Genomic DNA, 57671 nt, shown 5'->3' with positions numbered 1-57671 from the left:
TATTTTCTCAAAATCGTATAATGTCCAAGACATAAATTGAATTTTATTTGCAGTAAAGATGTCTTGTATAGCTTTGTGATAATTTGCTTGGTCTTTTTCACTGTTACCTGTAGGATTCCAAATGCCATCATACGATGACATACCAAACTCTGTAATTACGATTGGCTTATCCTTAATCTTTGATTTTAATGAAGTGTAGCTGTCAGACAATTTTTCTAAATCTTCGTAATAGTGAAATGATATAAAGTCTAATTTATCGGCTAATAAATTAGCATTTTCTTTATTTGACCAACCAATAGTTATAGGGTGATTAGGGTCGTTAAATTTTACCAAATCTATCATTTTGTCTAACCAAGCTTGCACCAAGCCTTTTCCTCTAGATTCGAAATCTAAATTAGGCTCGTTTTTTATATCCCAACCCATAAGTGCTTTATGATTTTTAATATGGTTGATTATAATCTTTACATGCTTTTGGTTCAATGTCCAGTCTAAAACAGAATAGTCTCCATAAAAATCAAATAGTGTTACTAACACCTTCAGGTTTTTACTTTCCGCAATGTCTAGGACTTTAGATAACCTTTTCAATTTATCAATTTTAACATTGGACTTTCCAAAATCTTCATACGGAACAAAAAGTCTGACACTGTTAAGGCCAGCATTTTTAATAATTTCAAAGTCTTTAGAGATTACAAATGCATCAAAGTTTTTGCCATATATATCCCAAGGCGTATCCTTAGGGTAATAGTTAATGCCTTTTATGTTGTTGACTAAAAAAGTATTATCACTGCTTTTAGGATAATAAAAATCACTTTTAGATTTCACCAAATGTCTTATTCTCCAAAATCCGTCTTCTAATAAGAGTGTGACTTTATATGTAGATATTTCATTTATCTCTGTTATAAATTTGTCGCCTTTATAAATGCGTTTGTATTCAATAACATCTTTATCTGTGATAACTACCATTTGTCCATCTTCACTAAAAAATTCTAGATTAGGATTGTGAGCAAGACTTGTACCTTCAATTGTAGTTTGGGAGGTGGTATTTTGATCTATAATATTAAAAATATTTAGGCGTGCACTTTTTGTGTAATAATCTTCTATACCGGTTTTTGTATTTGTTTTGTATGAAATGTACTTAACGTACCAAGCATCCAAGTAATCATCCTCAATGGCCTTGAGAGTTTGCTGGTCCATTGGTCTGCCTTCATTATTTAGCGGTTCCCAGTTAAACTCTGGCAAGTATTGGTCTACCTGTTTAATTTCGGTATGCAACATTGTACTTCGGTCTGCGCCAGTATTTAGATATGAGAAAATCGCTGCTATCCCGTAAATAACTAATGCCATAATTACTATGTAGATTAAAAGGATTACACCGCGGAGTATGTTTTTATTTATGCTACTCATAAGTGATGTTGTTGTAAGATTTGGTAATGCCTGCAGTTTCAATTACAAAGTTGTATTTGGTTGCAGAGAATCTGTCTTCGTTGAGTTTAAATTTTACATATCCATTATAGCTTTCTTGTGATAATTCATCAATAATATTATCGTTGGTATAAACTTTAAGCTTAACTACTAATCCATCAGGTATTTTCTGATTCATAAAACTTTGTAGTGGTCCAACATTGATTATTCTGTTACCCTCAGAAAAGGCAACTTCAAAATCGGAAACAGCTTGTTTGTAGTCTAAGGTTATACTATCGCTATTTGCCATACCTTCTATATATGCTTTTACAGTCCATTGGTCTTCGTGATCAGGATGTAAGATTTTAGATTTGGCTATGCCATTAATGGAAGCACCAGAAGTAACTGTTTTATTACCATTTTTGTCAGTGATGTAAAAATTGACAAAGGTGCCATCACTGATTACATTATTAAATCTATCTTTAAGAATAGAGGTTTCAAAGGTTGTAATTTGATTGCTATCTGCATAGTCATGAATACGTTGTGCTTCAATAGAGAAATCTGTTGGAATTGCAGGCATAACATTCACGTCATATTCTTTAGAGCTAAGTCCTAAACTTTCTGAACTAATTAAGATGCGTCCGCTAGGTTGGTAAGAATAGATATTCTTGTAAGCAAATCCGTTTTTAGTGAATATCAAATCATTCGCCTGATTATCTAAAAATTGATGTTTGACCTGTACTTTGGTACTGTCAGCCAACGGATTATCTAGGTCATCGGTAGGGATAACAACAAGCATGGTATAATCTGTTCCGCCAGCTTCTATACTTGGTGGTCCTAGATAGCTTTCTATAGTTTTTATTGATGGCTTTGGTTTAACAATAATTTTTCCTTCAAGAGGATTTGTTGCAGTAATAAGTTGCCAATTTAAAACACCAGATTTTTTAGCAATTGATTCTGGAATATGAAATTTCAACACCTTATTTTCTATATCTGGACTAAGAAGTACAGAACCATAGCTATTAGAACAATATAACTGAACCATATTGTTTGAGTTAGAACTAAACTCCAAGATTATAACATCTCCCGCAAAAACTGGGGCAACCTCTGTCTTTAAACTATACGTTTCCTTAGACTTGTCGTTTTGTAATGTAGTTAAGGCAATTATTACAACTGCAATTACCGATATGTAAATGTGTTTTAGTGTCATTAATTTGGATTGCCTATATAAGTGTTTATTTCAATTTTTATAAAATCATATTTTTTATGACTAATGGTTTGAAGCTCTTCTTTATTATGATTTATAATCCGATTGGATATGATTTTATTCGAAATGGCTTCGTTAGGTAAGCCATTTACAAAACAATTACTCATATCGTTAGTTATGACTTTTAGGGGAGCGTCATTAATTAATTCATATTTAAATGATTGTTTTCGTTGTTGACGTAAACCTTCTTCCAAAAATAAATGATCAACCCATTTTAATTTTTTGTCTTCAGAGTAATAAGAGATTAAAAGCTGAGGTATCGTTACTTCTTCAGTTCCGGTATTAATAATATTACCATGTAAATACTTATCTCCTTTTTTAGTGACAGAAACGGCTGTGTTTTTAAATAAATCAGCCCCTGAAACGTTTCCAGCTGCTTGCAAATTGAATTTTGTAGGTTGTTCTTCTAATTCAACTGGTGTAAACTCATCTGGATCAAATGTGTTAGGTATGGAATCTTTGGTTTTAGACCAGGCAATGCCTTCAAAATTTATTCTAAAAGAACTAACTTCCTTAGGCAATAGCTTATGTTTTAAATGATATTTAGCATTGTATGTAGCTAGCTCTTTATTATTGTCGTTGTATAACGTGCCTTTTAAAACCACATCAGAAGGGACGTTGTCAATATTTTGAATTTCGCCAATGATAGCATAGCTGCCTTTATATTTTACAAGTTTGGCATCTAATATTTCGAGTACAGGCTGTTTTAATACATCTTCGTGATGTGTTTGTTCTGTTGTTATGCGTCTTCTACCTTGATTAAAATAAGCTGTTTTATTATCAGAATATAATTGGTCAGGTGGAAGATCACTAGGTTTATCTTCTGGTTGTAAATACCATTTATCATTGATTTTAATAAGCTTCTTGAAGTCGATTTTTTCAATTTTCTCTAACGGTGTTATCCAATCTGTTATAACTTTTAGACTTGCCAAATCATTTGTTTGGCTGATGGTTTCTGTTTTTAGAGATTCTAGTTTTGCATATGAACTCAACAATCCGTCTGTTACAGATATTTCTAACATGTATTGTGAGATAGACAATTCACTTTTTGGGTTAATCAAACTATGAGCCTTTTCAAACTCTTTAAAATCAAGCGCGTCATAATAGGCTAAAACTGCATTTTCAGGAGAATGATGTGATTCATTTTTTAAATAAAACAGATATATGCCGTAGACGACTATAACTGCTAAAATTATAGACCAAATGTGAGTAATACGTAAAACACTTCTTGAGAATTTTGAATAATTATTCTGAAAATTCATGTAGACTGGAAAGATAGCTTTTCTTGTTTTAAGAGTATGAACTAACAAGAATTGAACATTTAGAACAAAAGCTATAATTACTGTTAAAAAAGGAATTGTGCCCCACAGTATTTTCTGCCACGTTGCAACATCATCTTTTGGTAAAATAGAAGATAATGGTGGTACATTTAGTTTTTCCCAGACCATAATGCCATTTTCTAATTGTCTTAATCTTTGCCATCCACAGAAGTATAGAATTGGGTCGTAAAACTTATCATTAGAAAATATATATTTCAGGTTATATTTTTCTGGAGTTGTCAAAAACTGTTGAAGTGAGCCAATACCTTCAACGCCTTTAAACTTTGAATTCTCCAAACGTTCTATTGGTCGTGTTGTTAATTCAGGAAGTCGTCTTGCAGAATGGTAATTGCCATCAACAGATAAGGCATTGGTTTGTGCAGATAACCAAGCCATTTGATCTCCAAATCCTAAGGTCATATAACGCCACTGATCGTGTTGATCTTGGTTTAGGAAGTTTACAATGGGCAACATTTTAATCTTCTGCGGTTGCGAGGGTTTAAAATAGCCTAGGCTCATCGTAAAAATGGTCATGAATAAAAAGAGTCCTGCAAGTATACCACCAGATATTCTATGAAACACTACTCCAAATCTACTCTGAATTAAGAATTTTAAATCACCTTCTATGAAGCGACAGGCAAACTCTCCAAATAATGGTAGAGACATTATTGAAGCCCAAAGCGTAAATCGGTCTAATGTTAAAATATTAAAGGCAGTTTCTCCTAAAACTAATCTTGGTATTGGAGTTGTGCCACCAGTACCCAAGATGAAGAGCATTGTAATAGAAAGCCCGAAAAATAAATGTCGCTTGCTGTAGTATCTATAAAAAATATATGGCAATAATACTAGGAGAATACCCCAAGGGATTATAAAGAACACCAATCCTGATGAAGTGACTTCTATAAAGTTATCTCTTGAGCCATGTGGAATAGGTACTTGTGTAATAGGGTTATTCTTAGAGTTTATCCAATAGGGTAGAATACATCCAATAATTATAGCTAAGGATAGTACTCCAAAGCTTATAATCCTTTTTAAGAGTTTAAAAAAGCTATTGATAAATACCTTTATTGTAACTTCTTTTATAGAATTAACCTTCTCTCTAGCATCATCCATTATTACCATTCCTATTAATGGAAAAATGAAGAATATCATACCAAAGATTGGGGTAACGTGATGCGAAGTAACAGTTACTGCTATTAAAGATAAAGAGGTTGCTATATAACGCCACTTACCTGTTTTTAGCCATAAGTATATTTCTGGTAAGGCGTGCATGAGTATGGATATACCAATAATGCTGGGTAACTGACCAAAAATATGAAGTGTTTCTATAAAAGAAGACGAAAAAACTGCGAGTATTGCGGTATACCCTGCAACGGTTCTACTAGATGTAATAAGTAGCGAAAATCTATATACCCCAGTAATAAATAAAACGATTCCTATTATCGCAACAGTGAACATGCCAAACTTTAATCCGCCAATAAAAGATAATGCTGCGATAGATTGATGTACTAGCGGTGGGTAACTCATTACAGTAAATCCTGTATACCATTTTGGATTCCAAGGTTCAAACCAATTATTTGAGTAGTGGTCTGCAAAAAACAAGTGTATTAAAGCATCATAAGTAGTTTCTAATGTGAAAAATATAGAAGTACCATGAAAAGCAATACCAATTAGTAATGCTGCTATGAGATATTTATTTGATGTCTTTTTCACTAAAAAATTTATTCTTTTAGTCCATAGTGTAAATATATATAAATAAGAAAGGTGGTTGATTTTTAATCATCTACACCACTTTACCGTTCGTCTATACTTAAAAGTGCTTTGGTCTAAATTAAAGGTTTTGGAGACGCTATAAAAGTACTTTTGAGTGTAATTAAAACAAATTATTATGAAGATTTTAGCAATAGACGATCAGCAATTAGTCCTACTTCCGTTACAAAAAAGATTAACGAACCTAGGATATGAAGTTAAAATAGAAACAGATGCTTCTAATGGTATAAAGGTATACGATGAGTTTAAACCAAATTTGGTTATTGTAGATTTAAATATGCCAAATATCTCAGGTTTTGAAGTTATTAAACATATAAGAGTTAAAAGAGCTTCTCAAATACCAATAATGATTTTGTCTGGTAATACCAAAGATGAAGCTATTGCTGCAGCTTTTGATTTAGGAGTCAACGATTATATGAAAAAACCATTAAGTCTTTTAGAAATATGTGTAAGAGTTAAAAACTTAATTGGTGCACCTCGAATGGTTAGTAAGGCTGTTGCTGACTCCAATATAATGATTCAACAGAGATGTGTTGGTGTTGTAATTCCTTGTTATAATGAAGAAGAACGATTATTAAGTAAAGAGTTTTTGGACTTTGTAAATACTAATTCAGGCTATCACCTTTGTTTCGTTAACGATGGAAGTAAAGATAAAACTCTTAGTGTTCTTAAAGAGTTACAAAAAGGTAGAGAAGACTACATTACAGTTTATAATTGTGAACAAAACGGGGGAAAAGCTGAAGCCGTAAGGTTAGGGATGTTGCACATGTCTAAGAAAAATGATTTAGACTATATAGGTTTTTTAGATGCCGATTTATCGACTGATTTAGCAGATTTTGACGATTTGGTTAAAACTATTGAAGCATCAAATTTTAAGATTGTAAGTGGGTCTCGTATATCTAGAATGGGAGCAAATATTACAAAAGAGTCTGCGCGTAAAATTATAAGCCTGACTGTAAACTTTATTATTAGAAAAATCTTATCAATGGATTTTAAAGATACACAGTGTGGTGCCAAGGTTTTTCATAAAGATGTAATAGAAATCGCGTTTGGAAAAAAATTTGTAACGCAATGGATTTTTGATGTAGAAATATTTAAGAGAATGACTATTCATTTTGGTCTTAAAAAAGCTAAGTCTATGTTGTGTGAACAGCCTTTAAAAAGATGGATACATGCTGATGGTTCTAAATTGTCTATGAAAGACTCAGTAAAAATAATTTTTCAGTTAGCTCAAATAGCTTGGGTATACAGAAGTAAAAAAGAATATGTTAAGTATGAAAACAAAGTTGAATTAGAAATCATATAGATATTAAGAAAGATGAAAATAGGAATTATAATAATTTTTAGCAACAATGCAGCAAGAATTAATGTTGAAATGATATCAAAAAGTCTAAAGCCCTCCGGCGATTTGGTACTGTGTTTGGTTGATAACCAAAGTAAAGATAGAACATTAGAAAAGCTCAAAGAGATTAGAGAAAAACTCATAAACGTTGAGATTGTTGAAATTAAAAAACAAAGTTCTCTCGAGAGCGCTAAAAGAGCAGGAGCCCGTTTTATGTATAATAACTATGATTTAAGGCATATAGGATTTATTGATGCAAATTGTGTTAAAAGCAATAATATAAATGAAGTGATAGAGTTGGTTTGTAATAGTAAAAACGCCATTATAGAACTTAAAAAGGAATTAAAACAACAACCTACGAGATATACATTGTTTAAAAGTATCTTTTCTGTTTTAGACTTTCTAAAGTACAATGATTCAAAAAAATCAAATGATAATACTTGTCTGTCATCAACATAAAATTAAATTGATTATTTGAATAATGTTGCTAATAAACTATAACAGAGTTTTAGTAGTAAGTATCATCAATTAGCACGACATATCCGCTACAATTTTCCACTCATTGTCTATACGCTTGAAAATGATGATAAAGACGCCATCAGCATCACCGACGTCACGTTTTAAATGGTACTCTCCCATTACCCAGTAATTGTTTCCTTCAATTTTAGAGATATCATTAATTACAAAGTTTAGAGTACCAGTTTGCGCTTTTGTTGGATAACCACGTTTATAATTGTCTAATGTATTTTGCCAACCTTTAGTTAAGCCATTACTGCCATAGAATTTAAGAGAATCACTTTTCCAATAACCTTGCATAAATCCTTCCAAATCACCATTGTTCCATGCAACTTCTTGGTTTTTCATGACTTTAAGAATAGCTGATTTTGCAGTGTTGTAGTCAGTTTTTTCAACAACAGTGACGTCACCTACATCAGCTCTAACACTAATACAATTGTAAGTAACCAAAGCTACACCAAGGATAAATAAATACTTTTTCATCTGTTTAAATTTTATTCAACCTAAAAGTAATATAATTCAAACTTAGATTTGAGTAAAAAAAATGTTAAAGCAGTTTTACTCGAACTGACAATTTATTCTGTGGTCACTTCGAGTGTTCTGGACTTGTTTCAGAATGTATCGAGAAGTTAAAGTGCCTCTTTCTGGTTTTTAAAAAATGCATCAGCTTGGAGTTGCATCAACTCTCGAGCTTTTTTGTGCTTGTAGTTAATAACTTCTTCCTCATCAGCAATATCATTGTAAACTCTATTATTAACGTCATTGTCTGTTTTTAATAATAGTTTACGTTCATTAACTTTTTGCATCGTCCAAGTCTTAATTGTAGTTTCTTGGTCTTGTAAACGGAAATCAAACTCGCCTTTTGGTGATAATAATTTCGCGAAAATTGGAGATGTTTCTATCGCTAAGAATAATAGGAATATAAAAAATGAAGGTAGCCAAGGCAATTCGCCTAAGGCGTTGACACGAGCCATTAAACCATCAAAATTGTCTATAACAGGTTGTGAGTTGGCAACATTAGTTTTTTGAGTGGCTTGTAATTCAGTTATTTCAGATTCTATATTAGCAATTTTTGCTTTGTTATCTGTTTTTAGTTGCTGTAATTCGGCCAAAGCGGCATCATGCTTTTCACGTTTTTCTTTGTAAACAGGGCCTTTGCCTAAGAGTTGTGTGCCTGCTGTGCCTTCGGCTTCAGAAATATAGGTGTCGTATAGCGCATTGACTTCGGCTTCTTTAGTGTCAATTTCGGACTGAAATGCTACGATATCATTTTGTAATTCTGTGATTTTTGGTGTGAATTGCTCAGCAATCTGATTTTGATTAGCAAGCGTTAAATCATTTTTTTGCTCTAATAAAACTTGATTTATTTCTTTTTCAAAAATCTTAAGCTCTAAAGGTTTTGAAATCACTATAGCTATAATTACGGCTAATAAAATTCGTGGAGATGCTTGAATAATTTCATCTATAACATTATCCCTCTTCTTTATTGTCGAAACAATATAGCGGTCTAAATTAAAAATGAGAAGACCCCAAATCAATCCAAAAAAGATAGCAGAATACAATGTATCAAAAACGGTGTAAAGTGCATAACTAGAAGCTATAGTTGCCATAACAGCTGTAAAAAATACTGTAGCGCCTATACCAGCATATTTGTTTTGTTCGCCTATAGAGCATTCTTTAAGAATATTGGTGTCAGCTCCTGAGCAGATGATAAAAAATTGTTTTAGCATAATGATTTGTTTTTTGATTGTGATGGTTGTTGGTTTATTAGAACGCTAAATGTTTGGTTTTGTTACAGTTTTAAATAAAAAAAGACATCATAGGCGATGTCTTTTTTGATTAAATACTAATTATTAGTTATGTTTTTTTAATGGCGGAGGTGGCGGTGGCGGTAAAGTTGCTCTTTCTTCTTTTGTTAAGTCTTTAGATTTTTTATAATACGTTTTACCGTTTAAAGAGATTTTCACATAAGGTAAAACTGGTGGAGTAGGTCTTTTTACTTTTGCTTTATTTTCTTTAGACATTCTAAAATATAAACTACCTAACTCAGAAAATAAATCATCCATTTCTTTCTGCTGAGTCTTATTTTTATTGATGTAATGAGGCTTTTCTTTTCTTAAAGCTTGGTATCTATTGTATTTCTTTAAATAGTTATTTACTAAAGAAACGTTAATGATTACAACATTAGATTCAGTCGACGTACGAACATCAGCATTCTTGTTTTTACGCACATATTTTAGGGCTTCTTTGTAAGTAATATTTGTATTATCGAGGTAGAATTTGGCACCATGCCTATTCATCACTTTTATATGGTTAACAATATTTTTTGAAGTTGGTTTAGGTATGCCAGCTTTATTGTTAATAGTCACTATTTTTTTTGAAATTAAAACTGTAGGTGTATCTGATTGAGGTTCTATATTTTGCACATGTACATTTTTATCAGCGTTTAAAAGTTTTAGAGCCTCTTCTTTTGATATGCTTTTACTATTTAAGTAATAGGTAGTGTTCTTTTTTGCCAAATCGATAGCTAAATCTATTGGTGAATAATCATTAAATACAATATCATTTGCATTTGGTCCACCTTTGCTTTTAGTTTTTTTTGGAGCTGGTGGCGGAGGCGGTGGCGGAGGCGGAATACTTGGAAAAGCTTCTGCATTAGTTCGTTGTTTTTCTGTCATACGCCCATAAATAGATTTATAACGCACTATGTCTTTTTTCTTAATGATTGGATAAGGTGCTTTTTTATTTGTCTTAGCCTTGCTAATTTGAGTATTCATTTTTTTAGCCCAAGCATTATAATCTGCTACTTCCTTAACTGTTGGTGGGTTTTTTTGCTTTACTGGAGGTGGAGGTGGAGGAAATTTTAAACCAGTAGCTTTAAGTTCTTCATCAGCAATTGGCAATTCAGCAGAGTTTTCTCTTTGCTTTGGAGTCATTCGTTTATAAATACTAATGTATCTAATTAAATCTTTTTGTTTTACTATCGGATAGCTTAGTTTAGGGTTTTCTTTAGCTGCTAATGTTTCTTTTTTAAGCTTTTTAGCCCAAGCATTATATTCTGCAACTTCTTTAGCTGTTGGCAGGTTTTGCTGGTTTGCTTTTGGCGAGATAGAAATTGAAGTTTCAGCTCCTTTAATGTTTTCAAATCCAGGAAATGGCATTTCCTCTGCATTCTTTTTCTGCTGTGCTGACATTCTATTATAAATACCTGCATATTTTATTAATTTCTTTTCATCTACAATTGGAAGATGCTTCGTGTTGCCAGAAATAGTTTTTGTCTCACTATTTATTTTTTTAGCCCAAACATTAAACTCTGCAACTTCTTTTACTGTGGGTAGTTTTTGTTGTTTTTCAGAATTTTTGTTATCCAAAAAAGGTGTATTCCCTTTACTACGTATAACTTCTTGATTTTTAGTCACCAAACGATGGAAGCCATAATCCAGTAGTGAGTTATATATAAACCAAACTTCATCGTTAGACTCTTTGTCTGCGAATGTCAAATGAATATTGATAATCTTATTACGTACTTCTGATGTAACATCTTGATGTAATTGATTAACAGTTGCTACTAATGATTTTTTGCTGACCTTCTTTCCATCAACTAAGTAACTTCCATCATCTAAAACCTTTATACTAATACTTCTTGCGGTATGCGAAATCTTTTTAACAGGAACTGGAGGAGCGGTTCTTATATTATTTGTTTTTATTTCAGTGGCTGAAAACGTCTTATAAATATCATCTGCTTTTGCTTTAAGGATTATTAACTCTGAATTATCTGTTTGATTTCCTTTTAAATAAGTCTTAATAGCATTTGAATATGCCTCAGTAGCTTTGTTATATCGTTTTAATTGCGAATCTTGATATGTAGCTTTGAATCCAGCTTTTGTATATAAATGGTATTGATTAGGCTGTGGAAATTTTTTATTACGGGCATTTTTATGCACTATTGAACCTGAGTAATGAACAAAATCACTTGCAGAATAATTATTTAAAGCGCTATTTTGAATATGCTTTCCATCTATCCAAATAGCATAGGTATCACTGTCTTTAAAATCTTCATATAGTTTGTTTGTGAGTTTTCTTGGATTGACTTTAGATAAATTAGGTTTTGGGATTATCCTTTCAGGATATTTCTCAACAGAAGCACGTTGTGTATCTGACATTAATTGGTCGTAAATAATAATAGCACGCTCATAAGCTTCTCCATATATAATTCTAGTTTCATTGTACTTTTTTATAAAGCTTATGTATTCATTCATAAGAGTTTTAGAAACACCGTCGTTTTCATTTGTTTGAGCAGAAATCTCCTCAAATGGTACTTCAATTTCCACAATCTCACGTTCGCTAAAACTGTAAAATAGAATGCCTAAAACAGGAAGAATTAGAAGACTTAAAAGCCATTTTTTGTGTTTTGATGTTTGTGTTTTCATAACTGTAAATCGTTTTTTGATAGATGAATAATGTATAGCATTAGATAAGCTATAGTCTTGATTTGACGAATAGGATAATAAGGTGTTTTGATAATTAGCAGACTCAAAACCTTTGTCAACTACAGCTTGATCTGCTAAAAATTCGTGATTGAGTTTTATACGTTTTTTATACAGCCAAATAAAAGGTTGAAACCAAAAGACGACTTGTATTAGCTCAATAAACAAGATATCTAAACTGTGTTTTTGTTTAGCGTGAGTCTCTTCGTGAAGTAGTACTTCTTTTGGTACGGCATTACTCTCGAACTTTGATTTATTTAGAAAGATATAGTTGAAAAACGTATGTGGGTTAATCAATTGTTTGAGTAAGACTAAGGTGATGAAAGATTGCTTCTCTTTTTCGTTAACCTGAATAGTTTTTACAATCTTAAATAGGTTGCTGAGAAAACGGATTCCAAAAATAAATACACCTAGTCCGTAAACAGACCAGAGTATACGCTCTAAGGTCCAAAATGGAATTTCAGTAACCTGTAACGAATCATTAATAAGGAAAGGAATGGCTTCATTTCTGAAGTTAATACCATCAATAGGTTCTACATAAACATATTGTGTGATGCTCAAAAGCGGAATGCAAAATGCAGCAACTATTGAGGTCAGTAAATAAAAACGCTTAAAACGATGCATGTTTTCTTTTTCTAAAAACAAAACATAGAGCACCCAAAATATAGCTAGGATGACTGTTGATTTTAAAAGATAGATGTCCATGATTATTTTTTCTTTATTTCGTTATCAATCAACTTTTTTAAAGCCTCTAACTCAGACTTAGATAAATCTGTTTTAGTGGTAAAGAACGATGCAAATTGTGATGCGCTATCGTTAAAAAAGTTTTTAATTAACCCATTTACATGCTTAGAAAAATAATCTTCTTTCTTAACAAGCGGATAATATTCTCTTGATTTCCCAAACGTTTTATAGGCAACAAAACCTTTGTCAATCATACGTTTTAATAGTGTAGCGACAGTTGTAGTGGCAGGTTTTGGCTCTGGATAAACCTCTAATAAATCTTTCATAAAAGCCTTATTTAGCTTCCAGAGATGTTGCATTAATTGTTCTTCGGTTTTTGAAAGTTGCATCTTCTACGTTTTTAGAATTAACTCTACAAATGTAGAATTAAAATTTATATATTCAAAATAAAATTTAAAATCTACATGACATTATTACTATATTTGATAGCAATTATCCCAAAGAAAAGCAATGATGAAAAGAATCTACGCACCCTTTTTAATTTTAATGTTTACTTCCTTTTTTGCTAATGCACAATTTGTACAAGATGTCGTTAATGGTATTAGGGCAGATAGCTTAGAAAGAAAAGTTGAGGAGTTGGCTGACCAAAAAGAAACGTCTATCAATGGCACATTGTCAACAATTATTACAAGAGTACAAAGCAATAATGATTTGGCTGCAGAATATATTAAAGATCATTTTGAAGCTTTAAATAATATCACTATTAACGATCAAAGTTTTAATGCCGGTGCCGGAATTGGGCGAAATATTATTGCCACGCAAACTGGCACCGTAACACCAAATAATATCTATTTAATTTGCGCACATTACGATTCTGTTGCAACGTTTTGTGCCGATGATAATGCCACAGGAACGTCTGCTGTTTTAGAAATTGCTAGGGTTTTATCTCAGTACGAAACAGAAAATACTATTGTTTACGCACTTTGGGATCAAGAAGAAATTGGATTACGAGGTTCTAATTTTTATGCTGAAGAAGCCAGTGCTAATGGCGATAATATTGTTGCTGTAGTTAACATGGACATGATGGGTTATCAAAACCAAATAGCTAACGATAATAACTTTGATATCGATTTGCGCAATATTGGTACCTCAGTACAAATTAAGGACGATTTGTTAGTGCTTCAACCAACGTATGCACCAAATTTAGTTCCACTTGTTGTTAATCCTGGAACTCCGGCCAGCGATCATAAACCATTTTGGGATGAAGGTTATGGAGCAGTTTTAGTTGGTGAATCTTGGCAAACGGGCGATCAAACTCCATTTTACCACTCTTCTAACGATAGGCTTTCAACCATAGATATGCCTTATTATCACGAAATGGTAAAGCTAGTCGCAGCTTATACGGCTACTAAAGCCGAAATAGTTAGGTTATTATCCACAGATTCTTTTACTGATAACGAATTAAAGATTTTCCCTAATCCTGTAAAATCTGTATTGAATATAGACACTACGTTAAATACAGACTTTGACTTGGAATTTTTTGATGTCAAAGGGAAACTAATTAAGCAAGTAAAAACAGATGTAAATACCAGTAGTATAGACCTTTCTGCATTTTCTAGTGGCGTCTATTTCTTAGAAATTAAGAGCAATGAAAAGTCAAGAACCTTCAAATTTGTAAAGGAGTAGTAAAAACTTATTTGTTATAAGGACGCTCATTTATCCAGCGGAACCCTCTTGATTTTAAAGGAAACTTATTTACATCCTTTTTTGTAAGTGTAATAACAAGGCTGTCATTTTCTAGAATACCAAACAGTTTTAAGTATTTAGAATTCTCTAAACTATACTTAAAGTTAAGACTATCTTTAATACCATACTGACTATAGATTGAAATCTTATTTTCTATCGTATCTGTAATAAAAGTATGCCTTACTAAATTATCCGTCATAGTTTTGACAATAGCATTCCCTTTTCGTTCAATTAAGAGATAACGCCAACGATGTGAGTCGGTCACTAAAGGAGGAACAGTATCATTATTTCTAACAAAAGATTTCGCTTCCCAAATCCCATAAAGTGCAGGTCTATGATTTTGGTCACTGATATTTAACTGCCCTAAGTAACTCAATAAACATCCAGCAATAAGAACAATGGGAAGTACTACTATTTTAATATTGCGTATGACTTTATGATAGCTTTTTGAAGTAATTGGGTGGTAAAAATTATAGCTCTCAGTTGAATTGTTTTTTATAAAAACAGAAGTAAATCGTTTAATGTCTGTCATAAAGATTACTCCAGCCATAAGAATAAGATGAATTGAAAAAAGCTTAACAGGAATATCAAACATTAAATTCATCATGGCAACCTGAGTCATTACGCCTATTACAATAAAAGCACCTAGTGTAGCTGTTCGTTTCCAGACGAGTAACACACCACCAATAATCTCCATTAAGCCAGCAAACATTCCAAAGCCTTTAGAGTAACCCATATAAGTCCAAGCTAATCCCATAGGAGAATATTCACCCATTGGCTGAAGTAGTTTTACAAATGAAGGTGGCTGAAACTGAATCTGAAATACTTTAACAAAACCATACAGTAACATAGCAGCTATAATAAAAAAGCGAAGCACCACTAAAAACCAATAGAAAAATTTGTTGTATTCTTCTTTTTTACGCTGTAATAGTGACCAGAGAATAGTTACAGTTAATGCTAGTATTATATTTACAAAAAGTGTGATGTATGCATAAGTATTGTCACCACTCCCGTATCCACTAACATCAAACTCATAATTAAAACCTAAGACAGTTTTCCCAATCCATCTAAAAGGCGTTTCAAAGAGACCATTGGTAAACATTAAAAAAATGTATAGTAAAAAATATGAGCAGAAAAATCTAAAAAACAGTTTACTCTTACTAGACCATTCTGGGATGTATGTTTGACTCAGTATCATTTATTTTTTTAACTCTGTAAAGTATTTATAAAAATGGGGAATCGTTTCAATCCCTTTTAAGTAATTCCATACTCCAAAATGTTCATTTGGTGAGTGAATGGCATCGCTATCTAAGCCAAAGCCCATTAAAATAGTCTTGCTTTTTAATTCTTCCTCAAATAGAGATACAATAGGAATACTTCCACCACTTCGTTGAGGTATTGGAGTTTTTCCAAATGTTTGTTCATAGGCTTTTGCAGCTGCTTTATAACCTAAACTATCAATAGGTGTAACATAACCTTGACCACCATGGTGTGGAGTGACTTTTACACGAACGCCTGCAGGTGCGATACTTTCAAAATGTGTCTTAAATAAGTGTGTAATGTCGCCCCAATCTTGATTTGGGACTAAACGCATAGATATTTTTGCATAAGCTTTACTAGCAATTACGGTTTTGGCACCTTCGCCTGTATAACCACCCCAAATGCCATTGACGTCTAGAGTAGGTCTAATAGAGTTGCGCTCATTCGTAGTATAGCCTTCTTCGCCATAAACAGCGTCGATATCTAAGGCTTTTTTATAGTTTTCTAATGAGAAGGGCGCTTTTGCCATTTCAGCACGTTCCACATCAGACAAATTCTCCACATTATCGTAAAAACCTGGAATGGTAATGTGGTTGTTTTCATCATGAAGTGATGCAATCATTTTAGTCAATACATTAATAGGATTGGCAACTGCGCCTCCATACAATCCAGAATGTAAATCGCGATTAGGTCCAGTAACTTCAACTTCAACATAACTTAAACCACGGAGCCCTGTTGTAATTGATGGAACGTCTTTGGCAATCATTCCTGTATCGGAAATTAAAATCACGTCGTTCTCTAATTTTTCACGATTGGCTTTTACAAAATGCCCTAAATTTTCACTTCCAACCTCTTCTTCACCTTCAATCATAAACTTCACGTTACATGGCAATTCTCCTTCAGTAGTCATATACTCTAAGGCTTTTACATGCATATACATCTGTCCTTTATCATCACAAGCCCCACGTGCAAAAATGGCACCTTCAGGATGTAGTTCAGTATTTTTAATTATAGGCTCAAAAGGTGGTGAGTCCCATAAATCTAATGGGTCTGGTGGTTGTACATCGTAATGGCCGTAAACCAAGACTATAGGTAGGTTTGGGTCAATGATTTTCTCGCCATAAACAATTGGATAACCATCTGTTTGGCATACTTCTACATGGTCACAACCAGCATTAATTAAGCTATCTTTAATGACTTCAGCTGTTTTTAAAACATCATTTTTATATGCTGAATCTGCACTAATTGATGGTATCTTAAGAAGCTCTATAAGCTCACTTAAAAATCGGTCTTTATTATCGGATATATAAGATTGAATACTAGACATAATGAGGTTTTTGAATAGTAACAAAAATAAGAAAAGCTTAAAGATTATTTATTGTTTTAAAGCTGTTTGATTATTGAAAACATTGTTTATATTTGCATCCCGATTTAAAACAAATCGGTCTTATTGCGGGCGTGGTGGAATTGGTAGACACGCTAGACTTAGGATCTAGTGCCGCGAGGTGTGGGAGTTCGAGTCTCCCCGCCCGCACGATAAGTAGAAAAGCTTCTTGGAGACAAGAGGCTTTTTTTATGTTTTATGAGCTATCGGGGTAGGTAATTTAGGAGACGAGAAGTTTATGCTGAGCGTAGTCGAAGTAAGTCTCCCCGCCCGTACAAAAAAAGCTTCCCATGTTGAGAAGCTTTTTTATTGAAACTAATTCAAAATTTAATTTCTAACGAAATTATAGTTTTATAAGTTTTGAAGTACTGGTTTGACTATTTTGGTTTTTAGCTTTAAGAATATAGATTCCAGATTTTAAACCAGAAATATTAAAAGTATCAGTAGTGGTAAAACTTCCTTTATATCCTTTGACTAACTTTCCAGTAATGTCATAGACTTCTACATCAGATACATTTGCATTAATTTGAAATGATGTATTCGCTGGGTTAGGGTAAATGCTAAAGGTATTTAATGTTACATCGTTAGTACTTAAAGAAGCTACTGATTGATTTCCAAAGATTCTAAATTGACCTGCAGGAACATTTATAGAAGAAGTAGAGCCGGATACAGTAGTAGCACCAGTTTCGTCCATTAAATCATACCAAGTTGTCACTCCAGCGGTGAATCCAGGATTTATATTTTGGGAAACAACATCGAAATTAGCAATGATGAAAACATCATTAAGTTCTGTGTTAGGAATACTTGTGTCAAACACTCGAATAGAAGGTGTAAAATCTGAAGAATTTGAGAAAATAGTATAATCGCCCTCAAAAACATCTTCGGTCGTTTTTAGAGCATGTAAACGTGCCCAATCATTATAGATTTGCGAACGTAGTGCATCAGAAAGCCAATTATTTGTCCACTGCGGTTGAGGCTTTGTGTCTAGTTTACAACCATCATTATTGAAACTTCCGTCTGAACATGTAAAAATAGACTGCTCCATACCCAACGCGCCAAAATGCCAAATCATTTTTGGACCAGGTACCATTACAGAAACCGCCCCTAATGCAGACATTCTAGATAAGGCAGTATTTAATTCTGTTATGTCATATCCTCCAAAAATTTTACCGTTAATAATATTATTATACATCAAACGCTCTTCATCATGACTTTCTGGATAACCAAGGACACGAGGTCCGTTGAATCCAGTTCTGTCCTTATGCCCTATACGTCTAATATCTTTATCATTATCTTGCCCCATAGTTAGCTCATTGTAGGGGCCTGTCATTTTTCCCCACATCATAACACCTTTGCCTTCACCTAATCTATAATTTGCCCATTCTTTTTCTTCATTATCTGAGCCTAAATGTTCAAAAACTGAGTAATGATCTGGATCTATAGCCCACACATGGTCGATGTATTCTTTTAATATATCTATTCGGTCTTGTTGGTAATTTTGTGTACAACCAAAATCTCCGTCAAAAGTTCCATCACCGCAGTTTTGAGTAAACCCTTTAGTCAAATCCCATCGATATCCATCAATTTTATATTCTTCGACCCAATACTGAATGACTTGTTTCACGTAGTCTCTGGTTAGTGTATTACTATGGTCAAAATCACTACCAACATTAAAAGCGTGAGTAGGAAAAACATTAAAATATGGATTTTCTGTTGACGGCCCGCCCCAACCATCACCATCTGGATCATCCATCCACATACGTACTAGTGGGTTTCGTCCAAAAGCATGATTAAATGCAATGTCCAAAATAACAGCTATACCATTCTGGTGACATACATCTACTAGTTCTTTAAACTTATCTGGAGTACCATAAAATTTATCTAATGCCATATGAAACGCTGTGTTATACCCCCAACTTTCATTGCCTTCAAACTCCATAACAGGCATTAATTCAATAGCATTAATGTTAAGATTTTTAAAGTAATCAATTCTATCTATGATGTCTTGATAGTTTCGGTTTGCATCAAAATCTCTAACCAACACTTCGTAGACAATAAGATCTTCTTCTTTTGGTTTGTCAAAGTTGGGTACTACCCAATTATAAGGTGTTTGCCCAGTTTGGAGCACAGTTACTTCACGTTCTTGACCAGCTGGATAGGTAGGCAAATTTGGATATGATGAAGCAGGGATAAAAGGATCGTCAAAAGGAGATAAGACTACAGTAGAGTATGGATCTGCTGTTTTTACAAGTGCAGGTGAGCCACTAATCGGCGTTGTGTCATAAACCCAATATTGAAAAGTTTCTACTTGTCCAGAGGTTAATCCTGTAATTTCTAACCAATATTTTCCTGTTGAAGGATCACGTTTCATTACGTCGCTACTTTGAGGTGTATAGTTATTAAAGCTACCTGCTACTTCCACAAAATCTTTATTTGGAGCAGTGAGAACTAGTGTTACTTTGGTAGCATCAGTAGGATCATAATTAATCCCATCGACAAGACCAGATGGTAAAGCTTCTTCAATTACAGTAGGGCTTACAATAACCAAGAAGCTATCGTCAACACTTATAGTGTTGTTTGGTGCTGGAGGTGTTCCTGTGAATGTTACAATACCTCCACTTGTAATATTTGTAATTGTATTAGAACAATTTGGGAAACCGCATGAGCCACTAATTGGAGTATTATCCGCAGTACCAGTATAAGAAATTGTGTATGTTCCAGCAACTGTTGTCATACCCTGAAACTCTATTCGAGCTGTCACAGTTAAGTCATCTCCAGAGTTTAAGATTACTACATCTTGAGTTGGTGTTACAAATTCTATACCCGCTATACCAACATCTTTAAAACTATCAGTTGTTTGGTTTGTGCCGTCTTGAGATTTTAATAAAAACCCAATTCTTGATACACCATTATAACTAGGATTAGCAAAGAAATCTTCTGGTTTTCCAAAATTAAAAGAGTATGTACCATCTCCATTGTTTGTAAACTTCGCTGTTTCTGGAGAATTACTAAAATCAGTACCTGTTGCTGTTGGGTTGTTTATTTGATTATCATTATCATCAAAATGCCATGCCCATAAATAGATGTCCGTTTCATTCCATGATGTATTAGGGTCAAAATCAGATACTGTTAGAGTAACATTATCTGTTGTGTCTTCAAAAAACTCAGGAGACCAAGTATAGGTTTGGGCAACTATGGTATTTAAAGAGAACGATAATCCTAAGATTATGAGTAAAATTTTTTTCATTTTCATTTTTTTTAAAAGAAAAGGCTATGGTTACCATAGCCTTTTCTAATCCTATATATTACATATATTAAGGTTCAATAAATACTACTACTCTAAAGTAATTGTTTTATTTACAGTATCTATAATAGTAAAATATTGGCCTGTTTCTCCTACAAACTTAAAGTTGTTGTCACCGTCCATTGCATCCTCTAATCTCGAATCAATTGTGTATCCTGCGTCTGCATAGAAAGGGTAGTTTTGTCCCGATCCCCAATCTGCATTAGCTGTAAAGAATCTAAAGTTAGCATCACCAACAGCTTGGTAATTTACCCAACCTTGATATACGCCGTTACCTTCACAAACTAATTGTACAGGAGTTTCCCACGACCAATCAGCATCAGTCAAGCCAAAACCAACACCATAAAGGATATCTAAGTCACACTCACCTGTTGCAGTAGGTGCATCTAAGGTTATAGTTTTATTTATTGTATCTATAACTAAATAGTATAAACCACTATCGCCTGTAAATCTGAAGTTTTCGTCACCATCCATATTGTTTTCAAACCTTGAATCTATTGTGTATCCATCATTTGCAAAGAAAGGATAGTTTTGTCCAGTTCCCCAATCTGCATTAGCTGTAAAGAATCTAAAGTTAGCATCATTATCACTTCTAAAAGCGATGTTTCCTGAGTATACACCGTTACCAGAGCATATTGCTTGTTGAGGCGTTTCCCATGACCAATTTGCAAAAGTTACACCAGCTCCTACTAACCATAATTGGTCTAAGTCACATACAGCAGCATCAGCTCCTGTGTTTTCTAACCAAGTGATAGTAATAACCTGTGTTGGTGAGAAGTTTTCTTCTCCTAAACCTACAGTTGAGCGTAGTCTAAACGAGATGTTTGCAGTGTTAGGTGCTTCTGTAGTTGGATCGTCATCTGTACCAGCTTCTACAGCATATGTAACAAAATCACCTACAGTTAAAGCTATTTCATTACCAGAAGATGTTCCTACATTTTCTGCATCTGTAAAATCTCCAGTAATTGATTTCTGTAATGTATAAACAATATTAGCAGGTACATCTACATCAGCAGATTGCCATGTAAAACGTTCAGCAATATTAGAAGATGTAGCAAAAGAGATTAAGTATTCTCCCAAAAATGAATTTGTGAAAGTTAATTCACCATCATTACTAGCTACAAAGACAACGTCATCTTCGGACTTGCAGCCATTAAAGTTTAATAAGGCAAAGATGAAAAGGCCTATAATTGATAATTTTTTCATTGTATAAGTTGTTAAGTTAATTAGTATCCTGGATTTTGTTCTAAGTTGGTATTTACACCTAAATCGTTAGCTGGTATTGGCATTAAATCTCTAAATGCCCCAGTAGTTGTCCCTTGGGGAACACCACCTTTCCAAGCCCAAGTACCTTGAGTAGAAAACCTACCGTATCTTATAAGGTCAGTTCTTCGGTGTCCTTCCCAATATAATTCTCTAGAACGTTCATCTAATATGAAATCTAATGTTAAATCTGATGATGAAATGTTACCACTTGCATCTCCGTAAGCTCGGTTTCTCAGTTGATTGACATAACCAAGTGCAGTAGTCATATCTCCACCACCACCTCTAAGCATTGCTTCGGCGTACATTAAATAAACATCAGCAAGACGAAACATTGGAAAATCTGTGTCAACAAATTCGCCAGAAGGGTCGCTCCCTGCATTACCATTTACATCTACATTTTTCCATTTAGTCACAGCGTAGCCATTTGTAAAAGAGCCAATATCTTCTATTTCTTTTGTTTGTCCATCAGTAAAGAACATTGCACGTTGATCTGCAGAATTTTCCTCACCAGGGAATTGCTCTACAAAAGTTGGAGTAGTTCTAATACCTCCCCAACCTCCATTGATACCAAAATCGGCTGCTGACATTGTACCTCCAACTGGCGCATGTACTAAGAATGTTGTACCTGCATATGATTGGATGTTAAGACCGTCAAATGGAACTGCAAATATAACTTCGTCTTGAGCGCCATTTGTGTCATTATCTGCTAGAAAAGAATGTTGATATGCTGTTGCAGGTATAGTATAACCTGCCCCTATAATTTGGTTGGAGTAAGTAATTACTTCTGTATATCTACTTGTGCCAGTATAAACCTCAGCGTTTAAATACATTTTGGCTAGAAGCATCCAAACAGTTGCTCGGTCAGCTCTACCATATTCATTAGCACCTGCCGCCGGAATTTCATTCTCAATAGCTAATAATTCAGTTTCTAAAAAGTTGAATAAATCCGATCGAGAAATTTGCGGAGGTAAAAAGCTGCCTACTGGATCTGCTTCTGTAACAAAAGGAACATTACCAAAGATATCCATTGCATAGTAATAAGCCAAAGCTCTTAAAAAACGAGCCTCTGTCCTGTAACCATTTACTACAGCTTTAAAAGCATCGGTCTCACCTCTAGCATCTAATTTTTCAGGAGTGGTTTGTCTTAAAAATTCATTGACAAGAGTTACTTGATAAATAGTTCTATTATAAGCTGCTCTAGTAAAATCATTACCAGCAGTCCAAGTTTGCGTGTTTAAAGCTCTAATACCACCATCGTTCCAGCCAATTATGGCTTCATCAGTGGGCAATTCTTGAACTTTCCAAATAGATCTAATAAAACCTGAAGCACCTTCATCATCAGAGACGATGTCTGGTTGTCCAGTTGTGTTTTGCCCAGTTACAGCTATACCTCCGTATAACTTTGCAAAAGCTTGTTCATAGCCTTCTTCAGTTGCAAATGCAGCTTCAGCAGTAAGACGATTGTCTTCTGGCACTAAATCTAGACGACTTTCACATGATTGCATAAGTGCAATCAATGCTAAAGACATAAAGATAGTCTTAATTGATTTTAATCTTAACATAGCATTTTCAATTTATAATTAGTTTTCATTTTTCTTTCTTTTAGAATATAAAGTTTAATCCAAAGACAAAGCTTCTTGCTCTTGGATAAAAGTTATTGTCAATACCATTTGATATTTCAGGATCTAAACCTTCGTAATCAGTAATAACAAATAGGTTACTACCAGTTATAGAAGCTCTAACTTGAACGTTCTCAAATGGTAATTGATACCCTATAGATAAATTATCAAGCCTAACAAAGTCAGCACGTCTCACATAATAATCCGAAAATAATTGTGGATTAGCAAAACCAGTATCTAAATAACTTGCATGTACATTAGGTTGAAACGCTCCAGGAGCATTTATGGCAGTTGCAAGAGTCCCATTACTAGATGATACATTATTATATACATAGTTTCCAAAGCTACCTCTAAAAGTGAAACTTAAATCAAAACTTTTGTACGTAAAGTTATTTGTAAAACCAATAAATGCATCTGGTGTTGCTTTTTTGTATGGTTGTCTATCTGCTGTTGTAATTTGGTTATCACCATTAACATCAACGTATGCCCCTTCTATTGGATTCCCATCAGTATCATATACTTGTCTGAATACAAAGAACGTCGTAGGGTCAAACCCAGGTCTTAAAATCTGAATGGTATTACCAGTTCCTCCTGATATTCCTCCTGTAGGAATAACAAAATCTGGATTATCTACTAAACTTAAGTTTTCGACTTCGATATCTTGAAATGTGACATTAAAGTTAGAATCCCAATTAAAATTATCGTTTTGAATAATTTTTCCGTCAAGGTTTAATTCAATACCCTTACTTGTTAATTCTCCAACATTAGTGATGATTTGATCCGTAAGATTAGAGCCTGCTGGGACAGGTACTTGAGCTAATAAATCTTTAGTCTCTTTATAATAAACATCAACAGAACCAGATAAACGATTGTCAAAAAGCCCGAAATCTAAAGCTAAATTGTATTGAGAAGTTTCCTCCCATTTTAAGTTTTCATCAAACCCGTTAGGTCTAAGAGTTGGTACAAGTTGCCCATTAATAAGTGCACTTACCTGATCATTAACCGCAGGAGAGTATATGCCTAAATAAGCATAATTATTACCTATTTCTTGATTACCAGTAATACCCCAACCACCTCTAAGTTTTAAATTAGAGAAGAAAGAGTTTTCCATAAAGTCTTCATTACTTATTTTCCAACCAAAAGATGCTCCAGGGAAGTAACCTGTTCTATTATCCGGTGAAAAACGAGATGAGATATCTGCTCTGTAACTTAAAGACAAAAGATATTTATCATCGTGATCAAAACTTGCTCTCGCAAAATAAGATTCCAAACCATTACGATTAATAATTACTGGATTAGTAATTAACCCTCCACTAGCACCTGTAAGTGTCTGGTCAGAAGCCACATAGAACTCTTGGTAAGAGTGGCCAGCTGTAATATCAAGTACTGTGTTTATAGACTCTACATTCTTTTTATAGTTAAGATAAAAATCAAGAGATGTATTACGGTTTAAACCAGAATAAAAATTTTGAAATGGAAATGCACCTGGATTATTAGGGTTAGCAATATTGAATTGCTTACCGTTATTTTCGGCATAATCAATACCTGCATTTAAATTAAATCTTAAGTCTTTTAAGAACCAAAATTTGTAATCGATATTAAAATTACTTATCAAACGCTTAGAACGATTGTTGTTTTGGTCATTCTCCAATAAAGATACTGGGTTTCTTGGAGCTAAATTTGCACCTAACTCTGTGAAGTTTCCATTTTGGTCAAATATCGGTTGAGAAGGATCAAAACTTACAGCTGCACCTATTGCGCCTTGATTCGCAAAAGAATACTCGTCAATAATTCCTTTAGCAGTTAGTGTTAACTTTAAGTCATTATCTAACAAACGCTGTTCAAAAGCGGTATTAATAGCATTTCTCTCATATAAGTCAGTTCTTAGTGTACCTTGCTGAGTTACATGGTTTAAATTAACTCTAAAGTTAAAGTTTTCATACCCTTTTGAAACAGTGATATTGTGTATTGCAGAAAGTGCAGTTTGATATATCTCATCTTGCCAATCCGTATTTGCATTTCCAGTTAATGAAGGGTCAAAAGCAGTACTTACATTTGCCAAATTTCTATATTGGTCAGCAGAAAGAACATCTACAGTATTATTAACCTGTTGAGAAGAAGCTTTTAAATCATATTCAACCTTCCATGGTGAGTTAGATTGTCCTTTTTTGGTAGTAATTAAGATAACACCATTAGATGCTCTAGATCCATAAATGGCTGTTGCAGAAGCATCTTTTAAAACAACAAAGTCTTTAATGTCTGCTGGGTTAATAGCATTTAATGCGTTTCTTACACCTTGAACACCACGTTGATCTAATGGTAAACCATCTACAACAATTAAAGGGGATTGATTTGCTGAAAGTGAAGAGATTCCACGAATTCTAATTTGAGACCCTTCTCCAGCTGCACCACCATTAGTTGTAATACGAACACCAGCAGATTTACCCGCTAGTAATTGTTCTGGAGCTACTATAGCACCTCTATTAAAATCATCATCAGAGACCTTATCTACAGCACCTGTTGCGTCTTGCTTTGTAGTAGAGCCGTAACCAATTAATACAATTTCATCAAGTTGAGCGGCATCTTCAGTCAGTGTGACATCTATAGTTGCTTGTCCATTATATGTGATTTCTTGAGTAACAAAACCTAGGTAAGAGAAAACAATGACATCGCCGTTGTTTACTGTAAGGGAATATTTACCATCAAAATCAGTATTATTACCATTGGTTGTTCCTTTAACAATAACATTAACACCTGGTAAAGGCATTGAGTTAGATCCATCTGTTACTGTTCCTGTTACCGTTGATTGAGCAAACAATGTTGCAGGTACCAAGAAAACACATAACAAAATGGCATTTAAAAATGTTTTCATAAATTATTTTTAAGTTAATTGCTTAGTTTATTTTTAACTATATTTTCACTTCTCGGGTTAAATTTATGTAAATTTAGGGTGTCGAAAGTGTTAAAAACACTGATAATCACTACGAAAACGTTTTCGTGTTAAAAACTTTTTAAGAAACATTAACAAAGTAGATAATTTCGTAAAAAAATATGAATTCCGTAATGGAGACATTGTTAAATTACGATGTTTGCATTGCTAAAAACATGATTGTAATTGTTTTTGATTAAAATTGGTAAAAGAAAAAAGAAAGCCTAATGAAAAGAAAAGTTACCCTAAAACAAATAGCAAGAGAACTTGATGTTTCAATTTCAACTGTTTCAAAAGCTCTAAGGAATAGTGTTGAGATTAGTGAAGATACTAAACAGAAAGTACAGGCATTTGCCAAATTATACAATTACAAACCAAATAATATTGCTTTAAGTCTTAAGAATAGAAAAACGAACACTATCGGTATTATTATTCCTGAAATTGTCCATCATTTCTTTTCTAAAGTCATAAGAGGAGTAGAGTTAGTGGCTAACCAAAGAGGTTATAACGTTATTATAGGCTTGTCTAATGAGTCATTTGCCAAAGAGGTTATTAATATGGAAATGTTAGCTAATGGTAGTATTGATGGGTTTATTATATCCTTGTCAAAGGAAACATTGCAGCAGCAAGATTATCATCATTTTGATGAGACCATAAATCAAGGGATGCCAATTGTTATGTTTGATCGCGTCGTTAGTGAAATACAATGCGATAAGGTTATTGTTGATGACTTTGAAGGTGCTAAAAATGCAGTAGAAAAATTAATAGAAAATAACTGTAAAAATATAGCTCTAATTACTACTAAGGATTATGTGAGTGTAGGTAGATTAAGGACGCAAGGATACCTCGAAGCACTTAAGAATTATAGTTTAGATTTAAAAGCTGAGTTAATTTTAAAACTTGATGATGATATTAATTATGAAGTAAATCTTGATGCGCTTGAAAAAGAAATCGAGCAATTATTTAAAACAAACAAAACTATTGATGGTATTTTTGCCGTTAATGAGCTTTACGCCTTAACTGCAATGCGCGTTGCCAGACGTTTAGGTTTTAATGTGCCAGATGATATACAAGTTATAGGTTTTACAGATGGTGTTTTGTCCAAACACTCCACACCAAGCCTTAGTACAGTTAGCCAACATGCGCAACTTATGGGTGAAAAGGCCGCTGGTTTACTAATAGATAAATTAGAGAATGATGAAGATGAAGAAAGTTACCAAACACAGATAATTGCTTCAGAACTTATTGAGCGTGAATCAACAAAGTAATATTAAGTTATTTGGCGGTTTCAGATACTTTACTAACTTTGTAATCAAATCAAAACTTATATTTTCACTTCTCAATGATAAAGTTTTGATAAGATAAGCTTATCAGAATAGTATTAATTTAAATATACTATTAATGAAAAAGCGTATGCTAGGTTTCTGGGAAATTTGGAACATGAGTTTCGGTTTCTTAGGAATTCAAATGGGTTTTGCCCTTCAGAATGCTAACGTCAGTAGAATTTTCCAAACTTTAGGAGCCGAAGTTGAAGACATTCCAATCCTATGGGTTGCAGCACCTTTAACAGGTTTAATTGTTCAACCAATAATTGGTTATTTTAGTGATCGTACATGGCATCCTAAACTTGGTCGCCGTCGTCCTTATTTTCTTGTTGGAGCTATATTGGCTTCATTGGCTCTATTTGTAATGCCTAATTCACCAGTGCTTTGGTTTGCAGCAGGAATGTTATGGATAATGGATGCATCTATTAACGTCTCAATGGAGCCTTTTAGAGCATTTGTTGGAGACAATCTTCCAGAAAGTCAGAGAACTAAGGGGTTTGCAATGCAAAGTTTTTTTATAGGAATCGGTGCTTATGTGGCCTCCAAGCTTCCTAATATACTTACTTATTTTGGAGTTGCTAATACAGCACCTGAAGGTGTAATTCCAGATTCTGTAAAATATTCATTTTACATTGGAGGAGCAGCTTTTTTAATAGCTGTATTATGGACTGTTTTTCGATCGAAAGAATATTCTCCAGAAGAAATGAAAACCTTTGAAGAAGAGGAAGCTAAGGATAAAAACTATGTTAAGGAGGAAAGACCAGAATCATGGTTTGTATCCAATGGAAAATCACATTTAATCAAAGGAATTATAACCTTAATTGTTGGAATTATTGCGACTTATAGTGTTTATTTTTTTGGTTTAAAGAAAGATTTATACGTGCTAACAATTGGGTTGATATCTCTAGGAGGAATTGTATTAATGATTTCTGGAGTTATGCAAAAAGGTAAAAACTACAATAATGGTTTTGTAACTATTGTTAATGATTTTCAGTTTATGCCTAAGGTTATGAAACAATTGGCTTGGGTACAGTTTTTCTCTTGGTTTTCGTTGTTTTCAATGTGGATATATACTACGAGTGCAGTAACAGAACATATTTATAAAGCAACTGATGCAACTTCAGAGGCATATAATACAGGAGCAAATCAAGTAGGTGAAATGTTTGCTAATTACAACATTATTGCAGCAGCCGTAGCTTTCTTATTGCCATTAATTGCTAAAAAGACCAGTAGAAGATTCACTCATTTTTTAGCTTTAGTAGCTGGAGGGTTAGGTTTAATGTCTATTTATTTTATAACTAATCCTACGACATTTACAGTGGAGTGGTTGCCAATGATAGGTGTTGGTATAGCTTGGGCAAGTATTTTGTCTGTGCCTTATGCGATGTTATCTGGTGCATTACCAGCATCAAAAATGGGATATTACATGGGTGTTTTTAACTTTTTTATTGTTATTCCTCAATTAGTAGCTGCTTCTATTTTAGGATTTTTGGTGTCAACTTTTTTTGATAATCAACCTGTGTATGCTTTACTCATAGGAGGTGTATCTATGATATTGGCGGGTTTAATATCTCTAACAGTAAATGATAAAGCAATAGTAGAAATTAATGAATAAAAAAGGATTCATATTTGATTTAGATGGTGTTATTGTAGACACTGCTAAATACCATTTCCTTGCATGGCGAAAGCTTGCTAATGGATTGGGTATAGATTTTACTCATGAAGAAAACGAACAACTCAAAGGCGTAAGTCGTGTTCGTTCTCTCGAAAAAATATTAGAGTGGGGAGGAAAAACACTATCACAGGAAGAGTTTACGTCCATTATGGCAAAAAAGAATGAAGAATATTTGAACTACATTAGTAAAATGGACGCTTCAGAAATTCTTCCAGATGTTTCTAAGGTATTAGAATTTTTAGAAGAAAAACATCAAGCTGTAGCCTTAGGTTCAGCAAGTAAAAATGCAAGACCCATTTTAGAAAAAGTGAGTTTGCTAGAAAAATTTAATGCTATTGTTGACGGTAACGATGTAGCAAAGGCAAAACCAGACCCAGAAGTCTTTCTGTTAGGAGCAAAACTATTAAATATGCAGCCACAAGATTGTATAGTTTTCGAAGACTCAGTTGCAGGGGTAAAAGCGGCAAATACAGCCAATATGATATCTATTGGTATTGGAGAAAAAGACGTACTGCACGAAGCAGATTACGTGTTTAAAGATTTTACAGAAATGCCTCAAGAGTTTGTTGAGGCCATTATTTCAGATAAAGTGACTAAAAAAATCAATTAAATCAGCTAATCACTGATATTATAATCAAGAGAATGAATAATATTTATATACAACCAAACCCTTGGTCAATTATAGAAGAAGGTTTTGATGCTACCCGAGTAAAATCATCGGAGAGCTTAATGAGTTTGGGTAATGGAGCTATGGGGCAACGTGCTAATTTTGAGGAGCATTATTCAGGAGCTACATTTCAAGGAAGTTATGTGGCAGGGGTATATTACCCAGATAAAACAAGAGTTGGCTGGTGGAAAAATGGTTACCCAGAATATTTCGCAAAAGTACTTAATGCTCCAAATTGGATTGGGATTAATGTACATATCAATGGTGAACAATTAGATTTGGCAGAATGTAAATCTGTTGAAGGTTTCCGAAGAGAGCTTAACATGAAAGAAGGTTGGTTATCTCGTAGTTTTACTGTGACGCTCAAAAATGATATTACTGTAAAGGTTAATACTAAACGCTTCTTGAGTTTAAATATTGATGAAATAGGTGCTATTGAATATTGTATTACTCCTGTTAATAGTGATGTGCGAATAGACTATTCACCATATTTAGATAATGGTATTACCAATGAAGATTCTAATTGGGATGACAAATTTTGGGATGTATTAAGTATAGATTTTGAAGATAATCAAGCATTCATAGTGTCTCGAACTATGAAAACAGATTTTTACGTCTGTACATACATGCAAACAGAATTGACTATAAATAATAAAGCTATTGAAGCACAACCAGATGTTGATGCTTTTAAAGATATGATTTCGTTTAGCTATAATCAAGAAGTCACTAAAGGAGATACATTTACAATTACCAAATACGGAGGTTATAACTCTGATAGAAACCATGATAGAAGTCAATTGGTAGATGTTGCCAAAAGCACATTAGACCAAGTTTCAGACTTAGGATTCAAGATGCTTTTAGAACAACAGAAGCAAGCTTGGGCAAACATCTGGAACATGTCCGACATTACTATAGATGGTGATGTTGAAGCGCAACAAGGTATACGATTTAATATCTTTCAATTGAACCAAACCTATTTAGGTAAAGATGCAAGATTAAATATTGGCCCAAAAGGCTTTACTGGCGAAAAATACGGCGGAAGTACCTATTGGGATACTGAAGCCTATTGTATACCATTTTATATGGCAACAAAAGACCAAAGTGTTGCTAAAAGTTTATTAGAGTATCGTTATAAGCATTTAGACAAAGCTATTGAAAATGCTGAGAAATTAGGATTTACAAACGGAGCTGCGTTGTATCCAATGGTAACCATGAATGGTGAAGAGTGCCATAACGAATGGGAAATTACTTTCGAAGAAATTCATAGAAATGGTGCTATAGCTTTTGCCATTTTTAACTATTACAGATATACAGGAGATTACAGTTATATTCCTGAGAAAGGATTAGAAGTCCTTATAGGTATCGCGCGTTTCTGGCAACAACGCGCCACGTTTTCGACAGCAAAAGAACAATATGTAATTCTTGGAGTAACTGGTCCAAACGAATACGAAAATAATGTAAATAATAACTGGTACACTAACTACATTGCTAAGTGGTGTATTGATTATGCGATGCAAAGTATAGATAAAGTCAAAACAGAGTATCAATCAGATTATAATAGAATAATGAGTAAGGTTAATTTATCTGAAGATGAATTAGCTAAATGGAAATCTGTTGCAGATAATATGTATTTCCCTTATGATGAAAATCTAAAAATATTCTTACAACAAGATGGCTTTTTAGACAAGGAATTAATTACTGTTTCAGATTTACCAAAGTTAGAGAGACCAATTAATCAAAAATGGTCTTGGGATAGAATTTTACGTTCACCTTATATTAAGCAGGCAGATATACTTCAAGGATTCTACTTTTTTGAAGACCAATTTACAAATGAAGAGCTAGAGCGTCATTTTGATTTTTACGAACCTTTCACTGTACATGAGAGTTCTTTATCACCTTGTGTACATAGTATTCAAGCAGCAAAGTTAGGGCGTATGGATCAGGCTTATGAGTTCTATTTAAGAACATCCCGACTAGACTTAGATGATTATAACCATGAAGTTGAAGAAGGACTGCATATTACCTCAATGGCAGGTACATGGATGAGTATTGTAGAGGGTTTTGGGGGTATGCGTATTGTAAATGATACCTTATCTTTTGAGCCTAAGATTCCTCAGCAATGGGAGGCGTTTTCTTTTAAAGTTAACTTCAGAAATCAAATACTTAGAGTTAATGCGTGTAAAGGACATACGCATTTTGAGCTAGAAGGTAATCGCAATATAGACATTATAGTTAATGGTAAATCAGTAACTATAAGCCCAAATAGTTTAGTTACTGTATAGATTATAATTATAAGCCTTGTGATGTTTTCATAAGGCTTTTTTAATACCTAAACTCATGAAGACGTTTAATTTCAGAATGTTTGTGATAATCCTATTATCGCTTAAAGTAGTAGTTTCTTGTAAAGACGCTGATGTCAATAGTAATTCTCAAAATAAAACAGAGTTAATTAATAAAAATGATATTGAGCGTATTGAGCCACCAAATTGGTGGATAGGTTTCGAGAATGATAGCTTACAACTATTAGTGAAACATCAAAATATTGCTGATTACCAACCAAGTATTTCCTACGAAGGTGTATCTATTGCAAAAGTTTCAAAAGGAGATAATAGTAATAACTATTTGTTTATTGATTTAGATATTTCAAAAGCGAGTTCGGGGAAATTCAATATAACTTTCGAAAAAGAAAATAGCGAATCCCTTATTGCAACTTACGAGTTAAAAGACAGATTAAAACCATCTGAAGAATATATAGGTTTTAATAGCAGTGATGCTGTTTATTTAATTACTCCAGACCGCTTTGTAAACGCTACAATAGAAAATGATTCACCTTCAGGAATTGAAGGTCAACCAGAACTTTTAGAACGTACTATTGATAGAACAAATAGCTATGCAAGACATGGTGGAGATATATCAGGGGTTATAAAACACATAGATTATATCAAAGATTTGGGATTTACTGCAATTTGGCCTCAACCCATGCTTATTAATGACATGCAAGAGGGTTCATATCATGGCTATGCTATTACAGACTTATACCAGATAGATCCACGTTTTGGGACTATAGAAGAGTATAAAGCGCTTTCAAAAAAATTACAAGATAATGGGATGAAACTCATTATGGATCAAGTGGCTAACCATTGTGGTTTATACCATTGGTGGATGAAAGATTTACCATTTAAAGACTGGTTAAATCTTCAGCGAAATTTTGAAGAGAATAAAGAAAATTGGGGACATAGTTATACAACTTATTCAAACCATAGAAGAACAACAAATCAAGATATATATGCTTCTGAAGCTGATAAAAAAGGTAACAACGAAGGTTGGTTTGTTGCTACAATGCCAGACTTAAATCAACGGAACCCGTTTATGGCAACATATATTATTCAGAATAGCATTTGGTGGATAGAAACTGCTCAGTTAGGTGGCATTCGTCAAGATACTTATCCATATCCAGATAAAGCATTTATGAGCGATTGGGCTGGTGCTATTATGACCGAATATCCAAATTTTACTATTGTTGGTGAAGAGTGGAGTTATAATCCGCTGCTCATAGGTTACTGGCAAGAAGGTGCTAAAAACAATGATGGGTATGATTCAAATTTAAAATCTACGATGGACTTTGCAATGCAGAAGAAAGTCGTAGACGCCATCAAAGAAAAAGAATCATGGGATAAAGGCTTGGTAAAAATCTATGAAGGCTTAGCAAACGATTTCCATTATGCCAGCCCAAAGGACATTATGATTTTTCCTGACAATCATGATATGAGTCGCATTTTTACTCAAATGGATGGCGATGTTGTAAATACTAAAATGGCGATGGCAACTTATGCAACAATGCCAAGAATTATGCAAATGTATTATGGTACAGAAATCTTGATGAATGATTTTGAAATTCCAGGAGACCACGGGTTGATTCGTACAGATTTTCCTGGTGGCTGGGATGGGGATGCAGTAAATGCATTTACAGGTCAGGGCTTAACAGAAGCACAAAAAGACATGCAACTATTCATCAAAAAACTCTTCAACTACAGGAAGAATAGTAAAGCCATTCATGAAGGTAAAACAGTTCATTTTGCACCATTTGTTGGTACGTATTTTATGTATAGAACATTTGGAGATGAGACTGTGGTTTTAATTCTAAATAAGAATGAAGACATAATTACAATAGACCTTAATTATCAATCAGAAATGGGACTTAAAGGAAAAACTTTAAAGAACATTATTACAGGAGAAGAAAAGCTTTGGGGAGATGTTATAGAACTCAAATCTAAAGGTGTAACTCTGTTAACTACAAAAATTAATTAATATGAAACAGACATGTATTTTACTAGCTTTTATATTGTCTTTTACTGCTACTGCGCAAATGGCTAATGACATCAAATTTCAGAAATTAGATAGTGCAGTTTTATTTGCAGGTAGTTTACATCGGGTAGAAGCTTTTCCTTCAGAATTTATTAAGCCACGACCAGTCGATGTTTGGCTACCAGAAAACTATTCAAAAGACAAAAAGTATGCAGTTTTGTACATGCACGACGGTCAAAATCTCTTTGATGCGACTACTACATGGAATAAACAGGAATGGATGGTTGATGAATGGTCAAGTAAGATGATGGAAAAAGGCATCACAAAAGACTTTATTGTTGTAGGGATTCATAATATTCCTCAAATACGTTGGCAAGATTTATATCCAGAAAAGGCGATGAGTTATATGAATGAAAAAGTTCGTGACTCTTTAATTACACTTGCTAGGAAGAGTAATTTTAATATCGATTTTAAAGGGGATGAATATTTAAGTTTTATAACTACAGAATTAAAACCAGTCATCGACAAACAGTATGCTGTTTATACAGACAAAGCCAATACTTTTGTTGGGGGTTCGAGTATGGGAGGCTTAATGTCTATGTACGCAGTAGTAGAATATCCTGATGTTTTTGGTGGAGCTGCATGCCTTTCTACACATTGGCCTGGCGCAATGCCAACCCCAAATAATCCACACCCTAAAGCTATCTTCGATTATATGAAAGAAAACTTGCCAAGCGCAGGAGAGCATAAGTTTTATTTCGATTATGGTAATAAAACACTAGATCAATATTATCCAAAATTTGCGCCAAATGTAGATGCTGTTTTAAAAGCAAAAGGATATACAGAAAGTGACTTTAGAAATCTGTTTTTTGATGGCACCAATCACTCAGAGCAATCATGGAACAAACGCTTAGATAAGCCACTATTATTCTTGTTAAGAAAAAATTAATCTTAAACTCTAATTTGTCATGCTAAACTAGATTCAGCATCTCATCAATTTTATGAAAAACACACTTTATATATTATTAGCATTATTCCTATTTCAATTCGGTTTTACCCAAAACCCAGACCGAGTTTATAAATCGCATAGTGAAGAAAACAACATTTTTACCGTTATCACTAATGATGGTAATTATAGGTTTCAATTTTACTCAGATAATATTATTGAAACTACGTTTATTCCAAAAGCTGAAAGCCTAAAGTCAGAAAGCCATGCTGTGGTCATGAAACCTAATCAGGTTAAGACATCATACAAATATGTTGGTAATACTATTTCTTTTTCGAGTAACACATTATCCGTATTAATCAAGACTGCACCTTTTCAGATTTCATACTCTTATAATGGCAAGCTTATTACATCAGAAAAACGAGGCTACTATAAAAGTCAGCATCAATCCATGGAAATGGTTGCAGGAAACATTGTTGCCGATGAAACCGAAAAAATAGAATTTAACCTTACTAAAGACGAAGTTTTATATGGTGGTGGCGCAAGAGCTTTGGGGATGAATAGACGTGGCAATCGTTTACCACTTTTTAATAGAGCACATTATGGTTACGAAACCAAAAGTGAATTGATGAACTATACGATGCCAATTGTATTATCATCTAAAAAGTATATGATTCACTTTGATAACGCACCAATTGGGTATTTAGATTTTGATAGTAAAAATGACAATACGTTAACATATGAAACCATTTCTGGACGTAAAACTTACCAAGTAATAGCAGGAAATTCATGGTATGATATTATTGAGAATTATACAAACTTAACAGGAAAACAACCCATGTTACCTCGTTGGGCTTTGGGTAATTTTTCAAGCCGATTCGGGTACCATTCACAAAAAGAAACTTTAGAGACTATAAATATATTTAAAGAAGATAAAATACCAGTTGATGCCATAATTCTTGACTTGTACTGGTTTGGTAAAGAGATTAAAGGCACAATGGGAAATCTCAAGTTTGATAGAGATTCTTTTCCAAACCCTAAGCAGATGATTAAGGATTTAAAGTCACAAAATGTAGAAACAATTCTTATCACAGAACCTTTTGTTTTAACCACATCTAATCGTTGGGAAGAAGCTGTTGAGAAGAACGTTCTGGCAAAAGATTCTATAGGTAACCCTGCTAAATATGATTTCTATTTCGGAAATACCGGAATTGTAGATATTTATAAAAAAGAAGGTAGCCAGTGGTTTAGTGATATATATAAAGAATTATCTGAGTTTGGTGTAACAGGTTTTTGGGGAGATTTAGGAGAGCCAGAAGTACATCCGACTTGGGTGAAACATGCAACAGGTTCAGCAGATGAAGTCCATAACATTTACGGACATGATTGGGCTAAATTAGTTTACGAAGCTAGTTTAGAAGCTAGTCCAGATAAAAGGCCTTTTATACTTATGCGAGCAGGGTATTCAGGTTCGCAACGTTACGGCATGGTACCTTGGTCCGGTGATGTAAATAGAACTTGGGGAGGTTTACAAAGTCAACCAGAAATTGCATTGCAAATGGGTATGCAAGGTTTGGGCTATATGCATAGCGATTTAGGTGGTTTTGCAGGGGCAAACTTAGATGACGAGTTGTATGCACGTTGGTTGCAATATGGCGTTTTTCAACCAATATTTAGACCACACGCTCAAGAAGAAGTACCAAGCGAACCTGTTTTTAGAAGTGAAAAAGCAAAGCGTTTTGCAAAGTTTGCGATAGAAATGCGCTACAGAATGCTGCCCTATAATTATCATCTAATGGCTCAGAATCATATTGAAGGAACACCTCTAATGCGACCATTATTTTTTGAGGAGACAAATAATTCTAATCTCTTTAATTATTCAAAAGCGTATTTGTGGGGTAATGACTTTTTAGTTTCTCCTGTATTAGAAGCAGGTAAAACGGAGCAAGAGATATACTTTCCTAAAACTTCAAATTGGTTTAATATTGAAACTGACGAAATTATTAAAGGTGGAGTAACCAAGACGGTAAAGCTTCATCCTGCATATATACCAACCTATGTAAGAGCAGGTGCTTTTATCCCATTAGCAAAATCCATGCAGTCGACAAAAGAGTATGATGTCAATGTATTTCAATTACAATATTATTACGATGATTCAATAAAAAAATCTAAACGTGAACTTTATTTTGATGATGGCCATACAGTCAATCCTATAGAGAAATCTCAATATCAAATTTTAGAATTTGAAGCAGAAAAAAAAGGAGGCTGGCTACATATAGATTTTGAAGCAGAAACAGCTTTAAATTATAAAACGGAATCAAAAACTATTGAGTTTGTAGTTCATAATTTAAATAAAAAGCCAAAAAAAGTTCTTGTTGGTAGAGAGAAAGTTACAGGAAAATACAACTCAAAATATAAAACACTAACCCTAGATATAAGTTGGAATACAGCTACCAAAAAAAGAATTAAAGTAAAATTATAATAATCACCAATCATGAAAAAATTAAGCCTCATCGTTTTAAGTTTTTTGCTTTTTCTAGCATGCAAAAATGAAAAAAACAAGAAAACAGAGACAAAAGAAGAAACAAAAGTAATTGCACCAATGTCTAATGACATTATGGAATCGGCTGTGATTTACGAAGCTAATATCCGTCAATATTCTCCAGAAGGTACTTTTGCCGAATTCACTAAAGACATTCCTGAGTTAAGAGAACTAGGCATAAAAGTAATTTGGTTAATGCCAGTTTTTCCAATTTCAGAAACTAAACGTAAAGCTACAGGTGGAGCTGATAGCAAGTTTGCTTCAGAATTCCCAGAAGAAGAACAAGCAAAGTATTTAGGGAGTTATTATGCAGTAACGGATTTCACAAAGATTAATCCAGAATTTGGCACTATTGAAGACTTCAGAGATTTAGTGAAAACGGCTCATGATAATGATATTTATGTCATATTGGATTGGGTGCCAAATCATACAGGTTGGGACCATAAATGGCTTAAAACTAATCCAGAATATTATACACAAAATGAAAAGGGAGAAGTCATTCACCCAAAAGATACAGATTGGACTGATGTAGCGGATTTAAACTACGATAACCAAGATATGCGCAAAGAAATGATTACCGATATGAGTTATTGGGTTACAGAAGAAGGCGTAGATGGTTTTAGATGTGATGTTGCAGGTTCTGTACCAACTGATTTTTGGCAACAAGCTGTTCCCGAGCTTAGGAAACTAAAAGACCTTTTCATGTTAGCAGAAGCTTGGGAGCCTGAATTACTTAAAGGAGATTTGTTTGATATGGCTTACGCATGGGACGGACATCATTTAATGAATGCTCTAGCTAAAGGCGAAAAGTCTTTAGAAGATTATAATGCCTATTTAGAAAAAATCTCCAAAGATTATGAAGCTGATGATATCTTAATGAATTTTGTAACCAATCATGATGAAAATTCTTGGAACGGAACTATAAAGGAACGTATGGGTGATGCTTGTGAGTTGATGACAGCGCTTTCGTTTACAATGAAAGGAATGCCACTGATTTACTCAGGACAAGAATACGATTTAGACCATAGATTAAAGTTTTTTGAGAAGGATTCCTTCCCAAAAGACAAAGGAGAATCATGGAAGTTACTTCAAAAACTAGGGCAGCTTAAAAATACCAATTCAGCACTAAACGGAGGAAAAAAAGCTGCTTCGTACAAGCAATTAGATTCAGAAGAAAATGTCTTAATGTTTGAGCGTTCTAAAGCTGGTAAGACAATTTTATTTGTTGGGAATCTTTCAGATGAAGGAAACAAAATTTCTATCCCTAAAGGAACCTATTTAGATTATATGTCTAATAAAAAAATTGAAGCTAATGGAGATGCACAAGAGTTGAGTACTTGGGGTTATAAAATTTTAATTAAAGAATAAATGAAAAAATTAAGCATTGTTTTAGTGTTAGCAATTCTTTTTGTGAGTTGCAAAAATCAATCAGAAGACGCAAACTCAAGAGAGGTTGCCCAAACAGAAGAGATATCTCAGGATATTTTTCCTTGGGAAGCGGCAAATATCTATTTCCTTTTAACGGACCGTTTTAATAATGCAGATACTTCTAACGATGTAAATTATGGACGTCAAGATGATGCTGCAGTTTTACGCGGATTTAAAGGTGGCGACTTAAAAGGTGTAACACAAAAAATCAATGAAGGCTATTTTACGGATTTAGGGATTAATGCCATTTGGATGACACCTATCGTGGAGCAAATTCACGGAGGTACAGACGAAGGTACTGGAAAGAGTTATGGTTTTCATGGCTATTGGACCAAAGATTGGACGGCTATAGATGCTAATCTCGGGACTAGACAGGACTTACAAGAATTAGTTGATGCTGCACATAGCAAAGGTATACGAGTGCTTTTAGATGCGGTCATCAATCATACAGGTCCTGTAACCGAAAAAGATCCTGTTTGGCCAAGTGATTGGGTACGTACAGAACCACAATGCGAATACACTAATTACGAAAACACTATCACATGTACATTAGTTAAAAACCTTCCAGACATTAAGACAGAAAGCAATAAAAATGTTGACTTGCCTCCACAATTAATAACCAAATGGAAAGCAGAAGGACGCTATGAAGAAGAGGTGAAAGAGCTTGATGAATTCTTTAAGCGCACTGGCCATCCTCGTGCGCCACGTTTTTATATCATGAAGTGGTTAACAGATTATATTTCGGATTTTGGTATAGATGGTTATCGTGTAGATACAGTAAAACATACAGAAGAGTTTGTGTGGCAAGAGTTTAGAAAAGAGTGCGATTATGCTTTTAATCAATATAAAAAGAATAACGCTGAAAAGGCTCTTGATGACACAAATTTTTATTTAGTGGGTGAAGTGTATAACTATTCCATTTCAAACGGGAAAGACTTTAATATGGGCGACAAAACTATGAATTATTTCGATAATGCTTTTGATGCCCTTATCAATTTTGAGATTAAATGGAATGCTAAGCAAATGCCTGTTAAAAACGTTTTTGAGAAGTACAACAATGCCTTAAATGGAGAGCTCAAAGGCCATAGTGTTTTAAATTATATGTCATCACATGACGATGGTCAACCTTTTGATAAAGAAAGAAAGATGCCATACAAAACAGCTACAATGCTACTTTTAACTCAAGGGGCATCTCAAGTGTATTATGGAGATGAAGTAGCTAGGGAACTTATTGTTGAAGGTGCAACAGGAGATGCTAATTTGCGCTCACTTATGGACTGGGATACGACAAAAAATAATCCAGAAACTCAAAAACTTTTAATGCATTGGCAAAAGTTGGGTCAGTTTAGAGCTAAACATCCAGCCGTTGGAGCAGGAGTTCACCATCTAATTTCTGAAGATAACGGATTAGTGTTCTCTCGAGTAAGAGATGAGGATAAAATCATTGTGGGTATTGAGCTTCCTAAAGGAAAAAAATCTATAAATGTGTCATCTATTTTCAAAGATGGTCTTATGTTGCGTGATGAGTATTCAGGAAAAATTGTTAATGTTGTAAATGGTAATGCTGAGATTGACTCTGATTATGATATAGTTTTACTTGAAAAATTTATTGTAACAGCTTAACTTAAAATAGATTATTAATCTGTAATAGAGTAATTTCAAATAAAGTAATTTTTATACTTTTTTAAGTAACAAATAGTATGTAAGATAGTCTAACTAAAAACGACTATTTTAAATATTTGTAACTTTGCTTATAGAAAAAAATTACGATTTGGATATAAACGATAATATAGAGTCACCTCTTATTCTTAAAGTTAGCTTTGATAAATACTTAAAGCAGTACGAAGAATTAGTTAGTACTGATAATGATTTTATTGTTGCTAATGCACGTCGTGTATTAGAAATTGCTGAAAAGAACCCTATACTTAGAGAAGGTTTCAGTGATTTATCGTCATTTAAAACCTATGAAAAGGAAATAGAAGGTTTGCTTCAGGATGCGTTTAGCCCTATACTTACTAAAAATGAAATTAAGACAGCCTCAGTTCCGTTTCATAATCTCATTTTTAATTCATCCGAACGTTTTAAATCTATACTAAAAACTGCAGGCGATAATTTTGATTTAGAAATTAAAAACATGCCTACAGATCAGAGGTATATTATTGCATGTACTATAATTTTGAATTTATGTTATGGATATAACTTAAATTTTAAAAGACCATTTTTTTACGAAATTCCTGATGTTAATGGTATCATGCGTTACTATAAAATTCTATATAATGCAGATTTTACTCAAATAGTTGCAAGGGCAAATGCGCCAAAGATTACTATAGAAGATTATAATGAGCTATTAGATAATTTTGAGAATATTGAGCTTTGGAAGGAGAAATTTCCACCTAATAGTTATGAGTTCAAAGGCTTTGTAATATCAAATATTTTTGATGTCACAGATGATCAATCTATATCGAATATCAAGTCAACATTAATTGGAGAAGATAAGCGTAAGGACGAGAGTTTTATGGAAGATTTCCATGAAATTTTTCGATCATTACTTGGTTTAAAAGACATTAAAGTTGGTTTTTCTATCTACAATAAAGATGAAGATACTTTTGAACGTGTATATGGAGCAGGAATGAATAGTTTTTTACTTGATAAATTAGAAACTGCCCAATGTTCTGACTCTCTTTGTAGTTGGTCATATAATAGACTATTGAAAGAGAAAAAATACTTCACTGTATCTGATGTTGAGGCAATGTACAAACGTTCTGAGGGTCAGGCGCCACATGTTAAAGTACTTCATAATCAAGGTATACAGAGCGCCATATTTGCGCCAATTGCAAATGATGAGGGTCTTATGGGGATTTTAGAAATCGTTTCTGAAGAACCTAAAGTACTCAATAGTATCAATGCAAATAAGCTAATAGACGTAATGCCATTTATAGTTTCTGCAGTAGAGCGTAGTAAAAATGAAGAAGAAAATTTAATAGAAGCTATTATTCAAAAAGAATGTACATCTATACATCCAAGTGTGCATTGGAGGTTCGAAAAAGAAGCTAAAAACTTTATTAAAGATCAGCTTAATGGTGAAGAACCTCATTTTAATAAGATAGCTTTTGAAAATATATATCCACTTTACGGACAAATAGATATTAAAGGTTCATCTGAAGCAAGGAATCTTGCAACTAAAGAGGATTTAACATTACAGTTAAACTCTATAAAAAGTATTATTAGCGACGCTTCTAAAAAAGATGATCTTCCTATTTATAATCAATACATCTATCAGATAAATGAATATCTAAAAGGAATATCTAATAGTTTTCAGGTAGATAGTGAGCATCAAATATCTGCTTTTATAAAAGATGATATAGAACCAGTTTTAAAACATTTATTTGTTAAAGAAGAACTAAAGAATAAGATAGAAGCTTACTTTAATAACATAGATGAAAATACAGATGCTGTATATCAAAATCGTAAAGATTATGATAATACCATAGCTCTTATAAACAAAGAGATGGCAGCTTTGTTAGATGTAAAACAAGCAGATGCTCAATTGATGTACCCTCATTATTTTGAGAGGTTTAAAACTGATGGTGTTGAGCATAATATGTATATAGGAGAGTCCATCACTAAAGAAGATAGTTTTAATCCTATATATCTATATAACCTAAGATTATGGCAATTGCAAGTCATGTGCGAAATGGAAAATGCTTTCTATCTCATGCAGCCAAATTTCCCTGTAAAATTAGATGTAGCATCAATGATTTTGGTATTTAATCAACCATTATCTATAAGCTTTAGAATGGACGAAAAACAATTTGATGTTGATGGAACGTACAATGCCAGATACGAAATTGTAAAAAAACGTGTAGATAAGGCTTATATTAAGGGTACTACAGAGCGTGTCACTCAAAAAGGAAAAATAAGTATTGTATACTCTCAGAAAGAAGATGAAAGAGAGTATTTACGATACATTAAATTTTTGCAATCTAAAAAGTTATTGGATAATGATGTTGAGATTGTAGATTTACAAGATTTACAAGCAGTTACAGGTTTAAAAGCTATACGAGTAAGCGTGCTTTATCATAAAGAAAATAATGATAAAGATTTTTACACTTATGATGATTTAATGAAAGAGATTAATTCTTAAAGCAATGCCGATTCTGCCATATAGAACGATACAGCAAAAGCAATCACGCTTATTACAATACCTATCATAAATACGGTATATGTAATTCTCAATAAATTATATTTTCTGTTAAGTACTAATCCAAGAAAATACAAATCTTTTGTAAGTGAGCCATAAAGATATTCTTTGTCCTGCATCATTTCATGCATTGCCCATTCAAATTCGCTAAGACTCATTTGGTGAAAATTCCCAAAAAATAAAAGATTCACTTTTTGATTAGCTACATCTTCTTTTGTGAATTTTCCTTTTGTAACATTGGGACGTGTTGCCAATACAGAAAGTACAATACAAACCACCGTAAAGGTTAAAAATATTAGCGTAGGATAAATAAGATATGCATTCGACGGGTTATCAAGCTTAGGGAGCAGGTTAGACAATGCAACGGAAATAATAATGGCATTAACAGATAATAAAATATTAGCTTTTGTGTCTGCTATATCACTAAGAGTAATGTGATTTCTCAATGCGACCCTAAACATAGTCTCAATACCACGATCTGGTAAGTCGCGTTTTTCTTTTTTAAAGCTTAACTCATTTTTCTTTTGATTTAGCTTTTCTGTAGCTTCTCTTATTTTGCTTTGACTTTGAATAAGACTAGCTAAGTTTTTCCCTTTTCGGCCTTCCCATTTCTTTGTTGCAGTTGCAGAGTAAAATGTATGACTGGTCAAAAACTTTATATTTTCATCAATCCAATCTTGTTTAGTCACTTTTTTATCAAGTGTTAATTCCCATTCTTTTCGAAGTAAGGACGTATAGTTGTTGTAATTTTTACTGGAAACATGTGAAGAATCGGCATCTCTAATCAAACCCTCAATTTCTGTTTTAGGCTTGTAAGTCATTTCAGTTGCAAGTATTACTTTAGTGATGGCTTTAATATCTTCTTCAGAAGCATTATGGTCTTTTAAAAAAGAAGTTGCGATTTTTACACTTTCAGTTTCATGGCCTTTAATAGTTTTGGTAAATCCAGTATCATGAAACCAAGCCGCAATAACTAACTGATGCTTCTCTGTATCAGTTAACTTGCTTTCTTCAGTCAACTCTGTAACTCTATTTACAACACGTTGTGTATGAGCCAAATTATGATATACAAATTTAGGGTCTAAATTGTCATTTAAGAAGTGTGTTACAAAATCTTCAACTTTTTTTATGATTGCCTCCATATATAAAATTATTAACGAATTTAAGAATTATTTATGAGCATAAGATATAGCATTGGTTTAACTTGTGTGACTAGCTCAAAATATGAAAGGTCTTGAGCTGTTTTTCGACATATTCAAATATAAATTATGAAAGCAATCTGGAACAATACAGTTATAGCAGAGAGTAATAATACTGTGGTGATTGAAGGAAATCATTATTTCCCCCATGAGAGTATAAAATCTGTGTATTTTAAACCAAGTAATACAAATACTATTTGCCCTTGGAAGGGTACGGCATCGTATTATACAATTAATGTAAACGGAAAAGAAAATCCTGATGCAGCATGGTTTTATTCAGAAGTTTCAGAATTAGCAAAAGGTATTAAAAATAGAGTCGCCTTTTGGCGAGGCGTTACTATCGAAGAATAAATTTATGAGAAGCCAAAAACTTAAAATCAAAAATCGCAAAGGTCTAATTTTGAATGCTCATCTTGAGTTGCCAGCGAATCAAAAACCTAACTACTATGCTATTTTTGCACATTGTTTTACATGTAGTAGTAGTTTGGGAGCTGTTCGTAATGTAAGTAGAGCATTAACTAAAGATGGTTTTGCTGTAATACGTTTTGATTTTACAGGATTAGGTAGGAGTGAAGGCGAGTTTGCTGACAGTCATTTTTCTGCCAATGTCGAAGATTTAATAGATGTACATAGTTACATGTCTGAGCATTTTGACGCACCTAGTTTACTTGTAGGGCATTCTCTCGGTGGTGCAGCAGTATTAGTTGCTGCTTCGCAAATAAACCAGGTTAAAGCTATTGCGACTATTGGAGCTCCAGCGGATGTAGAGCATGTAAAACATTTATTCTCTCATGGAATTGACGAGGTTAAAGAAAAAGGAGAAGCCGAAATTAATATTGGAGGACGACCTTTTAAAATCAATACTAATTTTGTTGAAGCTTTTGATAAAACAGATTTGCCTAGTATTGTTAAAGACCTCAGAAAGCCACTACTTATTTTGCATTCACCAATAGACACTATTGTTGGCATCAACAATGCAGAAAAGCTATATGTCAGTGCGCATCACCCAAAGAGTTTTGTGACTCTAGATGATGCAGATCACCTATTGTCACAAGAAAAAGACAGCTTATATGTGGGCGAAGTAATTGGAACGTGGGTAAAACGCTACTTTCCCCAAGTAGAAAATACAATGTTAGATACTGAAGGAGAACAGTTAGTTGGCCATCTTAACATAGTTGAAGATAATTTTACAACGTCAATACAAACAAAAAATCATACCATGATTGCTGATGAGCCATCGAGTGTTGGAGGAAGTGACTTTGGGCCTTCTCCTTACGAATACCTCAATGCTGCTCTGGCTGCTTGTACAGTTATGACATTAAAAATGTATGCAGAACGAAAAAAATGGGATTTGCAAGAAGTTTTTGTTTACATATCACATTCGCGTAAGCATAGCGATGACCTAAATATTGAAGTCGAAAAGCCAAAATATTTAGACCACATTAGTAAGAAATTAAAATTTGTTGGTAACTTAGACAATCAACAAAAAGAAAGATTAAAAGAGATTGCTTCGCGTTGTCCAGTTCACAAAACAATTGCTAGCGAAGTTATTTTTGATACAAAAATATTAGACTTATAAAATTTTGGAAGTACTAACCATAGCCTCAACACTTAAAGACCGTTTTTTAGAGATTAGAAAAAAGACAGAGAGTATATGTAGCTCTCTAGAAAAAGACGATTTTTCCACTCAACCTGTAGCATATGTTTCTCCTCCTAAATGGCACTTAGGACATACGACATGGTTCTTTGAACAATTTGTGTTGTCAGAATATAAAAAAGATTATCGCTTGTATAGCGATGATTTTGCATACTGCTTTAATAGCTACTATAATAATATAGGAGATCGTATTTTAAGAGCTAATCGCGGTAATATGACACGCCCAACAATTAGTGAAGTGTTTGGTTATAGAAATTATGTAAGTCAACACCTAGCAGAATTTTTAGATGAAAATTTAAGTGTTGATATTTTGGAAATAGTAGAAATAGGGATGCAGCACGAGCAACAACATCAAGAACTCTTAACTTACGATATAAAATATATATTCGGAAATCAACCAGTCTTTCCAGCATTAGAAACAAATATTCAATTACAACAAGAGATTAATGATGGTTTTGTTGAAATCAATGAAGGCGTATATGAAATAGGTCATAAAAGCAAAGAATTTTGTTTCGATAATGAATTAGGCGCTCACAAAACATACATTCATAATTGTAAAATCGCTAGTAAATTAGTTACCAATGCTGAGTATATTGAGTTTATTGAAGCAGGCGGTTACACTAATTTTAACCTCTGGCATGCTGATGGTTGGGATTGGGTAAAATCTGAGCATGTAAAAGCGCCTATGTATTGGCACAAACATAAAGGCGTTTGGATGCAATATACTTTAAAAGGACTTGTCGAAGTAGGTCCAAACTTGCCAGTTAATCATGTGAGCTTTTATGAAGCTTGGGCTTTTGCAGAATGGAGAGGCATGCGTTTGCCAACAGAATTCGAGTGGGAAGTTGCTTCAAAAAAATTAAACTACGGTCAGCTTTGGGAATGGACCAATAGTGCATATTTACCTTACCCTAACTATCAAAAAGCCGAAGGTGCTATTGGTGAATATAATGGCAAATTTATGATAAATACTATGGTAATGAGAGGCGCATCATTAGCAACACCAAAAAATCATTGTAGACCAACTTACAGAAACTTTTTTACTCCTGACACCAGATGGCATTTTTCTGGAATACGACTAGCTAAATAAGATGACAGATACATTTGCTAAAGATGTGCTAGCTGGTTTAACGGCAGAAAACAAGCACTTATCTTCAAAATATTTTTACGACGATAACGGAAGCCGCATATTTCAAGAGATAATGAATATGCCGGAGTATTATCTCACTGATGCTGAGTTTGAGATTCTCTCAATGCAATCCAAACAAATAATAGAAGCTCTAAAATTTTCTCAACCATTTAATATTATAGAGTTAGGTGCAGGAGATGGTTTTAAGACATTCAAACTATTAGAAAATTTAGTTAATAATAAGATAGATTTTAAATATGTACCTATAGATATTTCGCAAGAAGCTATGGATATTTTAACTAAGCGACTTAAAGAGCGTCTTCTAGATTTAAATATTAAGCCACAAGTTGGTGATTATTTTGAAATTCTAAAGGTCAATAGAGAAAGTGTTTATCCTAGCTTATTATTGTTTTTAGGTTCTAACATTGGTAATTACCAAAAAGACAAAGCTATAGAGCTCTTGAAATTATTTAATGACAATATGAAAGATGGAGATAAGCTTCTTATTGGTATGGATTTAAAGAAAAATCCTGTAACCATACATAATGCTTATTATGACAAACACGGCATAACCAAACGTTTCAATCTCAATTTGTTACTTCGTATTAATCGAGAATTAGACGCAGATTTCAAAGTGGATGATTTTGATTTTTACTGTCATTATAATCCAGATAACGGAGAGGTGAAAAGTTATATTGTTAGTCTAAGAGAACAGAAAGTTAATATCAAAAAACTTAATGTAGTTGTAGATTTTGGTTACCATGAATTGATATGGACAGAGCTTTCAAAAAAATATAGTTTGCAAGATATTAAGTTATTGGCTGAAGAAGCTAAATTTAAACTTAACCATAATTTCTTAGACTGTAAACATTTCTTCACAGATAGTCTCTGGGAGAAGTAATCCTATTTTTAATTATCTTCGAGATAATTAATCTAACCAATATTTCTACCATGAAGAGAAATTATAAGTTTAGTCTTATTCCTCTATTGACTATTTTCTTAAGTAGTTGTGCAACTATGCAAATGCAAGTAAATGAGTCAAAAATAGTTCAATACCCTACAGATAAAGAGTTATTACATTCATTTTATTTACTTGGTGATGCAGGTAATTCTAAACTTGGAGAAACAGATGTAGCTATCCAAGATTTTGAAGAAGCATTAAGTCAAGCCAGTTCTAATAGCACTGTAATTTTTCTTGGAGATAATATTTATCCAAATGGATTTAATACAAAGGATAAAGACAAAGAAATACCAGTAAAACATAGACTTCAAGTACAGATAGATGCTGCTAAAAATTTTAAAGGTAGTACAGTTTTTATACCAGGAAATCATGATTGGTATAGTGGATTAAAAGGTCTTAAAAAGCAAGAGAAATTTATTGAAGATGCCTTAGGCAAAAATACATTTTTACCAGAGAATGGTTGTCCGATAGAAAGAGTTAAGATTTCTGATGATGTTGTTTTAATCCTCATTGATTCGCATTGGTATATAACCAATTGGGATAAATACCCAACTATGAATGACGATTGTGAAATTAAAACCCGAGCAGACTTTTTACTAGAATTAGGAAGTGAAATAAAAAAAGCTAGAGGAAAAACAACATTAATAGCCTTGCATCATCCAATGTTTAATAATGGTTCTCATGGCGGTCAATATTCTTTTAAAAGCCATATGAAACCACTTCCTGTCTTAGGAACTTTAAAGAATGTAGTAAGAAAAACGGGAGGTGTTATTGACGTAGATGTACAAAATAAAATGTATAACGAGCTTCAGAAACGAGTTGTAAGTTTAGCAAGACAAAATGATAAAGCTATTTTTGTTTCTGGGCATGAGCACAGTCTTCAATATTTGGTGAATAATGGATTGCCTCAAATCATTAGTGGTTCAGGTTCAAAAGCTTCAGCAGCAAGATTAATAGGTAATGGTCAATTTGCATACGGAGCAAATGGTTATGCTAGATTAGATGTATTTAAAGATGGCTCTTCTTTTGTTCGTTTTTATGAAGCAGGAAAAGATGAAGTTGTTTTTCAGACTGAAGTATTAACACCAAACCAAGAGCCAAATTTAAAGGATTACCCAGATAGTTTTCCAAAAGAAAAAGTTGCTTCAATTTATACAAATGAAGAAGTCGACAAATCAGGTTTTCACAAATTTCTTTGGGGAGATAGATATCGTAAACAATTTGGAACCGAGGTAAAAGCACCTATAGTAAGTTTAGATACATTATTTGGAGGTGTGGTACCTGTTAGAAAAGGTGGCGGAAACCAGTCAAAATCATTACGATTAGAAGATAAACTGGGGCGTCAATATGTAATGCGTGCATTAAAAAAACAAGCTTCTCAATATTTGCAAGCTATTTTGTTCAAAGACCAATACATAGGCGATAAATTAGATGATAGTTTTGCCTCAGATTTATTGTTAGATGTTTTTACAGGAGCTCACCCATATGCACCTTTTGTAGTAGGAGATTTAGCTGATGCTATTGGTGTATACCATACAAATCCTGTCTTGTATTACATCCCAAAGCAAAAAACACTTGGTAACTTTAATTCTGACTTTGGAGATGAATTGTATATGATTGAAGAACATACTTCTGAAGGTCATGATGATAAAGCCAGTTTTGGTTATAGTAATACATTGTTAAGTACTGCAGACATGATGAAGAAGATTCATGAAGATGAAGACATTGTCATTGATGAAGCTGCATATATTAAAGCACGTTTGTTTGATATGCTTATTGGAGATTGGGATAGACACCAAGACCAATGGCGTTGGATAGAGTTTAAAGAAAATGGCAAAAAGATATATCGTCCAATGCCAAGGGATAGAGATCAAGCGTTTTCTAAGATGAGTGATGGATTTTTACTTACTGCAGCTGTAAAATTAGTGCCTACTGCAGGTTTGTTAAGAAAGTATAATGAAGATTTAGTTGATGTAAGAGGTGTAAATGTAGAACCATATCCTTTAGATATGGAGTTAATTCAAGATTCAGGAAAAGACGTTTGGGATGAGCAGGTAAGTCTTATTCAAAATAATATGACAGATGCTATTATTGAAAAAGCATTTTTAAATATGCCAGAAGAGGTTAGAGATGGTGACGTAGATGAAATTAAGAGATTACTGAAAGCAAGACGAGGAAATCTTCAAAAAATATCAGATAGATATTTTGATGTGGTTGCTAAGTTTTCGGTAATAAAAGGAACAAATAAAGACGATTGGTTTGATATTGAGCGCATGCCAAATGGAAAAACAAAGGTTACTGCATATAGAATTAAAGATGGTGAAAAAGCAGACGTATTTCACGAACGTACTTTTAGCAGAAATCAAACCAAAGAAATTTGGATTTATGCTTTAGACGATGATGATGTATTTAACGTTTTTGGAGAAGGAGACCGATTAATAAAAATTAGATTAATTGGAGGTCAAAATAATGACACTTATGATATTAAAAATGGGAAGAAACTTAAATATTACGATTATAAATCAAAGAAAAATACAATTGTAACTAATAAAGGCTCAAAAAAGCTTACTGACGATTACGAAACTAATGTCTATAATTATAAAAAGCTAAAAAATAATACAATACAGACTGTACCATCTATTGGTTTTAATCCAGATGATGGTTTTAAAATTGGTTTTTCAAGTACGCTAACAAACTATGCATTTGAAAGAAATCCATTCTCATCACGACATACAATTACAGCAGGATATTTCTTTGCAACTAGTGGTTTTGATATAGCTTATACAGGAGAGTTTGCTAATGTAATTGGGTCAGCAAATCTTAAAATTGATTCTAGATTTACAAGTCCTAATTTTGCACGTAACTTTTTTGGTTTTGGTAATAGTACCCCAAATCTAGAGCCAGATAATGATAATATAGAATTAGATTTTAATAGAGTTAAAATAAGAACTTTCAGAGTTTCACCGGCACTAGTTTGGAAATCGCAATATGGATCTGAGTTTGAGATTGGAGCTACGTACGAGTCTAATGAAGTAGATCGCACATCTGGTCGTTATTTAGAAACTATTACAACACCAACAGATGCTGTTTTTGACAAACAAGATTTTTATGGTGCGCATGCTAAGTATGTTTATGATGTAAAAGACAATAGTGCGTTTCCAACTTTAGCAATGCTATTTGGTCTCGAAGCTGGCTTTAAAAATAATGTAAGCACATCTAAAGGTTTTGGATATATAATACCTGAGTTAGGTTTTGATTATAAAATCACTAATAAAGGTAGTGTTGTATTAGCAACTAAATTAAGAAGTCAAATTAACTTAGGCGATGATTTCGAGTTTTATCAAGCAGCAACATTAGGGGATTCAGAAGGCTTGCGTGGATTCAGGAGAGAACGATTTGCAGGCAAACAATCTTTTGTACAGAGTACAGATTTAAGATTTAACTTAAGACGTAAAGGTGCCAATTTTTTGCCTTTTAATGTAGGTTTTTATGGTGGTTTTGATTATGGTCGTGTATGGATAGATGATAGTAGAGTCTTAAATCCAATATTTAATGAAAGTGGATGGAATACATCAGTAGGTGGTGGTATTTTTGTGAGTGCGTACAGTATGTTTACAGCTAACGTGTCTGCGTTTAGTAGTGATGATGGATTACGACTAGCCTTTAGATTAGGTTTCGGATTCTAACAATCACCTTGTATAATTTAAAAGCCAGTGATTAATCACTGGCTTTTTTTATGTTTTCTAATCTATCTTGTATTCATATACATTCCCACCTGTTACACCTAAATATTCATCAGCAATATAAAGTGTACTATCGTTTTTAAAAGCAACACTTTCTTTCTGAGAAGCATATTCAAACACGTAGCGTCTATGGTCAGACTTAAAAAACTTATTTCCTTTTAGTTTAGAGAAAACTAAAACAGAATTCTCAGTCAAAAGCGCAAGTTTATCGCCTTTTGCATTAATATCTGCTGAGGTAACCCAACATTCAGACTGGTCACATGTATTAAATGTATCTATATATTCAGCTTTATAGTTCCCTTTTGTTGTAGGTAATTTATAAAGGTTTGTCTTACCTGGTTTTTTAGGTGCACGACTTTTGGTAAAGAGATAAAGTGAATCATTATAAAAGAAAAAGGCTTCACAATCAAAATGACGCTTACTCTTCTTCGGAGGAAATTTCTTTTGTTCCGGATAAGTAAAACTAATAACCTTTGGCTTAATAGATTCTTTATTTTTAGCTAAATCTTTTGCAGTAATCTTTAATATAGAAAGTTGCTCGCTATTATTGTCATTGTTGCCAAAATTACCAATATAGATATTACCTTTAGGATCCGTTGTTAAATCTTCCCAGTCTCTGTTTTTGGCTTTTATTTTTATAGCTTTTATTATCTCTCCAGCAGTATTTAAGCCATATAAAATAGGTTTATTACCGCTATCATTAACCATCCAAAACAAGTTGTTTTTTGAGTCAGTTTCTAATCCAGAAACTTCGTTAAGGTCAATAGGCAAGTCCATCACAACTTTAAGTTCTCCAGTTTCACAACTAAGAACTAATAAGCAAATAATAAAAAAGTATTTACGCATAAAGGCTTCAAAATTTATAATGCTAAATTTACAGCGATAATTTTAAGCAACTGACTTTTTGGAGAATTTTAATACAGATTTAGATATTGCAATTATTGGTGGTGGTGCAGCAGGTTTTTTTGCAGCTATTAATATTGCTGAGCAAAATCCAAACCTTACAATTGCTATTCTTGAGCGTGGTAAAACAGGTCTGCAAAAAGTAAAAATCTCAGGTGGAGGTCGCTGTAATGTGACTCATGCTGAATTTATTCCATCAGAACTCGTTACGAATTACCCAAGAGGGGAAAAAGAACTGCTAGGACCTTTTCATACATTTATGACAGGCGATACTATTGCTTGGTTTGAAGAGCGCGGCATAGAATTGAAGATTGAGGAAGATGGTCGTATGTTTCCAGTATCTAATTCGTCACAAACAATAATTGATTGTTTTATAAATGAGGCTAAAAAGCATCATGTAAAAGTGTTATATAACCATTCTGTAAAATCAATTAGTACTGAAGCGTATGGATTTACATTAAAAACCAATCAAGAAGATATTTTCTGTAAAAAATTGATTATAGCCACAGGGAGTAATCCTAAAATATGGAATTTACTATCTGATTTAGGTCATACCATTGTTGCTCCAGTTCCGTCATTATTCACTTTCGATATCAAGGATGAACGCATCAAAGATATTCCGGGTGTTGTTGCAAAAGACGTTGAGGTTAAGGTTCTGGAAACGGATTTAGAGTCCGAAGGACCATTGCTCGTCACACATGTAGGTATGAGTGCGCCAGCAATTTTAAAATTGTCTGCTTTTGGAGCTGTTGAATTAGCAAGGCTGGATTACAATTTTAAAATTGCTATCAATTTTATTTGTCATGATGGAGAACAATGTATGGATGCTTTAAAGACTATAAAGCAAGATTTTGCTAAAAAAACAGTCTCTAATTCAACGCAATTCAACTTGCCAAAACGCTTATGGAAAAAGTTAGTTATAGCTTCAAATATTAATGAAACAGAGCGTTGGGCAGATTTAAATAAAAATCAATTAGAAGCACTTGTAGACCAGCTCACCAATGCCGTTTTTAAAGTTACAGGAAAAAGCACTTTTAAAGAAGAATTTGTAACTGCTGGCGGCATAGATTTAAAAGAAATTAATTTTAAAACCTTTGAGAGTAAACGTATTCCGAATCTTTATTTTGCTGGTGAAGTTATCAATGTAGATGCCGTTACTGGTGGATTTAATTTCCAAAATGCCTGGACGAGCGCTTATATTGTTTCTCAATCAATTAATAGCTGACTATGAAATATCTTGTATTAATACTCCTTTTTTCTGGTTGTCTTTTTGCCCAAGATGTAAAGTCGCATCTTTGGAAAGATCGTGTTATTGTTATTTCTGGTAATGAAGCTTCGCGCGATACTATTGATGCTCAATTTCAACGTTTCGAAAACCAGTTACAAAAATTAAAAGACAGAAAATTAGTAATTTACATGTGTATTAATAAGTTCTGTGTTTACTACGATTCAAAAACAAAACCAAAAATGTTTAATCGAGAAGAAACCTCAGAGAAATTCAGTATTAATTTGTTTGGTTTAGACGGCGGAAGTAAATTTTCTTCAACTAAAATAATAGAGCCAAAATTAATTTTTGACCTCGTTGACAGTATGCCTATGCGAAGACAAGAACTGAGAAATAAGCAAAATTAATATGAATGTTTTTGTTATTTTACTAAGAGGCATTAATGTCGGTGGTCACAGAAAAGTGCCTATGACTCAGTTGCGAGAGTTGCTCTCAAATTCAGGTTATGTTAATGTACAAACTTACATTCAGAGCGGAAATGTTGTATTACAGTCACCCTCTGACTCAAAGATATTAAAGCAAGATTTGGAAGAATCTATCTTAAATCATTTTGGTTTTGAAGTCACAATTTTGGTAAAAACTAATACTGAATTAAAAGCGATTTATAAGGCTTGTCCTTTTCAAAATGAAGAAAAAGAGAAGAGTTATTTTATGTTTTTAGACACATCGCCTAATACTGAAGGGCTTGCTGAAGTATCAAAACTAGAATACATCGGAGAGAAAGTTAGTATTACAGAAAACTGTATTTATTTCTTTAGCGCCAATGGTTATGGACGTACAAAATTCAACTCCAATTTCTATGAGCGTAAGCTAAAAGTTAATGCTACAGCAAGAAATTATAAAACGATGCTAAAATTATTAGCAATGGCTAAAGAAACAGAATCTAAGCTCTAGAATTTACCTATTTTTGCATCAGAATTTAAACGAATGACAGAGCAAGATTTTATTCTTAAAGACTATAAAACCAACGTTGAAAGCGGAAAAGTAAAATGGGAATCGCCTAGTAATATAGCTTTGGTGAAATATTGGGGGAAAAAGGAGCATCAAATTCCAGAAAATCCATCTATAAGTTTTACACTATCTAATTGCAAAACGATTACGGAGTTGTCTTACCAAAAGAAAGAAGATAATGATTTTAGTTTTGATGTGATTTTTGAGGGTAAAAATAATGAAGCTTTCAAACCTAAGATTCAAACCTTTTTTGAACGTATTGAAGCTTACGTTCCGTTTTTAAGAGATTATCATTTTATAATAGAAACATCTAATACGTTTCCGCATAGTTCTGGTATTGCATCTTCAGCTTCAGGTATGAGTGCCTTGGCTTTGTGTTGTATGAGTATTGAACGTTCACTGAGCGGAGTCGAAGTGAGCGAATCTTATTTCAATCAAAAAGCGTCCTTTTTAGCGCGTTTAGGCTCAGGGAGTGCTTGCAGAAGCATAGAAGGCGAATTGGTTGTTTGGGGAAATAATAAATCGACAGAGAGTTCAGATTTATTCGGCGTTAAATTTACGGAAGCTATTCATCCAAATTTTCAAAACTATCAAGATGCTATTTTATTAGTGGATAAAGGTGAAAAGCAAGTCAGTAGTACTGTTGGGCATAAACTAATGTTTGGTCATCCTTTTGCCCAAAAACGCTTTGAGCAAGCTCATGAAAATTTAGCAGAATTGAAAGATGTCCTCATTTCAGGAAATCAAAAGCGATTTATAGAAATTGTTGAAAGTGAGGCTTTAACGCTTCATGCGATGATGATGACAAGTATGCCATATTTTATACTAATGAAACCAAATACGTTAGAAATCATTAATAAAATTTGGCAGTTTAGAGTAGAAACGGGATCTAATATTTGCTTCACTTTAGATGCTGGCGCCAATGTACATGTGCTCTTTCCAAAGGTCGAAGCCGATAAAGTTTATGAATTCATTAAGACCGAGTTGGTTGCGTATTGCCAAAATGGTCACTATATTTGTGATACAGTTGGAAAAGGTGCTAAAAAACTAGTTTAAATTCCAATTGACTGAGAGCTATGAAAGGTCCCCTGTTTTATTCCAAAATTTTATTATTCGGTGAATACGGAATTATAAAAGATTCTAAAGGTTTATCTATCCCTTACAACTTCTATAAGGGTGCGCTTAAGTTGGACGAAAATCCTTCTGAAGAAGCAAAACAATCTAACGATAATTTAAAACGTTTTGTTGAGTATTTAAAGGGTTTAGATTCGGGTTTAGTGGCTTTCGATTTTGATAAGTTACAAGCAGATGTAGATTCAGGTATGTATTTTGACTCATCAATACCTCAAGGTTACGGTGTTGGAAGTAGTGGCGCATTAGTAGCTGCGATATATGATAAGTATGCTTCAGATAAAATTACAGTTCTAGAAAATTTAACTCGAGAGAAACTATTGAAATTAAAATCAATATTCTCTGCTATGGAATCATTTTTTCATGGTAAATCTTCAGGACTTGATCCATTAAATAGTTATTTAAGCCTCCCAATTCTTATTAATTCTCAGGATAATATTGAAGCGACAGGTATTCCATCTCAAAAAAGCGAAGGAAAAGGTGCAGTGTTTTTATTAGATAGTGGTATTGTCGGAGAAACAGCGCCGATGGTAAGGATTTTTATGGAAAACATGAAAAATGAAGGTTTCCGTAGTATGCTTAAAGAGCAGTTTATAAAACATACTGATGCTTGTGTGGACGATTTTTTAAAAGGTGATATAAAGTCCTTATTCAAAAACACCAAGCAGCTATCTAAAGTGGTGTTTAATAACTTTAAACCAATGATACCAAAACAATTCCATGCTTTATGGAAAAAAGGTATCGAAACCAACGACTATTATTTAAAACTTTGTGGTTCTGGTGGCGGTGGTTATATTCTTGGATTTACTGAGAATATAGATCGAGCTAAGGAAGCACTCAAAGACCAAAAGCTAGAAGTCGTTTACAATTTCTAAATTCATGTTATCTAGGGCTCAAAAACACTTCGTTTTAAAGGTTTTTAGTCTCTTTTCTGTTGTACGTGGGTACAATATTCTTATTGTAGTTATAGCGCAGTACTTAGCGTCTATTTACATTTTTGCGCCTCATTTTCATCTAAGAGATGTACTGTTTGATATTTATCTCTTAATGCTAGTTTTAGCATCTTCTGCGGTCATAGCTTCAGGATATATCATCAATAATTTTTACGATTCTGAGAAAGATTTAATCAATCGTCCTAATAAAAGTATGCTTGATAGATTGGTGAGTCAAAACACAAAATTGTCTATTTATTTTACGTTGAATTTTTTAGCAATCATCTTTGCGAGCTACGTATCCTTTAGAGCGGTAATTTTCTTTGCACTTTACATTTTTGCCATTTGGTTATATTCACACAAGTTGAAAAAAATGCCAATCACTGGTAATCTAGTT

39 protein-coding genes and 1 tRNA gene (2 of these 40 running past the window's edge) are annotated in these 57671 nt (G+C 33.5%); 25 read left to right on the top strand and 15 right to left on the bottom strand.

The features are described 5' to 3' along the window. The 3 genes in view from Q0770_RS13195 to Q0770_RS13185 are tightly spaced (at most 52 nt apart) and all read right to left on the bottom strand, a layout consistent with a single transcriptional unit that may run on beyond the window. Positions 1-1344, bottom strand: partial view of a glycoside hydrolase family 2 TIM barrel-domain containing protein gene (locus Q0770_RS13195; RefSeq protein ID WP_306420473.1) — the 5' portion only. The gene continues 117 nt to the left of window position 1, outside the view; the window shows 1344 of its 1461 coding nt (coding positions 1-1344); the start codon lies at positions 1342-1344; its stop codon lies off the left edge, out of view. Positions 1345-1396: 52 nt separating this feature from the next. Next, positions 1397-2611, bottom strand: coding sequence for a hypothetical protein (locus tag Q0770_RS13190; protein WP_299117749.1), 1215 nt, complete (start codon positions 2609-2611; stop codon positions 1397-1399). Beyond that, positions 2611-5700, bottom strand: coding sequence for a hypothetical protein (locus Q0770_RS13185; RefSeq protein ID WP_299117747.1), 3090 nt, complete (start codon positions 5698-5700; stop codon positions 2611-2613). Before Q0770_RS13185 ends, Q0770_RS13190 begins: the two co-directional genes overlap by 1 nt. 175 nt (positions 5701-5875) lie before the next feature. Between Q0770_RS13185 and Q0770_RS13180 the strand changes: the two genes are divergently transcribed. Then, positions 5876-7063, top strand: coding sequence for a response regulator (locus tag Q0770_RS13180; RefSeq protein WP_299117745.1), 1188 nt, complete (start codon positions 5876-5878; stop codon positions 7061-7063). A 12-nt stretch (positions 7064-7075) separates the two neighbouring features. Continuing rightward, entirely contained in the window at positions 7076-7558 is a 483-nt protein-coding gene (locus tag Q0770_RS13175) for a glycosyltransferase family A protein (protein ID WP_299117743.1), read from the top strand. Positions 7559-7627: 69 nt separating this feature from the next. Here Q0770_RS13175 and Q0770_RS13170 read toward each other — a convergent pair whose 3' ends face one another. The 4 genes from Q0770_RS13170 to Q0770_RS13155 all read right to left on the bottom strand — a co-directional run bounded on the left by Q0770_RS13170 (position 7628) and on the right by Q0770_RS13155 (position 13175). After that, a complete protein-coding gene (locus tag Q0770_RS13170; RefSeq protein ID WP_299117741.1) occupies positions 7628-8098 on the bottom strand; it encodes a DUF4440 domain-containing protein in 471 nt (156 codons plus the stop codon). Between the two features lie 146 nt (positions 8099-8244). Continuing rightward, a complete protein-coding gene (locus tag Q0770_RS13165) occupies positions 8245-9345 on the bottom strand; it encodes a DUF4407 domain-containing protein (protein WP_299117739.1) in 1101 nt (366 codons plus the stop codon). Between the two features lie 123 nt (positions 9346-9468). Continuing rightward, on the bottom strand, positions 9469-12807 hold the full coding sequence (locus tag Q0770_RS13160; protein ID WP_299117736.1) for a M56 family metallopeptidase: 3339 nt from the start codon (positions 12805-12807) through the stop codon (positions 9469-9471). Positions 12808-12809: 2 nt separating this feature from the next. Further along, on the bottom strand, positions 12810-13175 hold the full coding sequence (locus Q0770_RS13155) for a BlaI/MecI/CopY family transcriptional regulator (RefSeq protein WP_299117734.1): 366 nt from the start codon (positions 13173-13175) through the stop codon (positions 12810-12812). 121 nt (positions 13176-13296) lie between these two features. On the opposite strand from Q0770_RS13155, the gene Q0770_RS13150 reads away from it, so the two are divergent. Beyond that, positions 13297-14472, top strand: a complete 1176-nt coding sequence (locus Q0770_RS13150; protein WP_299117731.1) for a M28 family peptidase — start codon at positions 13297-13299, stop codon at positions 14470-14472. A 7-nt stretch (positions 14473-14479) separates the two neighbouring features. Here the strand turns inward: Q0770_RS13150 and Q0770_RS13145 are convergent, their stop codons facing one another. Further along, positions 14480-15634: a DoxX family protein gene (locus Q0770_RS13145; RefSeq protein ID WP_299117729.1), complete on the bottom strand. Its 1155-nt coding sequence runs from the start codon at positions 15632-15634 to the stop codon at positions 14480-14482. A gap of 96 nt (positions 15635-15730) precedes the next feature. Then, entirely contained in the window at positions 15731-17119 is a 1389-nt protein-coding gene (locus Q0770_RS13140; RefSeq protein WP_299117727.1) for a dipeptidase, read from the bottom strand. Between the two features lie 125 nt (positions 17120-17244). Here Q0770_RS13140 and Q0770_RS13135 point away from each other — a divergent pair. Further along, positions 17245-17326: transfer RNA gene (locus tag Q0770_RS13135), tRNA-Leu, on the top strand. Between the two features lie 193 nt (positions 17327-17519). On the opposite strand, the gene Q0770_RS13130 is transcribed toward Q0770_RS13135, so the two are convergent. From Q0770_RS13130 to Q0770_RS13115, 4 genes are all read right to left on the bottom strand, one after another. After that, the gene (locus Q0770_RS13130) at positions 17520-20423 is read right to left on the bottom strand and encodes an alpha-amylase family glycosyl hydrolase (protein ID WP_299117725.1); all 2904 of its coding nucleotides are present in this window, start codon (positions 20421-20423) and stop codon (positions 17520-17522) included. Between the two features lie 87 nt (positions 20424-20510). Then, positions 20511-21686 (bottom strand): SusE domain-containing protein, encoded by a 1176-nt coding sequence (locus tag Q0770_RS13125; RefSeq protein WP_299117723.1) that lies wholly within the window; start codon positions 21684-21686, stop codon positions 20511-20513. Between the two features lie 20 nt (positions 21687-21706). Further along, positions 21707-23308, bottom strand: coding sequence for a RagB/SusD family nutrient uptake outer membrane protein (locus Q0770_RS13120; protein WP_299117721.1), 1602 nt, complete (start codon positions 23306-23308; stop codon positions 21707-21709). Positions 23309-23348: 40 nt separating this feature from the next. After that, positions 23349-26237 (bottom strand): TonB-dependent receptor, encoded by a 2889-nt coding sequence (locus Q0770_RS13115; protein WP_299117719.1) that lies wholly within the window; start codon positions 26235-26237, stop codon positions 23349-23351. A 284-nt stretch (positions 26238-26521) separates the two neighbouring features. On the opposite strand from Q0770_RS13115, the gene Q0770_RS13110 reads away from it, so the two are divergent. From Q0770_RS13110 to Q0770_RS13065, 10 genes are all read left to right on the top strand, one after another. Beyond that, the gene (locus tag Q0770_RS13110) at positions 26522-27562 is read left to right on the top strand and encodes a LacI family DNA-binding transcriptional regulator (RefSeq protein ID WP_299117717.1); all 1041 of its coding nucleotides are present in this window, start codon (positions 26522-26524) and stop codon (positions 27560-27562) included. 133 nt (positions 27563-27695) lie between these two features. Continuing rightward, entirely contained in the window at positions 27696-29234 is a 1539-nt protein-coding gene (locus Q0770_RS13105; protein WP_299117715.1) for an MFS transporter, read from the top strand. Next, entirely contained in the window at positions 29227-29904 is a 678-nt protein-coding gene (gene pgmB / locus Q0770_RS13100) for a beta-phosphoglucomutase (RefSeq protein ID WP_299117713.1), read from the top strand. Before Q0770_RS13105 ends, pgmB begins: the two co-directional genes overlap by 8 nt. A 32-nt stretch (positions 29905-29936) precedes the next feature. Then, on the top strand, positions 29937-32243 hold the full coding sequence (locus Q0770_RS13095; RefSeq protein ID WP_299117711.1) for a glycoside hydrolase family 65 protein: 2307 nt from the start codon (positions 29937-29939) through the stop codon (positions 32241-32243). Positions 32244-32298: 55 nt separating this feature from the next. Beyond that, on the top strand, positions 32299-34269 hold the full coding sequence (locus Q0770_RS13090) for a glycoside hydrolase family 13 protein (protein ID WP_299117709.1): 1971 nt from the start codon (positions 32299-32301) through the stop codon (positions 34267-34269). A gap of 1 nt (position 34270) precedes the next feature. Then, on the top strand, positions 34271-35215 hold the full coding sequence (locus Q0770_RS13085) for an alpha/beta hydrolase (RefSeq protein WP_299117707.1): 945 nt from the start codon (positions 34271-34273) through the stop codon (positions 35213-35215). 52 nt (positions 35216-35267) lie between these two features. After that, positions 35268-37694, top strand: coding sequence for a TIM-barrel domain-containing protein (locus tag Q0770_RS13080; RefSeq protein WP_299117705.1), 2427 nt, complete (start codon positions 35268-35270; stop codon positions 37692-37694). Between the two features lie 12 nt (positions 37695-37706). Next, on the top strand, positions 37707-39122 hold the full coding sequence (locus tag Q0770_RS13075; RefSeq protein ID WP_299117703.1) for an alpha-amylase family glycosyl hydrolase: 1416 nt from the start codon (positions 37707-37709) through the stop codon (positions 39120-39122). Then, complete coding sequence (locus Q0770_RS13070; protein ID WP_299117701.1) at positions 39123-40805, top strand: alpha-amylase family glycosyl hydrolase; 1683 nt, start codon at positions 39123-39125, stop codon at positions 40803-40805. It begins immediately after the preceding gene. Positions 40806-40953: 148 nt separating this feature from the next. Beyond that, on the top strand, positions 40954-43326 hold the full coding sequence (locus Q0770_RS13065) for a GAF domain-containing protein (protein WP_299117818.1): 2373 nt from the start codon (positions 40954-40956) through the stop codon (positions 43324-43326). On the opposite strand, the gene Q0770_RS13060 is transcribed toward Q0770_RS13065, so the two are convergent. After that, positions 43323-44525 carry a Pycsar system effector family protein gene (locus tag Q0770_RS13060; RefSeq protein ID WP_299117698.1) on the bottom strand — a complete coding sequence of 401 codons (1203 nt, stop codon included), beginning with the start codon at positions 44523-44525 and terminating at the stop codon, positions 43323-43325. The genes Q0770_RS13065 and Q0770_RS13060 overlap by 4 nt on opposite strands. Positions 44526-44651: 126 nt before the next feature. On the opposite strand from Q0770_RS13060, the gene Q0770_RS13055 reads away from it, so the two are divergent. From Q0770_RS13055 to Q0770_RS13035, 5 genes are read left to right on the top strand one after another with little or no spacing between them, the layout of a single operon-like run. Continuing rightward, complete coding sequence (locus Q0770_RS13055; RefSeq protein WP_299117697.1) at positions 44652-44933, top strand: DUF427 domain-containing protein; 282 nt, start codon at positions 44652-44654, stop codon at positions 44931-44933. 4 nt (positions 44934-44937) lie between these two features. Beyond that, positions 44938-46161 carry a bifunctional alpha/beta hydrolase/OsmC family protein gene (locus Q0770_RS13050; protein ID WP_299117695.1) on the top strand — a complete coding sequence of 408 codons (1224 nt, stop codon included), beginning with the start codon at positions 44938-44940 and terminating at the stop codon, positions 46159-46161. Positions 46162-46165: 4 nt separating this feature from the next. Then, positions 46166-47329, top strand: coding sequence for an ergothioneine biosynthesis protein EgtB (egtB, locus tag Q0770_RS13045; protein ID WP_299117693.1), 1164 nt, complete (start codon positions 46166-46168; stop codon positions 47327-47329). A gap of 1 nt (position 47330) precedes the next feature. Then, positions 47331-48269, top strand: a complete 939-nt coding sequence (locus Q0770_RS13040) for an L-histidine N(alpha)-methyltransferase (RefSeq protein WP_299117691.1) — start codon at positions 47331-47333, stop codon at positions 48267-48269. A gap of 50 nt (positions 48270-48319) precedes the next feature. Continuing rightward, the gene (locus Q0770_RS13035; protein ID WP_299117689.1) at positions 48320-52015 is read left to right on the top strand and encodes a metallophosphoesterase; all 3696 of its coding nucleotides are present in this window, start codon (positions 48320-48322) and stop codon (positions 52013-52015) included. A gap of 57 nt (positions 52016-52072) precedes the next feature. Here Q0770_RS13035 and Q0770_RS13030 read toward each other — a convergent pair whose 3' ends face one another. Then, complete coding sequence (locus Q0770_RS13030; protein WP_299117687.1) at positions 52073-52918, bottom strand: SdiA-regulated domain-containing protein; 846 nt, start codon at positions 52916-52918, stop codon at positions 52073-52075. A gap of 58 nt (positions 52919-52976) precedes the next feature. On the opposite strand from Q0770_RS13030, the gene Q0770_RS13025 reads away from it, so the two are divergent. The 6 genes in view from Q0770_RS13025 to Q0770_RS13000 are tightly spaced (at most 33 nt apart) and all read left to right on the top strand, a layout consistent with a single transcriptional unit that may run on beyond the window. Continuing rightward, entirely contained in the window at positions 52977-54200 is a 1224-nt protein-coding gene (locus Q0770_RS13025) for an NAD(P)/FAD-dependent oxidoreductase (protein WP_299117686.1), read from the top strand. A gap of 2 nt (positions 54201-54202) precedes the next feature. After that, the gene (locus Q0770_RS13020) at positions 54203-54607 is read left to right on the top strand and encodes a DUF4174 domain-containing protein (protein WP_299117685.1); all 405 of its coding nucleotides are present in this window, start codon (positions 54203-54205) and stop codon (positions 54605-54607) included. Between the two features lies 1 nt (position 54608). Beyond that, on the top strand, positions 54609-55154 hold the full coding sequence (locus Q0770_RS13015) for a DUF1697 domain-containing protein (RefSeq protein WP_299117684.1): 546 nt from the start codon (positions 54609-54611) through the stop codon (positions 55152-55154). A gap of 33 nt (positions 55155-55187) precedes the next feature. Next, positions 55188-56267 carry a diphosphomevalonate/mevalonate 3,5-bisphosphate decarboxylase family protein gene (locus Q0770_RS13010; protein WP_299117683.1) on the top strand — a complete coding sequence of 360 codons (1080 nt, stop codon included), beginning with the start codon at positions 55188-55190 and terminating at the stop codon, positions 56265-56267. 20 nt (positions 56268-56287) lie between these two features. Further along, the gene (locus Q0770_RS13005; protein WP_299117681.1) at positions 56288-57217 is read left to right on the top strand and encodes a mevalonate kinase; all 930 of its coding nucleotides are present in this window, start codon (positions 56288-56290) and stop codon (positions 57215-57217) included. Positions 57218-57221: 4 nt separating this feature from the next. Then, positions 57222-57671: the 5' portion of a geranylgeranylglycerol-phosphate geranylgeranyltransferase gene (locus tag Q0770_RS13000; RefSeq protein WP_299117680.1), read on the top strand. It continues 453 nt past the right edge of the window; only the first 450 of its 903 coding nucleotides appear in the window; it begins with the start codon at positions 57222-57224; its stop codon lies off the right edge, out of view.

It is taken from the genome of uncultured Winogradskyella sp., from assembly GCF_947501905.1.
GTDB lineage: Bacteria > Bacteroidota > Bacteroidia > Flavobacteriales > Flavobacteriaceae > Winogradskyella.
Note: the sequence above shows the minus strand (reverse complement) of the source record. Positions and strands in the feature narration are given on the sequence as shown.

Excerpts from the sequence above, each read along its gene's own strand:
- Q0770_RS13075 (WP_299117703.1), top strand. The coding sequence starts at position 37,707 with ATGAAAAAATTAAGCCTCATCGTTTTAAGTTTTTTGCTTTTTCTAGCA.
- Q0770_RS13145 (WP_299117729.1), bottom strand. The coding sequence starts at position 15,634 with ATGTTTACCAATGGTCTCTTTGAAACGCCTTTTAGATGGATTGGGAAA.
- Q0770_RS13155 (WP_299117734.1), bottom strand. The coding sequence starts at position 13,175 with ATGCAACTTTCAAAAACCGAAGAACAATTAATGCAACATCTCTGGAAG.
- Q0770_RS13105 (WP_299117715.1), top strand. The coding sequence starts at position 27,696 with ATGAAAAAGCGTATGCTAGGTTTCTGGGAAATTTGGAACATGAGTTTC.
- Q0770_RS13130 (WP_299117725.1), bottom strand. The coding sequence starts at position 20,423 with ATGAAAAAAATTTTACTCATAATCTTAGGATTATCGTTCTCTTTAAAT.
- Q0770_RS13010 (WP_299117683.1), top strand. The coding sequence starts at position 55,188 with ATGACAGAGCAAGATTTTATTCTTAAAGACTATAAAACCAACGTTGAA.
- Q0770_RS13070 (WP_299117701.1), top strand. The coding sequence starts at position 39,123 with ATGAAAAAATTAAGCATTGTTTTAGTGTTAGCAATTCTTTTTGTGAGT.
- Q0770_RS13120 (WP_299117721.1), bottom strand. The coding sequence starts at position 23,308 with ATGTTAAGATTAAAATCAATTAAGACTATCTTTATGTCTTTAGCATTG.
- Q0770_RS13165 (WP_299117739.1), bottom strand. The coding sequence starts at position 9,345 with ATGCTAAAACAATTTTTTATCATCTGCTCAGGAGCTGACACCAATATT.
- Q0770_RS13115 (WP_299117719.1), bottom strand. The coding sequence starts at position 26,237 with ATGAAAACATTTTTAAATGCCATTTTGTTATGTGTTTTCTTGGTACCT.
- Q0770_RS13175 (WP_299117743.1), top strand. The coding sequence starts at position 7,076 with ATGAAAATAGGAATTATAATAATTTTTAGCAACAATGCAGCAAGAATT.
- Q0770_RS13140 (WP_299117727.1), bottom strand. The coding sequence starts at position 17,119 with ATGTCTAGTATTCAATCTTATATATCCGATAATAAAGACCGATTTTTA.
- Q0770_RS13080 (WP_299117705.1), top strand. The coding sequence starts at position 35,268 with ATGAAAAACACACTTTATATATTATTAGCATTATTCCTATTTCAATTC.
- Q0770_RS13050 (WP_299117695.1), top strand. The coding sequence starts at position 44,938 with ATGAGAAGCCAAAAACTTAAAATCAAAAATCGCAAAGGTCTAATTTTG.
- Q0770_RS13005 (WP_299117681.1), top strand. The coding sequence starts at position 56,288 with ATGAAAGGTCCCCTGTTTTATTCCAAAATTTTATTATTCGGTGAATAC.
- Q0770_RS13020 (WP_299117685.1), top strand. The coding sequence starts at position 54,203 with ATGAAATATCTTGTATTAATACTCCTTTTTTCTGGTTGTCTTTTTGCC.
- Q0770_RS13040 (WP_299117691.1), top strand. The coding sequence starts at position 47,331 with ATGACAGATACATTTGCTAAAGATGTGCTAGCTGGTTTAACGGCAGAA.
- Q0770_RS13110 (WP_299117717.1), top strand. The coding sequence starts at position 26,522 with ATGAAAAGAAAAGTTACCCTAAAACAAATAGCAAGAGAACTTGATGTT.
- Q0770_RS13035 (WP_299117689.1), top strand. The coding sequence starts at position 48,320 with ATGAAGAGAAATTATAAGTTTAGTCTTATTCCTCTATTGACTATTTTC.
- Q0770_RS13190 (WP_299117749.1), bottom strand. The coding sequence starts at position 2,611 with ATGACACTAAAACACATTTACATATCGGTAATTGCAGTTGTAATAATT.
- Q0770_RS13085 (WP_299117707.1), top strand. The coding sequence starts at position 34,271 with ATGAAACAGACATGTATTTTACTAGCTTTTATATTGTCTTTTACTGCT.
- Q0770_RS13180 (WP_299117745.1), top strand. The coding sequence starts at position 5,876 with ATGAAGATTTTAGCAATAGACGATCAGCAATTAGTCCTACTTCCGTTA.
- pgmB (WP_299117713.1), top strand. The coding sequence starts at position 29,227 with ATGAATAAAAAAGGATTCATATTTGATTTAGATGGTGTTATTGTAGAC.
- Q0770_RS13060 (WP_299117698.1), bottom strand. The coding sequence starts at position 44,525 with ATGGAGGCAATCATAAAAAAAGTTGAAGATTTTGTAACACACTTCTTA.
- Q0770_RS13015 (WP_299117684.1), top strand. The coding sequence starts at position 54,609 with ATGAATGTTTTTGTTATTTTACTAAGAGGCATTAATGTCGGTGGTCAC.
- Q0770_RS13160 (WP_299117736.1), bottom strand. The coding sequence starts at position 12,807 with ATGGACATCTATCTTTTAAAATCAACAGTCATCCTAGCTATATTTTGG.
- Q0770_RS13090 (WP_299117709.1), top strand. The coding sequence starts at position 32,299 with ATGAAGACGTTTAATTTCAGAATGTTTGTGATAATCCTATTATCGCTT.
- Q0770_RS13150 (WP_299117731.1), top strand. The coding sequence starts at position 13,297 with ATGATGAAAAGAATCTACGCACCCTTTTTAATTTTAATGTTTACTTCC.
- Q0770_RS13170 (WP_299117741.1), bottom strand. The coding sequence starts at position 8,098 with ATGAAAAAGTATTTATTTATCCTTGGTGTAGCTTTGGTTACTTACAAT.
- Q0770_RS13095 (WP_299117711.1), top strand. The coding sequence starts at position 29,937 with ATGAATAATATTTATATACAACCAAACCCTTGGTCAATTATAGAAGAA.
- Q0770_RS13030 (WP_299117687.1), bottom strand. The coding sequence starts at position 52,918 with ATGCGTAAATACTTTTTTATTATTTGCTTATTAGTTCTTAGTTGTGAA.
- Q0770_RS13125 (WP_299117723.1), bottom strand. The coding sequence starts at position 21,686 with ATGAAAAAATTATCAATTATAGGCCTTTTCATCTTTGCCTTATTAAAC.
- Q0770_RS13055 (WP_299117697.1), top strand. The coding sequence starts at position 44,652 with ATGAAAGCAATCTGGAACAATACAGTTATAGCAGAGAGTAATAATACT.